A 57,671-nucleotide genomic window follows, 5' to 3' on the forward strand; every position below is an offset into this window, starting at 1 on the left:
CAAGTGCACACTATTGAGTTCTCAAAGACCAGACACCACCCGTACCAGCCAAAGCCTTCCGAACAGCAACCTGTCCAACTTACCACCCGAACCCGCTCTACGCAAATCCGACTCACTCAAACCAAATGAGCACCAGAATCACACCCCCATCAGGATGCGACCTCAGTGGTGAGATCGAGAGTCCCACCTTACACGCCCGCACAGACTTCAACAAGCCCCCCACGGGGTGATCTCAGCGAGATCCGACACGCAACCAAACCGGGCCGCTCTCGCGTCCCGCCCCCGTCGCGCTGACAAGGGAATACATTACGCACAAACCCCCACCCCCACAACAACCACCCACACCCCGGGCGTGTCCCCGCATGATTCCGCGGTTTCCGCCCACAGCACCTATTCCAGCCACCTGGCCTGGAACCCCCGGAAACAGACCGCAACTGGCCTGATTGGGCGGTTCAGTCCCCATTCCCGGGCGTGTCCCGCCCCTGCCGGCCCCGGTAATGCGAGAAACCGCTCGCCGTCGTCCCCACCGAGGTGGGGACGACGGCGAGCGGTTTCTGCGCCTGTGATGTGCCGGGTCCGTATCGAGCCTGCCGCGGCCCTCAGCCCTCCAGTCGCAGCGCGGCGGTCTCGTCGGCGCCGTCGAGCAGGTGCCCGGTGGGATTCGCGTCGCGCGGATCCCGAAGCCCCAGCGCGCCGCCCCTTCCGATCAGCACCATGAGCCCCAGGTACAGCAGGAAGCTCACCCCGAACGCCGGGATGTTCGCGCCGATCGGGCTCGGCATCACATAGGCGAGCACGTACGACAGCGCCGCGCCGATCACCCACACGCCCACGGCGATCCAGTTCACCCCGCCCGCGTACCAATACCGGCTCTCCGGCCGCTCGTGCAGGATCTGCCGCGAGTACCCGCGGCGCTTCAGCAGGTAGTAATCGGCGATCATGATCGCGAAGACCGGCACGAAGAACGCGCTGATGACGAACAGGAAGTCGGTGAACTGATTCAGCAGCCCTAGGAAGGTCGAGCCGATCACCGAGATCGCACCGAGCACGATCGCGGTGGGTAGGAACCTGAGGTGCCACTTCGACTGAGCATTGACCACCGAGGTGACCATGCCGAACACCACCATCGTGTTCGTCGCCATCACCGACAGGAAGATCGCGATGCCGAGCGGCCACCCGAACTCGGCCACGATCACCGACGGGTCGAACGGGATCGCCTCGTGGCCGCGCAGCAGCACGGTGCTGAAGGCGACCAGGCCCAGGAACATCGAGATCGACGTCGACAGGGTGTAGCCGATGCCCGATCCGACGATCCCGGCTGTGCTGCTCTTCGCGTGCCGGTTCATGTCGGCCGAGAGCACGGTCCACGAGATCGCGGTCGCGATGACCATGTCGAGTGTGATGAACGGGGTACCGCCCAGGGATGCGTCGACCGGGATCGCGGCGAACTCGGACGGGCTGAAGGCGCCGAACGCGGCCGCGAAGACGAAGCCCATGACCACGAGGATCGCGAGCGCCAGCCATGGCTCGACCCGAGAGATGCCCGTGTGACCGAAGATCGCGAGCACCACGACGATGGCCTGGCAGATCGCGGAGAAGAGCATCGGGTTCGAGAACCCGGTCGCCTCGTGCACGAGGTAGTTGACGGTGACCCCCGCGAGCATGGCCTGCACCCAGCTCCACCCCATCAGGATGATGAGGTTCGCGGCCGCGGGGAGCAGGCTGCCGCGGATGCCGAACGATCCGCGCGTGAGCGCCATGGTCGGCAGGCCGGTGCGGGTGCCCATGTTGCCGATCAGCACCAGCACCACGACGCCGATGAGGGTGCCGACCACGATCATGGCCGATGCCGTGCCGAACGAGACCGCCGGCGTGAACAGGGTGCCGGTGAGCAGGGTGGTGACGACGAGGTTCGCCGCGAGCCAGATCATCGCGATCCTCAGCAGCGATTGCGTGCCGCGGACCGGCCCAGCGGAGTCATCGTGGCCGTCGAGACTGACGGCCATAGTCTCGGGAGAGGTCACGCCGCGCCCTCCTCGGCCGGCACAGTCGAAAGGTGCTCGTGGATGGCCTCGAGTCCGTCCTCGACCGACCGGAAGATGATGCTCTCCCGCTCGACGTACGAGTCGGGGCCGTCTGCGGAGTCGATGCTCGTCGCGACGGTGTGGCTGAACACGGCTCCGCCGGGGAAGGTCTGCACGAGACGCTCACTGGAGCTGCAGGCCGTGACTCGCCATCCCGAGGCGAGCCATCCCGCCCAGAGCGATTCGTACTCGGCGCGGGAGTTCAGGCGGGCCGGCTCGGGGTGGAACACGAAGCTGGCGTCCGGGGCGAACCCGGCGAAGTAAGCGTCGGTATCGGTTGCGGCGAACGCCTCGATGATGGCGTCGGCCGCGGCGAGTACCTCGGCCTCTGTGGGGGTGCGCATGCGAATGCTCCCTTGGATTCTTGGTTCGATTGGAGGATCGCGGATCGGCACCCGCGTCTGCCGGGTGCGCGGGATCGGCGACCGGCACCGATCCCGCGCACCCGTCCGTGCGGATCAGTCGCGTCCGGCCATGGCGCTCACGAGCTCGTACACGACGTGGCTCGCGGCGACGGCGGTGATCTGCGCGTGGTCGTAGGCCGGGGCGACCTCGACGACGTCGGCGCCCACGATCTGCAGGTCGGCGAGACCGCGGATGAGTCGGAGCATCTCGCGGCTGGTGAGGCCGCCCGCCTCGGGCGTGCCGGTGCCCGGCGCGTGCGAGGGATCCAGCACATCGATATCGATCGAGATGTAGAGCGGCTTGTCGCCTACGCGCTCGCGGATCTTCTCGAGCGCGGCGGGGATCCCGTGCTCCTCGATGAACTCGCTGGTGACGATCTGGAAGCCGAGCTTCACATCGTCATCGAGATCGCTCTTGCCGTAGAGCGGGCCGCGGGTGCCGCCGTGCATCGAGGCGGTGAGATCGATGAGGCCCTCTTCCGATGCGCGGCGGAAGGGGGTGCCGTGCGTCGTGGGAGCGCCGAAGTAGGTGTCCCAGGTGTCGAGGTGGGCGTCGAAGTGCAGCACCGCGACCGGCCCGTGCTTCTTGTTGATGGCGCGCAGCAGCGGCAGCGCGATCGTGTGGTCGCCGCCGATGGTGACGATCTTGTCGACCTTCTCGCCGAGTTCGGTCGCGGCCTCCTCGACCTGGCGCACGGCCTCGTCGAGGCTGAACGGGTTCGCCACGATGTCACCGGCGTCGACGACCTGCTTGCGGGCGAAGGGAGAGATGTCCTGCGCCGGGTTGTAGGGACGCAGGAGACGCGAGGCCTCGCGCACGTGCGAGGGACCGAAGCGAGCGCCCGGGCGGAAGCTGACACCGGTGTCGAAGGGGACGCCGACGACCGCGATGTCGGCAGCGGGCACGTCCTCGATGCGCGGCAGCTTGGCGAAGGTTGCGATTCCGGCGTAGCGCGGGGTGAGGCTGGCGTCGACGGGCCCCTGGGGGGTGTGGTCGGTCACGTTCCCACTTCCTTTCGAAGTTGTCTTATAGTAAACATGCGAGTTCCATGAGAGAACTTGCACTCACTATAGGCTGGAGCATCCCGCAAGGTCAACGACACGACCGGGATCCGCCCGCCAGCGAAGAGGGAGAACGCTATGCGACCCGTGCACCCCACGGCCGACGAGACGCCGGTGCGGATCGGAGCCCAGCTGCGCTCCTCCCGCCTCGCCCAGGCGATGACGCTCGAGCAACTCGCCGGGGCGACCGGCTTGACGAAGGGCTTCCTCAGCCGCATCGAACGCGACGACACCATGCCGAGCGTGCCCACGCTCGTGCAGATCTGCCAGGCGCTCTCGCTTCCCGTCGGCAACCTGTTCGAGGCCCCCGACATGCAGCGCGTCGCTCTCGCGGAAGCGCCCCGCATCAACATGGGCGGCTCGGGCGCCGACGAACGCCTGGTCACCCCCCGCACGGAGGAGCGGGTGCAGCTGCTGCGCTCGTCTCTGAAACCTCACGCCAGCGGGGGCGACGAGCTCTACACCGTCAACTGCAGCGTCGAGACGATGCACGTGATCGCCGGCACCGTGAGCCTGGTGTTCGCGGGCCGCGAGGAGACGCTGGACGCCGGAGACACGCTGACCTTCCCGGGCCGCACTCCGCACAGCTGGCGCACCGGGGAGGCCGGGGCCGAGGTGGTGTGGGTGCTGGTGCCCGCCGCGTGGAGCGGATCGGCATAGCGGGTGGTCCCGCCCGCAACGGGCGGGACCACCCGATCCGGATCAGGCTTCGGTCTCGGTCTCGGTCTCGGTCTCGGTCTCGGGGATCAGTATCCCCCGCAGGCCGATACCGGCCTTGAGATCCTCGAAGGCGAGCTCCGCCTCCCGCAGGGGGCGAGTCGCACCCACGAGCTGGTCGAGCGGCAGACGCCCGGCGAGGTACAGCCCCGCGAGACGGGGGATGTCGATCGCGGCGACGCTCGATCCGTAGTTGCAGCCGAGGATGCGCTTGCCCTGATCCGCCAGATCGAAGGCGTCGATCGGCACCTTCGCACCGATCGGGGGCATGCCCACGACCACGGCCGCCCCGCCCGCCCGGATCATCGCGGGCAGCTGCTCGATGAGGCGAGGGCTGCCGACCGCTTCGAAGGCGTAGTCGGCCCCGCCGAGGTGCTCCTGGCACCAGGCGACCACGTCGACCGCCGTCCCGTCGAGGGTCACGGTCGCGCCGAAGCGCTCTGCGGCCTCGCGCCGCTCGGCGGAGAGATCGACCGCGACGATCGTGCCCGCCCCGGCCAGGCGCAGACCCATGATGGTCGCGAGGCCGACGCCCCCGCAGCCGATGACCACCGCCGTCTCACCGGGACGCACCTGCGCGGTGTTCACCGCCGCACCCACGCCCGTGGTCACCGCGCAGCCGAGCAGCGCGCCCACCTCGAACGGCAGCTCGGGCGCCACCTTGATCGCTGCCGAGCGCGGCACGACCACCTCGCCGGTGAAGGCGCCGAGACCGAGGAACGGCCACACCTCTTCGCCGTTCGAACTGAAGGCCGTACCACCGTCGGGCAGGACGTTCTCAACGGCGCGGGTGCCGGTGCAGAGCCAGGCCTTGCCCGAGGCGCAGCGATCGCAGCGGCCGCACGGCGCGAACCACGACAGCACGACGTGGTCGCCCGGCTGCAGCTCGACGCCTTCGCCGACCTCCGTCACGACCCCCGCAGCCTCGTGCCCCAGCACGAGCGGGCGCTCCTCGGGCCAGTCGCCGTTCAGGATATGCAGATCGGAGTGGCAGACCCCTGCCGCGCGGATCTCGACCGCGACCTCCCCTGCGCGCGGCGCGCGAACCGATACCTCGCGGACGCGGAGCCCCGCGCCGGGTTCGAAGACGATGGCTGGCGCGGTGGTGTTCATCGCGCGACCTCCTGTTTCTGCGCGGGATCCGCGACTTCGAGATGGGGTTTCTTCACGGCCAGATAGATCAGCCCGATCACGATGAGCACGCTGAACACCAGGATCACGGCCCACACCTGCACCCAGGTGCCGTCGACGGGCGCGAGCTCGACCCGCGGCCAGGCGACGTTGACGACCTCGAACAGCAGCCAGATCACGGCGATCACGTTGACGACCAGACCGAAGCGACCGAGCCTGAACGATCCGCGGCTCGGATCCCAGCGCCCGGTGAGGCGCGCCCACAGAGCGACCGACGCCACGATCAGGAAGACGATGTAGAAGCCGCCCGACCCGAACGAGATCAGCGTGGCCGCGGCGTTGCCGTTGAGGCCGAGCAGCAGACCGGCTCCGGCGAGAACGGCGGTGGTGACCAGAGAGACGTGGGGGATCTCCTTCTTCCCGATCCGCGAGAGCGGCTTCGCGAAGGGGATCTGGCGGTCGCGGGCGAAGCTGTAGACCATGCGCCCGATGTAGGTCTGGATCGAGATGGCGCAGGCGAAGAACGCGATGAGCACGACGACGATGAACGGCTTCTCGCTCCAGCCGCCGAACGCCTCGGTGATCGAGGCGAGCACCGGGTCTGCGAGCTCGCCGTTCACGGCGCGAGCCGGATCCTGCAGCGAGAGTGTCACGGCGGTGCCGCTCAGCAGCACCGTGATGCCGACGAACAGGAAGGATCGCAGCATCGCGCGCGGCACCGTGCGGCGCGGCTCGTGAGCTTCCTCGGCGACCTGGGTCGTCGCGTCGAAGCCGAGGAACGCCCAGCCCGCGACCGCGAGGCAGACCAGGAAGCCCGAGAACACCGACCCGCCCGCGTTCGCCTCGGCACCGAGGGTGCTGAACAGGGTGCCGAGATCGTTGTGCATGAAGAAGACGATCAGAAGCAGGCTCACCACGATCGAGGCCACACCCTCCGCGACGATCCCCGCGCTCAGGAAGTGCTTCACCGGGTTCACGCCCAGCAGGTTGATTCCCAGGGCGACGACGAGGAAGATCGCGCCGTAGAGCACGAGGCCGCCCGCGTTGTCCGCGGTGTCGCCGACGAGCGCCTTCATCCAGACTCCGCCGAGGTAGGCCACCGTCGAGAGCGAGGCGATGGCCGCCGCGAGATAGACCCACCCCGTCATCCACCCGAGCCTCGGCCCGGCGAGACGGCGCACCCACTGGTACACGCCGCCGGTCATGGGGAACTGCGAGGCGAGCTGGGCGTACACGGTCGCGACGAAGAACTGGCCGACGAAGGCGATCAGCACAGCCCAGAGCCACAGCGGGCCGGCGAACGTGAAGCCGAGCTGCACGACCGCGTAGATACCGACGACGGGGGAGATCGTCGCGAAGCCGAGCGCGAACACAGACCACAGCGAGAGGGAACGTTTGAGCTCCTGCTGGTACCCGTAGTCTGCGAGCTCGAGCGCGTCGCCGTCCCGGCCGCCGACGTCGTCGGAGGAGGGTGAGGGGGAGGACATGTCGGGGCTACCTTTCGTCGTTGAGAGATGGACGGATCGGGGCGGCCTCGCGACTGCGCCGTTCCGCCCCGTCGCGGCCCCGGTCAGACACGACAGTAGACGGGACGCGCCGTGATGGGAACCGAAAACAGAGAGATATTCGCGGTGCTCTGCGTTTACGTCCCCAACCTTCTCGAATCATGAGAGAATCGGTGGATATCAGGGTCGCCCCATCGCGAAACGGCCCGCCCGAGCCGAGAGATTCGAAGACCGTGGAGCACCGAGATCCCATCGCACCCCAGGTACTCAAGGCGCTGCGCGAGAACGGGCGGGCGAGCTACACCCGCATCGCGGAGTCGCTCGGCATCACCCGCAAGCGCGTCACCCAGATCGTGCAGCGGGCGGTGGAGCACGAGGAGATCGCCTTCACCGTGTCTGTGAGCCCCGATCTCCTCGCCCTGCAGCGCTTCGGCTACGTCCAACTGCGCCTCGACGGGCCGGCCGCCCCGGTCAGGGACGCCCTCGTGGCGATGCCGGAGACCACCTTCGTGGCCGACATCAGCGGCGACGCCCCGCTCGACGCCGAAATCCGCGTGCGGGCGGATCCGCATCTGCAGCAGACCCTCGACCGCATCCGCGGGCTCCCCGGGGTGCACGAGATGCAGACGCACCTGTACGAGAGCATCGAGATCAACCTCTACTCCCCGCTGCGCACGGACCGCGCCGGGTTCCGCCTCGACGCCGTCGACCGGGCGATCGTGCGGCACCTGCAGCTCGACGGACGCGCCTCGTTCCTGGACCTGGCCGAGGCCGCCGGGGTGTCTCCGAGCGGGGCCCGCCTGCACCTCAGGCGCCTCGTGCAGCACAACGCGGTCAAGGTCGTCGGCATCCCCGTGCGCCGCAACGCCCCCGGAGTGCCGACGCTCGGCGTCGGCATCCAGGTGCGCGGCGAACTACAGGCGGCACTCGAACGGGTGCGCGGCCTCGAGCCCGAGTTCCTCGCTGTGACCATCGGCGCCCACGAGTTGATCGCCACGTTCTCCGCCGACTCCGTCGAGCAGTTGCTCGACCTCTCGGATCAACTGCGGGCGAGCCCCGAGATCACCGCGATCCGCACCTGGACCAATCTGCGCATCGTCAAAGAGGAGTACGGGCGCGGCGACCGTCTCGCCGAGTGAGCGCCCCGGCGCTCAACCCGCGACGATCCCCGCCAGGGTCTTCTTGCCGCGGCGCAGCACGGCGAACCGCCCGTGCAGCAGATCCGCCGCCTCGAGCGCGCGATCCTCGGATTCCACCGCCGCATTGTTCACGTAGACACCGCCCTGAGCGATCGCGCGACGCGCCTCGCCCAGGCTCTTGACGAGACCGGTCTCGACCATCAGCTGCGCCACCGACGCCCCCGCGGTGCCCGCCGCCTGCGGCAGCTCCGACACCGCTCCCCGAAGCGTCGCCTCATCGAGCGCGGTGAGATCCCCGCGCCCGAACAGTGCCTCCGATGCGTCGATCGCGCCCTGGGCCGCCGCCGCTCCGTGCACCAGCGTCGTCACCTCGAGCGCGAGCCGCTTCTGGGCGGCGCGCTTGAAGGGCTCCTCGGCGACCTGGCGCTCGTAGTCCTCGATCTCGGCGCGCGACAGGAAGGTGAACACCTTCAGGCGGTCGATCACGTCGGCGTCGGCCTGGTTGAGCCAGAACTGGTAGAAGGTGTACGGCGAGCACATCTCGGGGTCGAGCCAGATCGCGTTGCCCTCGCTCTTGCCGAATTTCGTACCGTCGGCGTTCGTGATGAGCGGGGTGCCCACCGCGTGCGCAGACCGTCCCTCGACCTTGCGGATGAGGTCGGTGCCGCTCGTGAGGTTGCCCCACTGGTCGCTGCCGCCCGACTGCAGCACGCAGTCGTACTGGCGGTAGAGCTCGAGGAAGTCGAAGCCCTGCAGCACCTGGTAGCTGAACTCGGTGTAGCTGATCCCCTCGTCCGAGTTGAGGCGCGCCGCGACCGCGTCCTTCTTGAGCATGGTGCCGACGCGGAAGTGCTTGCCGATCTCGCGCAGGAAGTCGATCGCGCTCAGCGGCGCCGTCCAGTCGAGGTTGTTGACGAGCCGCACGGCGTTGTCGCCCTCCGCGGAGAGGAAGCGCGACACCTGGGCCTGCAGACGGGTCACCCACTCGCCCACGGTGTCGCGGCTGTTGAGCGTCCGCTCCGCGGTGGGGCGCGGATCGCCGATCAGCCCGGTGGATCCGCCGACCAGGCCGAGCGGCTTGTGCCCCTTGAGCTGCAGTCGGCGCAGCAGCAGCAGCTGCACGAGGTTTCCCAGGTGCAAGCTGGGAGCGGTCGGGTCGAAGCCGCAGTAATAGGTGAACGGCTCGCCCTCGAGCAGCTCGGACAGCGCCTCGGGGTCGGTCGATACGTGCACCAGCCCGCGCCACTGCAGCTCGTCCCACAGGGTGGGGAAACTGTCGTCGTTGCGCTGGGCGGCCAGGATCTCGGCTCGTTCTTCTGCTACAGACACGCCTCACATCGTACCGCGGATGATCCGGCTCGGCGTCACTCGCGGAACAGCATCATGCCACTCTGACTGCTCCAGATCCGCTCCTGCTCGGGGGCGTCAGCGGTACCCATGAGGCTCTCGGCCGGAATCGGGGTGCCGGCCGGATAATACGTGCCGAACGGGGCGCCCTCGGCGCTGAGCGCGACGGTGCCGTCGCCCTCGGCCGAGAAGCCGGTGAAGGGCCAGGTCTCACCCGTTTCTTCGATCGTGAAGTCCGGGTAGGCGATCGTCACGCAGCCGTAGGCCTCGTGGCTCTGCGGAGCCTCGCACCAGCGCCCGTTCGCCGCCTCGGGCCCCGATGCATCGGGCTCCGGCAGCGAGCGTCCGGCGAGCACCCAGGCCCGGGTCACCCGTTTCGTGGTGACGCTCTCCGCGCCCTCGCCGTCGGCGCCCACCGTGACCGTCCAGAGGTCCTCACCGCGATCGATGATGGGAGCCGAGTCGTCGTCGGGCACGAGCAGTTCCTCGAAGCGCTCACCGTCGCCGTCCAAGCGGGTGTAGGCCACCAGATAGCCGTCCGGCGGCATGAACGCCCCGCCGTTCACCGCGACGAACGTCGACCCGTCCTCGAGCTCGAGCCATAGCGGGTCGGGTTCGTCGGAGGCCTCGGTCGGGGCCGGTGCGGCGCCGTCCAGCTGGATCATCCGCAGGCTCGTCGCCTCCGGCTCGGCCTCGTCGAGGCACGCGATCCGGTCGCGCTGCTCGGTGAGCCAGCAGGCCGAGAGCGCGTCTGCGGTGCTGCCGCAGGCGACGGTGTTCTCGCCCGCTCCGTGCTCGGAGGCGCGGCAGGTGTCTGCGAGGATCGCGTAACCGCCCGCGAGAGTGCTGTCCTCGACGCTCCACTCGTCGGCCGTCGCGCCATCCTCGGTGAACGGGGCGACCTCGATGACCTCGGTCGCGGGCTCCGGCGTCGCGGTGGGGGTGCTCTCGGTGGGCTCCGGATCCGCCCCTCCTCCGCAGCCGGTGAGCCCGAGTCCCAGCACGACAGTCGCGGCGACGGTCAGCAGTGCGTTGCGTGCGCGCATTCGATCCCCCATTCGATAGTTGCGTCGATCTTGCTGGCGGACTACGCCCGGAACTCCGCGATCCGCTCCGCCAGGCGGGCGAGCTGCTCGTCGACGCGCACGCGAGCGGTGCCACCCGCGCCCGTGCGCGAGTTCACCGACCCCTCGATCGTGAGCACGTCGCGCACGCCCGGGGCGAGGTGCGGCGAGACCGCGGCGAGCTCGTCATCGCTCGGTTCGTGCAGCTCGATCCCGCGCTCCTCGCAGTACCGCACCAGCTCCCCCGAGATCTCGTGCGCGTCGCGGAAGATCACACCCTGCTTCACCAGCCACTCGGCGACGTCGGTGGCGAGCGAGAATCCCTGCGGCGCCAGCGCGGCCATGCGGGCGGTGTCGAAGCTCATCGTCGCGACCATGCCGGTGAACGCGGGCAGCAGCACCTCGAGCTGCTGCACAGAGTCGAAGACGGGCTCCTTGTCCTCCTGCAGGTCGCGGTTGTAGGCGAGCGGCAGGCCCTTGAGCGTGGTGAGCAGGCCCGTGAGGTTGCCGATGAGGCGGCCCGACTTGCCGCGCGCAAGCTCGGCGATGTCGGGGTTCTTCTTCTGCGGCATGATGCTGGATCCGGTCGAGTAACCGTCGTGCAGACGCACGAAGCCGAACTCCTTGGTGTTCCAGATGATGATCTCTTCGCTGAGGCGAGAGAGGTCGATGCCGATCTGGGCGCAGATGAAGGCGAACTCGGCGACGACATCGCGGGCGGCCGTGCCGTCGATGGAGTTCTCGAGCGGATCGCCGAGGCCGAGCTCGCCGGCGACGAGCCGCGGATCGAGGCCGAGCGAGGATCCCGCGAGCGCTCCCCCGCCGTAGGGCGAGGCGCTCGCGCGCTGCGACCAGTCGCGCAGGCGCTCGAGATCGCGCACGATCGGCCAAGCGTGCGCGGCGAGCTGGTGGGCGAGCAGCACGGGCTGGGCGTGCTGGAGATGCGTGCGGCCGGGCAGGATCGCCTCCGGGTGACGCGCCGCCTGCTCGGCGATGGCGTCGAGCAGGTCGAGCAGCATGCTCTTGATGACGGCGGCGTGGTCGAGCAGATAGAGGCGCACGAGAGTGGCGATCTGGTCGTTGCGGCTGCGGCCCGCGCGGAGCTTGCCGCCGAGCTGCACGCCCGTGATCTCGATGAGCAGGCGCTCGAGAGCGGAGTGCACGTCTTCGTCGTCCTCGGCGGGCACGGCCCGGCCGTCGGCCACGCGTGCCGAGAGCTCATCGAGGGCGGCGTGCATATCCTCGAGCTCCTGCGCGCTGAGGTATCCCGCTGCGGCGAGCGCGGAGGCGTGCGCCTTCGAACCGCGGATGTCGTACTGGGCGAGCACCCAGTCGAACTGGGTCGACTTGCTCAGCGCCGCGAGCGCGGGCGACGGGCCGCTCGCGAAGCGTCCACCCCAGAGGGCGCCGGCCTCCGCCGCTCGATTGCCGGTCTCGGTCTGCGTGTTCTCGTTCGCCTCAGTCACCCGTCCAGCTTACCTTTCGGGCGGGTTCCGGGGCGGGCCCGCCCCGCCCTTCGAAAGGCTCGGGGAGCGGCCGCGCCCTACCCCTGCGCGAGCAGCCAGGCCATGAGGGCCTTCTGCGCGTGCACCCGGTTCTCCGCCTCATCCCACACCGCGCTCTGCGGGCCGTCGATCACCTCGGGGGCGACCTCGTACTCCCGGTAGGCGGGCAGGCAGTGCAGGAAGACCGCGTCGGGATCCGCGTGACCCATCAGCTCGGGAGTCACCCGGTACTCGCCGAAGGTCGCGATGCGCGCGGCCTTCTCCTCCTCCTGCCCCATCGACACCCAGGTGTCGGTGATGACGGCGTCGGCGCCGCGCACCGCCTCGACGGGATCGGTGAAGATCGTCACGCTGCCGCCGGTCTCGGCGGCGATCCGCTTCGCATCCGCGACGATGTCTGCACGCGGGTGGTACCCCTCGGGGCCGGCGACGCGGATGTGGATCCCCGCGGTCGCGAAGCCGAGCAGGTAGGAGTGCCCCATGTTGTTGGCGGCGTCGCCCACGTAGGTCGCGGTGAGGCCGGCGAGTTCGCCCTTCCGCTCGCGGATCGTCTGCAGATCGGCGAGGATCTGGCAGGGGTGGAAGTCGTCGCTGAGCGAGTTGATCACCGGCACGGTGGCGTGCTCGGCCATCTCCTCGAGGCCCGAGTGCGCGTAGGTGCGCCAGACGATCAGCTCGACCATGCGCGAGAGCACCTTCGCCGTGTCGGAGATCGATTCCTTGCCGCCCATCTGGGAGTTCTTCGAATCCATGATGAGCGGGTTGCCCCCGAGGTCGGCTACCCCGACGGAGAAGCTCACCTGCGTACGCGTCGAGGTCTTGTCGAAGATGACCGCCGCGGTCTTCTGCCCCTCGAGCGGGCGGCGCGCGAAGCGATCTGTCTTGAGTTCGGCGGCGAGTTCGAGCACCTCGCGCTGCTCGGTGGGGCTCAGGTCATCGTCGCGAAGGAAGTGTCGGGTCACGCACCCAGTGTAACCGCGTCATGCGGAAGCGCTGGAAGCGTCGAAGTCGCCCTCCGCTCGGAGGCGGATCCTGTGGGCCGCCTGTATCGAGATCGCGTATGCCATCGCAATATCGGACACGGCTTCGTCGCGGGGGAGGAATGTCGAGGTGTGCAGGGCAGGCTCTTCCTCGCCGCTGCTGACCCCGACGAACATCATGACCCCCGGGAAACGCTCTGTGTAATAGGAGAAATCATCCGCGCCGCACGAACGCATCGGCTCCACGATCTCGACGCCGCGATCCTCCAGCGCACGGCTCAGTGCATGGGACAACTCGGGATCGTTGTAAAGCACCGGTTCTCCGCGAGTGATGACGACCTCGGCGCTGCAGCCGTGCACAGCGGCCACCTTCGAAGCCGTCTGGGCCAGCTCAGCGTGAAGGAAAGCCCGGTCGGAGGGGTGCATCGTGCGGATCGAGCCGCGTGCTCGGACTTCCGAGGGGATGACATTCGCTGCGCTGCCTGCGTTGATCGTACCGAAGGAGAGCACAGCCGGACGCATCGGATCGATCCTGCGACTGATGAGCATCTGCACCGCCCCGATCACCGCAGCCATGGCCACGATGGGATCACGCGCGTGATGGGGATACGCCGCGTGCCCGCCGATACCTCGCACCGTTATCGCGAATTCGTCGGCTGCGGCGTTGACCGCCCCCTCGCCGACAGCGACCCCGCCCGCAGGCACGCGCGGGTGCACATGCGCCCCGAAGACCTCACGCACCCCCTGCTGCTCCAGCAGGCCGCTCTCGCAGATGTCGCGGGCTCCTGAAGGGTATGCCTCCTCGCGGGGCTGCAGAATCAGCAGGAGAGCGATCGGCAGCATCACGCGCTGTGCAGCACGCGCGAGCGCCACGGCCGCCGCCACATGGACATCGTGCCCGCACGCGTGCATCGCGCCGTTCTTCGAAGCGAACGCCGCACCGGTCTCCTCCACGATCGGCAACGCATCGAGTTCTGCGCGCACCGCGATCGCGGGGCCGTCGCTCGGCCCGATACGTACCAGACCTCCCGTTCCTGCCACCGGATCCCACTCGGGCGATCCGAGTTCTTCAAGGACGAGGTCGCGAGTGGGACCTTCCTCACCGGAGATGCACGGCGCCATGTGAAGCCGTCTGCGCAACTGCAGCGCCGCCGGGATCTCCTCGGCCACAGCCGCGTAGAAGCGGTCCCACGGGTCAGCCGTCACTTCGGTCATCTTTCCTCTCCTGCCTGGTCCGACAGCAACTCAATACGCTTCGGCATAAACGCGATATCGGTCCTGCTCTGAAAGCGTGGCGTGCCAGGCGAGCTCCGCCCGCTTCACAGTCAGGAAGGTTTCGAGAAGCCGTTGCGGCAGCCAGGAAACCACCGTCTCATCCGCCTCCAGTCCCGCGATCGCCTCCACGAGGGACGAGGGCATTCGTCCGTGCGACGCGGAAGCGAGCTGCTCCTCCGTCAGCGTCTCCGGATCCCCCGAGACGACGTCGGGGGCAGGGAGGCCCGCGCGCACGCCCTCCAGCCCGGCGCGGATGAGCACCCCCAGCGCGATCCACGGATTCGAGGTCGCGTCGGCACCCCGATACTCGAGGTTGAACTGCTTGCGGTGATCTGCCCCGGGAGTGTCGAAGAGGGGGCAGATCCGCAGCAGCGCTTCTCGGTTGTTCTCGCCGAGGAACAGCCCGCCCACGCTCCAGCGCCCCGGAGCGAGACGCTCGTAGGATACGCCTGAAGATGCGGTGAGCGCTTGGAAGGCGGCGGCGTAGCGCAGCAGACCCGCGGCGAACGATCCGGCGGTCTCGGAGAGCCCGCCGGGGCGCGTCGGATCGTATGACACGGGACCCCCCTCCTCGTCAATGAGACTCACGTGGATGTGCACTCCGTTACCACCGCCGTCCCGTTCGACGATCGGACTGAAGGTGGCCCGCTCCCCTTCGGTCCGCACTACGTTGCGCACGATCTCGCGGAGCAGGATCGCGCGGTCGGCCGCCTGGAGGGCGGGCGCCGGAGCGAGGGTCACCTCCCATTGCCGGTCGCCGAACTCGGGGAGCCACATCTCAGGTTCGAGCCCGGCATCTCGCAGCGCCTGGATCACTTTCGAGCCGAGCGGTTCATACGTGAGCAGAGCTTCGAGGGAGAACGGTTTGCGACCGGGTACGCGGTCCGCGTCGCGGAGCATGAACTCGTGTTCGAATGACGAGATGACACGCAAGCCGGTCTCGCTCTCGAGATCCCGGATCGCCTCGCGCAGGAAGGTGCGCGGGCAGCAATCCCAGGGAGTTCCGTCGGGATTCACGAGGTCACCCAGCATCACCGTGACCGGCTGGCCTCCGGTCTCGTTGGCGATCGACGCACGAGTGGCGGGATCCGGGATGATCCGAAGATCCCCGATCGACCCGAACGGGTTCGGGGTGATGATGCGTCCGAAAGAGTCGAGCGCCAGGTTCGCCGGCACCCACCCCGAACCCGATCGCTCGTAGTCCTTCATCTCGTCGGCGGGGAAGGCGCGTCCCCGCACCTGGCCGGCGAGGTCCGAGGTGAGGATTGCGGCGATGGGCGTAGTCATATGGTCTTTCCTTTGCTGTTTGTCATGCGTCGCCGGCGCCGTCGCCGCTGACGCTCCTGTCGTTGAGGAGATCCTCGATTCCGTCGTAGCGGCGCACTCGGTCGACGGGATCGACGCCGAGCGCTTCGACCAGGGACGCGATGAGCGTCTCCACGAGGGCGAACCCGGGGGTGATCGAATCGAAGGGTGACGCCGCGACGACCGCGTTCGAGAGGAGGTAATCGGAGTGCCTCGCCGCCGGAGAGAGCCAGGGATCGGTGACGAGCACGGTCGCCGCCTTCTGGGTCTTCGCCTGTCGCATGAACGCGACGGTGGACTCCTGATATCGCCGGTAGTCGAAGGCGACGACGACATCCTTGCTGCCGATGTCGAGCAACGCGAACGCCCGCTCTTGCTGCGACGTGGGCACATGCGTGACGTTGGGCCGCAGATGCCGCAGGTGCATCGACAGGTATTCTGCGAGCAGCCGGCTGAAACGGCCGCCCGTCGTCCACACGCGACGCTTCGTATTGGCGAGCAGGGCCACAATCGCCTCGAAGTCCTCCATCGGAAGACCGGAGAAAGTCGCGGTGATCCCCTGCTCGATCACCCGCTGCGAGTGATCCACAGCGCCGTTCTGCGTCGCGTCGGATTCGTCGTACATGGTGGCGGGGGACGAGGTGCGAGCCGCGATCTCGCCGTGCAGCAGTTTCTGCATGTCCGGGTAGGAGCCGATGCCGAGCTTGGAGAGCAGCCGCAACACGGTGGGGGCGCTCACGTTCGCCCGCTCGGCCAATCGATTCACCGGTTCGAGGCCCGCGACCGGGTAATCTGCGAGGAGCGCTCGTGACACGCGCTTCTCCGCGGGGCTCAGCTGCTCGTAGGACTTCTTGAGAACCTCTGCGAGTGTCAGTGATTCATCCATGTGCGAGATCCTGCTTCCTTCGACGTTGCGGCAGACCGAGCTCTCGGATACCCATGAGTCCGGTCGGAGCCTTGATCAAAGCAAGGATAAGGATCGCGGAGAGCACCAAGTCGGTCACCCCGCCGGGCAGAGCGAATCCGGTGAACTGCCCGTCCTGCAGGCGACGGAGCAGTTCCTGCAGCACGCTGATCGAGATCGCTCCGATCACCGCTCCGCTCGTGGAGAGATAGCCCCCGAGCACGATCATCACGATGAAGCCGAAAGTGAGCGACAGGAAGAAGGTCTTCGACGAGAACGTCGTCAGGAAGGCCGCGTAGAGCGCTCCTCCGACTCCGCTCACAGCGGCGCTGAGCACCCATGCGGTGGCGCGGTGGCGACCGACAGCGATGCCTGACGCGAGCGCTGCTTCCGGATCCTCGCGCGAGGCCCGGAGCTGCAGGCCGCTGCGGCTGTTCTTGTACCAGAGCGCCACCACGGTTGCGATGCTCGCGCACAGGAACACCACGAGCGGCGTCGTCAGCTTCGGAAGCCCGATCATCGCCGAGGAACCCCGCGTCACCGCCGTCCAGGAGTTGACGACCGTGAAGGTGATGACCAGCAGGGCAAGCGTGGCGATGCCCGACTGGAGTCCGCTCAGACGAGCCATGGCCGGGGCGGTGAGGAGAGCGAAGAGCGCGGCGCAGACGCCCGCGATGACCAGCACGAGGGGGAACGGCGCCTCGACCTCCCGCAGGAAGACGAGCGGTTCTGGGAGGTCCGAGAACATGCTCTTCTTCAGAGCCGGGGGAATCGTGAGATAGGCCGCGGTGTAGGCTCCCACAGCCATGAAGGCGACGTGCCCGAACGACATGATCCCCGAGTTGCCCGAGTAGATCGAGATGCCGAGCACCACCACCACCGCGACGAGACTGCCCACCGCGACCCGCTCGATGATGGGGTCGGTGAAGGCTCCGAGCAGGGCTATGGCGCCCACGATCGCGATGAGCATCGCGCCGGTCGCGAGCACCCGTTTCCGATTTCGGCTGAACAGATTCATGACACACGCACCTTTACGCCGGAGAGCAGCCCCTGAGGCCGGATTACGAGGATTCCGATGACAGCCGCATACAGGAACGCATCCCTGAATGCGATCAGCTCGGTGGGCAGGAAGGTCTCGAGCAGGACCGTCCCCATGCCCAGCAGCAGACCACCGAACGCGGCCCCCTTGAGGCTCCGCATCCCGCCGACCACCGCGCCGACGACGCCGATGAGGAGAGGCTGCAGGCCCATCTCGGCGCCCACCGCGCCCTGCTTCGCCACCAGCACGATGGCCGAGACCGCGGCGATCGCGCCGGAGATGGCGAACGCGCTCATGATCACGAACGACCCTCGCACGCCCAGTACCTTCGCCATCTCGAAGTCTTCGGCTGCCGCTCGCAGCTGGACGCCGAGGCTGGTGCGCTGCATCACGATGGCGAGCAGCGCGATCATCGCTGCGCTCAGCACGAGGGTGAGGATCTGGAGCATGCTGATGCGCGCCCCGAAGAGCGAGATCGAGTGCTGCAGGAATCCCTGCGGAGGCACCCCCTGCACCTTCGGCAGCGCGGTCATGCGCGCGATCGCCTGCAGTGCGGAGCTCACGGCGAAGGACGCGATCATGAGCGTGACGGGGTCGGCGTTCCGAAGCGAGCGGAACGCGACCCTCTCGGTCAGCACCGAGACGATGACGGCGGCGACGATGGCGAGAGGCCAGCTCACCCACCAGGGCGAGTCCTTGAGCATGAGCAGCACCACGGCGCCCGCCATGATCGTCTCGCCGTAGGCGAAGTTCATCAGGCCGAGGATGCCGAAGAGCAGCGCGATCCCGAGGGTCAGCAGGGCATAGAACGTTCCGAGGCCGAGCATGTCGACGATCAGCTGGATCCACATGGTTCAGTCCCCCTTCTCTGCGGTCTCGCCGAGAGGCGAGAATCCCAGGTATTCGACGACCTCGGGGTTTGCGGCGAGCGCTCGTGCGTCGCCGTCGCCGAGGATCTTGCCGGGCGCCTGGATCACGTAGGAGCGATCGGACACCGCAATCGAACGCACCGCATTCTGCTCCACCAACAGAATGGTGACCCCCTCTGCGTTCAGTTGCTGGACCACGTCGAAGATGAGATCGACGATGATGGGTGCCAGGCCGAGCGTGGGCTCATCGAGGAGCAGGAGTCGGGGCCGGATCATCAACGCTCGGGCGATGGCCAGCTGCTGCTGCTCGCCTCCCGAGAGCAGACTGGCTCCGCGGCTCCAATACTTCCTGAGGATCGGGAAGCGTTCGAGCTGGGATTCGATGTCCGCGTCGACCTCGTGGCGATCACGACGCGAGATCGCCCCGAGCCGCAGGTTCTCACCCACGCTGAGCGAGGCGAACACTCCGCGGTCCTCCGGCACGTACGCGATGCCCGCGGGGATGCGCTGCGCCCCCTTCGCGGTGAGGTCGAGGTCCCCGTATCGGATACTGCCCGAGAGCGGGGCGACGATGCCCGCGATCGACTTCAGAATGGTCGACTTTCCCGCACCGTTCTGACCGAGCAGGGAGACGATCTCCCCGTCGCGGACCTCGATGGAGGCGCCCTGCACCGCGACGATTGACTTGCCGTAGCGGACGAACAGATCTGTCACTTCAAGCGTGGACACGGTCACCCCTTTCCGAAGTAGATCTCGATGACCTGCGGATCTTTGCGAATCGTCTCGGGATCCCCCGAGACGACGGTCCGACCGCTGTCGAGCACGTGGAGGCGATCGCACGTGCCCATCACCACTGTCATGTCGTGCTCGACGAGCAGCACGCCGAGTCCGCGCTCACGCGCGAACGAGGCGATGATCCGGATGAGTTCCAGCGCCTCGGCCTCGTTCTGGCCCGCCGCCGGCTCATCGAGCAGCAGGTACTTCGGCTGGAGGGCGATCGCACGGGCGATGCCGACGCTGCGTACCTGCCCCGCGGGCACGGCATCTGCGCGTATCTCAGCGAGAGCCCCGAGCCCGAGCTCTTCGATGGTCTCAACGGCCACCCGCCGGGCCTCGCGTCGTCGCATCCCCGCGCCGAGTGCCGCGGCCTCGATATTCTCCTCGACGGTCAGCCGGCCGAAGACCTTCACACTCTGGAAGGTGCGCACGAGACCGGCCCGCGCGCGGTTGCGCAGCGTCTTACGGGTCACGTCTGCACCGTCGAGGAGGATCCGACCCTCCGAGGGGCGCAAGACGCCGCTCAGCATGTTGAGCGTAGTCGTCTTTCCTGAGCCGTTCGGACCGATGAGCCCGAGCACCTCTCCGGGTTCGAGCCGGAGACTGACATCATCGACCGCTCGCACGCCGTCGAAGTGCATTCCTCCGTGCTCGAGCACGAGTGCCTGCTCGGTCATTGCGCATCACCTCGATCGGGCTGATGCGGGCGGGATCGCCCAGGTGTCCCACACATCATCATGCGGTCTCCATTCCATAGCCGGATCGGGCCGTTCCGATCCGCTCGACAGTACCTACCATGGGTAACATGTACTTAAAATCTGGAAGAAAATGTAACAAGAAGTACATCCCCCTCAAAGAGTACCGTACGTTACATTTACAACACAACTTCAATTTTTCTACTGCTTTATTCGAAGTCGAAGAATCCCTTGCCGCCTGATTGGAGCCCCATGAAACAGCCTTCCCTGCGCGACCGCATCCAGCGGCTCCCACTCGTCGATCACCACGTGCACAGCGTGCTCCAGCGAGATGTCGCCGCGCCCGAGTTCGAGTTGCTGCTCACCGAGTCCGCGCTGCCCGCTCCAGAAGGCACGAGCCACCTGGACTCCCAAGTCGGGTTCGCCCTTCGCCGGCACTGCGCCCCGGTCCTCGACCTGCCGAGGCATGCAGAGCCCGCAGACTATCTCGAGCGACGCTTGCACCTGGGCCACGAGGAAGTCTCTCGGCGCCTCCTACGCGCGAGCGGCGTCGCGGAATCACTCATCGACACCGGCTCCGTGGGAGGAGAGACCGAGCTCGCCTCGAACGCCGACTTCGCCGCCTTGGCGTCCCAGGAGGTGCGTGAAATCGTCCGCCTCGAGTCCGTTGCCGAGCATCTTCTGGAGTCGGGTCTCGCAGCTGCGGAGTTCCCGGCCGCATTCCGTGCGGCTCTGTCCACGGCGAGCAGGGCGGCAGCAGGATTCAAGAGCATCATCGCCTACCGTTTCGGCTTCGATTTCGAACCGGCTCGGCCCAGCGACGAGGAGACCGTCGCCGCGGTTCGCAGGCTCGATGCGGACGGTCGACGACGACTCTCCGATCCCACCGTGCTGCGCTTCCTCCTCTGGTGCGGCGCCGACACCGGCCTCCCCGTGCAGCTTCACGTGGGTTACGGCGACGCCGACCTCGATCTTGCGCGCTGCAACCCCGCGCTGCTCATGCCATGGCTGCGGCTGCTGCCCGAAACCGCCTCACCCGTCATGCTGCTGCACTGCTACCCGTACCACCGTGAGGCGGGCTATCTGGCGCAGGTCTTTCCGCGCGTCTACTTCGACCTGGGGCTCGGCATCAACTACTCGGGGGCGGCATCGGTGGCCATCATCAGAGCGGGACTGGAACTCGCGCCCTTCAGCAAGCTCCTCTACTCGAGCGACGCGTGGGGCGTCCCCGAACTGCATTTCCTCGGCGCCCAACTCTGGCGAGCCGGCCTCGCGATCGCGCTGCAGGACTTCGTCGATCGAGACGAGTGGAGCGAGGTCGAAGCGCTCCGCATCGCCCGCATGGTGTGCCACGACAACGCACGCCGGGTTTACGCGCGGTGACGCAGAGGACGGGCCCGGGAAATGTCTACCCGGGCCCGTCACCGCTCCCCTCAGGAGGCGGAGCAGGGGTTACCGTCGCCGAGATCCGGCACCAGCTTCGCCGTGTGCTGCTCGACGAAGGTTGCCGATCCACCGGCCACATTCACGATCGACATCGGGAAGTCGATGATCTTGTGGCAGGTGTCTGAGAAGTAGGTCATCTCGCCGATCGGCGTGTCCACCGGCCCGGCCGACTGCAGCGCGTCCCGCACGCTCGCCCCCGACCCGGTGTCGGCTCCGCTGAGCGCGTTCTGGATCGCCAGCATCATGTTGTACCCGAGGAGCGCGTACGAGCTCGACGGACCCGACCCGCTGCTCTCCGTGAAGTCCGCGACAAAGGCATCGAGATCCTCCTGGGTCGCCGCGCCCGAGCAGTACTCGTAGCACGCGAATGCGGTGTAGTAGACATCGCTCGCACCGCCGAGGATATCGAGCAGCGTCTGGCCGTCGAGAGCGTTGGGGCCGACGAGCGGTACGTCGATGCCCGCCTCTCGGATCTGCTTCATCGCCGTAGCGCCGGCAGGATTCCAACTGGCGACGTAGATGAAGTCAGGCGCCTCGGGGAGAGCCTTGATGCTCGAGATCTGGGCGCTCACGTCGATGTTGTCGCCGCCGGGAAAGCTGTCCTTCCCGACGATCGTGCCTCCCAACTCCTCGAAGGCACCGGCGAAGTAGGCTCCCGCCGACTTCGTGTATTCGATGCTCTCGTCTTGCAGCAGGTAGGCGTTCTCCCAGCCCTGCTCGAAGGCCCAGGAGGCGCCGGTGGCCCCCTCGACGTCCGAACCCGCGTTCGCCGTGAAGCTGAAATCGCCGATCGTGGTGAGATCGGCAGTCTTCGGGTCGCCGGCGCAGATCGAGACCGCCGGCACCTCGGCTGCCTGGGCCGCGATGAGTGCCGGGGAGCTCAGGTCGAAGTCGCAGGGAGTCACGATGAGGTCGACCCCCTCCTGCAGGAACTCCTGCGCGACCACCCCGACGGTCTCGGGGTCCGACGCCACGTCCTTCTGAATCATTCGGATCTGCCGACCGTCGATCCCGCCGTCGGCATTGATCTGGTCCACCGCGAGCTTCGCCGCCGCACCGGGTTCGGCGTCGAAGCCAGCCATGTTGCCGCTCTGGGAGAGCGCGAACCCGATGGTGATGTCTTCGTCGCCGCCGCCCGCACCTCCCCCGCCATTCCCGGATTCCGAGCACCCCGCCGTGACGACGAGCACGAGGGCCGCTCCCGCGGCCACAGCGCCGCGAAGGCCTCTCGATTTCCAATTCATCTTGTTCACTGCCTTTCTATACTTCATTGAATAGAATGTTTTCGGAGAGCCGGAGCTTCGGAACCGGTGGTTCCGAAGCTCGACTCCGCTCCAGAAGATCGGCCGCCATCAGACCGCCGCAGCCGCCGCGAAGGCCGTTCGAGCCGCTTCGATCGCTCGATCGATGTCCTCCTCGCTCGTGGCCGCGTTGAGTCGCCGGTCACCCGTGGCCGATGTGGTCTCGAGCACGCCCTGCTCCAGAAGAGACGCCTGGTAGGCGGCGTAGCGCTCCAGGTTCACGTCCATCGTGTCGCGGAAGTTCCGAGGCGCCTCCGCTCGGAAGTACACTGCCCACTCCGACCCGAGGCCGGTCACGACAGCTTCGACGCCCGTCTCCTCGATGGCGCTGGCGTACCCGGAGCGCAAGCGCTCCCCAAGCGCGTAGATGCGAGAGATCGTGTCTTCTCGCTCCATGATGGCGAGGGTCGCGTTCGCGGCCGCGATCGCGTACGGGCTGGCATTGTAGGTGCCGTCGATCGTCGCCTCGCCCTGCTTGTACGCCCCGAGATGCCCCATGAACTCGTCGCGGCCGGCAAGGCCCGCCAGCGAGTAACCATTGGCGATCGCCTTGCCGAAGGCAGTGAGATCGGGGATCACGCCGTTGACCGATTGGATTCCCCCGAGCGCGGCCCGGAAGCCGGTCTTCACCTCGTCGAGCACGAACAGCACTCCGTGAGCAGTGCAGAGCTCTCGCAGCAACTCGAGGAAACCCGGCTGCGGCGGCACACAGCCGAAACTGTGGATGTACCCTTCGGCGAACGCTGCGGCGAGATCCGAACCGTGCTGTTCGAATGCGGCGCGCAACCCGGCCTCGTCGTTCCACTCGACGACGACGACGTCACCCGTGACCCCGGGGTGGAGTCCCGCACTGTTCACGGTGTCGAGCGGAGCCGCGGGAGTGAGGTCGCTGCGCGCGCCGCCCACGGCGACGTGGTCGCTCCACCCGTGGTAGCTCCCGTGAAACTTGAGCAGCTTCATGCGCCCCGTCGCTGCCCGCGCGATATGAGCGGCGTGCATGGTCGCGTCGGTTCCCGAGGTGCAGAACACGACCTTGTGCGCCGAAGGCATCAGCTCGCAGACCTTCTCGGCAAGCTCGATCTCCCCGAACTGGGGCCCGACCCCCGTCAGGTCGCAGGTGTTCGCCGCCTCGAGCACGGCTTCGTTCACCCGCGTATCGGAGTGGCCGAGGATGATCGGCCCCCAGGCGTTCAGGAAGTCGAGGTACCGGTTTCCCTCCTGATCCCAGAGGTAGGCCCCTTTCGACTTCACGAAGACCTGCTCCCAGCCGAGCCGATGCCCTGAGGAGGCCCCTCGGGGGATCACCTTCCGAGCCTGCTCCCAGCGCTGGGACGACGGCGTTTCATTCGACATTGAATTTCCTTTCATTGACCGAGGTCGTTGGTTCCCGCCCGGGGAGCATCACACGAGCGTTCCACTGAGGTAGGCGGAGCTCAGGCGCTCGGCCAGCATGACGACGGGAAGGTGGGTGTTGGCGCTGGGGACCTCGGGCAGAATCGACGCATCCCACACCGCCACGCCTTCGAGGCCGAACACGTTGCCGAGTTCGTCGACCACGGCGTCCGGATCATCCTGGCTTCCCATGCGCGCGGTACCCACCGCGTGGAAGTAGTCTCCGACGTACGTAGAGAGCCAGCGATCGAAGTACGCATCATCCTGCAGTGCGTCGAGGGGCGTCCCCTTCTCGTCGATGAATGCCTGCTCGATGATCTCCGAGAAGGCTTCACCCGCGAGAACGGTCCTCACAGCGTCGATCGCTTCGCGCATCGCGCGCCTGTCGTCGGGATGAGAGAGCATCTGCTCATCGACGATCGGGGGTGCGAGCGGGCGATCCGGGTGGAGCCTCAGCGATCCCTTGGACTTCGTGCGCATCACCGCCGCCATGAGCAGACCGTGCGCGGCGGGCGTGCTGGCGATCAGCTCTCCGTGCAGCGGCAGCAAGTGCAGGTCACCCTCCCCCACCGAGGAGGACAAGCGCATCACCGAGCCGATGCAGGGGATACCCCGATTCGCGGACCGATACTCGGGCTTCATCGAGAAGTAGACCGACGCCGCGGGGTGGTCCTGCAGTCCTTGCCCGAGTCCCGGCAGCTGCACGCCGCTGCGCATGAGTACGCAGGGGCTCTCGAACACTCCTGCGCAGAGGATCACTTGGTCGCCGTGCACTTCCTCGCCATCTGCCAGAACCACGCCGCGAACCCGCTCGCCGTCGAGGATCAGACGATCGACCTGACTGTCCGGGCGGATCACGAGGTTCTCCCTCTCGCGGGCCGGATCAAGCCAGAGCTCGAGCGACGAGCGTCGGTACTTCCGATCGGCGGTGCGGTAGAGCAAGGCGCTCCCGTCCTCGGGCGTGAAAGCGTCGACGTCATCGCGCAACCCCAGCTCCCGTCCCGAACGGAGCAGCGCCCGGTCGACCGGTGTCTGCTCGTCGAAGGACGATCGCACCAGTGCGGGCTTGAGCTTCGCGAACCAGGGTTGCACGTTCGACCACGACCACGATCGCAGTCCGTAGCGATCCGCATAGTTGTCATAGTCGCCCGGCAGGCCGGGCAGGGCGAGCATGGCGTTGGTCGAAGCCGATCCGCCGACGCCGCGGCCCCGCTGATAGAGGCGGGATTCGCCGCCCTGCACCTTGGTGGCGAAGAGGTCGGGATAGAAGGCGTCGCGGTGGCCGAGCGCGTCCATCCAGTTCAGCGATTGCAATTGGGCGTCGCCGCCACGGTCCGCACCCGCCTCCAGCAGGATGACGGTGCGATCAGGGTCCTCCGTGAGCCGGGCAGCGGCGACGCAGCCCGCGCTGCCTGCTCCGACGACGATGACGGTTTCAGTCACGATGAAGCCTCTCCTTCGAGCATTCTTGTACGGGTCCTACTGCGTCGGAGGGACGAAGAAGTCGCTGTTCAGGATCATGAGGTCGTCGCGGGAGAGGTCTCGGATGGAGCTCTTCCCAATGCCGTACATGGTCTCCCGAATGCCGTTCCTCAAAATGTCGAGCACCTCGTACACGCCGGCCTCTCCGGAGACCGCGAGACCATAGAGGTACGCACGACCGATGAAGACCGCCTTCGCTCCGAGCGCCAGCGTCTTCACCACGTCGGATCCGCGGCGGATGCCGCCGTCCGCCATGACCTCGATCTGGTCCCCCACCGCATCGACGATGTAAGGAAGGTAGCGCAGCGGCGACGGGCTCCCGTCGATGTTGTTGCCGCCGTGATTCGAGACCGAAATCGCATCGGCGCCCAGATCGACCGCGAGCTTGGCATCACGGATCGTGTTGATCCCCTTAACCATGAACGGGCCACCCCAGAGCTCCCGGAGCCATTTCACGTCTTCCCAGGTCGGCGCAGGGGTCTGCTCGAACACCGACCAGGCCGATCCGAAGCCGGGAATGTCCTGCTTGTCGCGCCCCCAGAGATTGGGGACCTTGACGTCGGGGATCCGGCCTTCCCGCAAGAATCCGCTGAGCCAGCGCGGGCGGGCGAGGCCCGCAGGGCCAAACCGCATGAGCGTCTTCAACCCCATGTTCGAGGGCGGCGCCGGCGGCACGCCCCAGTCCCGACGAGGTGTGTGCGACCAGTCGAGCGTGACGATCAATGCCTTCGCTCCCTGCTCCTTGGCGTCGAGTACCCGCTTCTCGATCTCTTCCCTTGTTCCGACCCAGTAGAGCTGGAAGAACACGTTCTGGTTCACCTTGAGCAGATCGGCCAGCGAGTCCGTAGCCCACGAGCTCAGTCCCATCGCCGTTCCCTGCCTGGCGGCGGCACTCGCAGCGGCGACCTCGCCGCCGGGATGGATCATCTGGGCGCCGACCGGGGAGACGATCACCGGGAAATCGATCTCGACCCCCATGATCGAGGTCTTCATGTCGAATGAGGTGGGGCGGTCGAAGACCGTGGGGGAGAAGCCGAGCTCGGTGAAGGCACGCTCATTATCCGCCGGGGTGAGACCCTTCTCGTTACCGGCCTTGACCGCGAGCCAGACCGGCTTCGGAAGCCGCCGCATGGCAAGGCGTTCTGCTTCAGCGAGATTCTTGAACGGAACTCGTGTGCTCATGTCTCGTCTATCTCCATTGATTCCATATCGCTGCTCGGCGATGCCGCGCTGACCACTTTGTCCAGGATGACCCGTTCTAAACATCGTTAGATAAAGGCGACCTGCACACCACTATCTACCATTGGTTAGAAGTTTTCAAGATAAACATTTTGCGAGAATGAATCTAGAATGTAACAATCGTAAAACTCAGCGAAATCCTCAACGATGGAGTCCAGCGATGTCGCACCCCCCGTACGACCAGACGACAACCCCATACGCCACGGCTCTTGATGCCCAGGCGACACGCAACACCGTGAACCTGATGGTCCCCGGCCACGGGGCTACGCCGGATGGACTCTCGGAGGAGCTCAGTCGGTTCTGCGGGGAGCGTGCCCTCGCGATGGACATCCCACCCTTGATCAACGGAATCGACGTCGGCCCGGATTCGCCGTTCATTCGGTCGACCCGTCTCGCTGCTGAAGCCTGGGGAGCTCGACGCACCTGGTTCCTCGCTAATGGTGCGTCGCAGGCGAACCGCATGGCAGCCCTCGCCCTCGCGGGTATGCGTTCCGGAGACACCGTGATCGCGCAGCGCAGCGCGCACTCCAGTTTCACCGACGGGGTCCTCCTCGGTGATCTGGTCCCCCGATTCGTCTTCCCGAGCATCGATGAAGATCGCGGCATCAACCACGGTGTCGATCCGCGCGCACTCGACGAAGTGCTGACGCAGGCAGCACGGGACGACGCGTCGGTCGCCGCCGTCTACGTCATCACTCCGAGTTATTTCGGGGCTGTCGCCGATGTCGCATCTCTCGCAGAGGTGGCACATCGACACGGTGCGCCACTCGTCGTAGACGGCGCGTGGGGCTCGCACTTCGGATTCCATCCGTCCCTCCCCGAGTCGCCTACCAGGTTGGGCGCCGACCTCACTGTCTCGAGCACGCACAAGCTGGGTGGCAGTCTCACCCAGTCGGCCATGCTCCACCTCGGTGAGGGGCCCTTCGCGGCGGAGCTCGAGCCGATGCTCGATCGCGCCTACATGTTGACGCAGTCCACGAGCGCGAGCGCGCTACTGCTCGGTTCCTTGGATGTGGCGCGTCATACTCTGGTGCACGGCGAGGAACTCATCGGCAAGACGCTGACCGCTGTCGAAGAGCTGCGGAACCTCCTCAGAAGAGATGGTCGCTACTCGATCATCTCCGATGAGTTCACCACCTTCCCCGACATCGTCGCACATGATCCCCTGCGTGTTTCCATCGATGTCTCCGTGACCGGCCTGAGCGGTCATCGCGTTCGCGACATCCTCGGGACCGACTACGGCATCTACCTCGAAATCTCGACGGCTCAGGCGGTGGTGGCGTTCGTCGGGCCAGGAAAACAACCCGACCTCGCGCGCTTCTCACGAGCCCTCTTCGAGATCGCTGATCACGCGAGCAGAACGTCGATCCGAGGGATTCTCGATTTCCCCCCGCTCCCTCAGCCTGGACCGATGACCATGCGCCCCCGCTCGGCCTATTTCTCCCGACATGAGGTCGTATCCGCAACCGAGGCCATCGGTCGCACCTCCGCCGATTCCTTGGCCGCTTATCCCCCCGGCATTCCGAACGTCATTCCCGGCGAGGAGATCACCGCCGAGACCGTCTCCTTCCTCCAGACGGTCGCCGCGTCGCCCATCGGGTACGTCCGCGGTTCACTCGACGCCTCCCTCACTCGATTCCGGGTAGTGGCTGAGAAGATCTGAGCCACGCCCCCTGGGCGATCCTGACCACGCGAACAGCGGCCCGTCTCGTGGAAGGATAGGGGCCATGACCGAGCTGCCCCGCCTCATCGCATTCGACCTCGACGACACCCTGGCACCCTCGAAATCCCCGGTCGACCCGCGCATGCTCGCCGTGTTCGCGCGGCTGCTCGGGCGCACCGCCGTCGCCGTGATCTCGGGGGGCAACTTCGAGCAGTTCCAGACGCAGCTGGTGGACCGGCTCGACGCGTTCGAGGGCGTCGACGAGGCCGCCCTCGAGCGCCTGCACCTGCTGCCGACCTGCGGCACACGCTACGAGCGGCGCGAGGGCAGCCGCTGGGTTACCGTCTACCGCGAGAACCTCTCCCCCGAGGAGCGCGACGCCGCGCTCACCGCGCTCCGCGAGGAAGCCGAGCGGCTGGGGCTGTGGGAGGCCGAGCCCTGGGGTGAGATCCTCGAGGATCGCGGATCGCAGGTCACCTTCTCCGCTCTCGGCCAGCGCGCCCCCGTCAACGCCAAGCAGGAGTGGGACCCCGACGGCGCGAAGAAGAGCGCGCTGCGCGCGGCGGTGGCGGATCGGCTGCCCGGCCTCGAGGTCCGCAGCGGCGGCTCGACCTCGGTCGACATCACGCGGCGCGGGATCGACAAGGCCTACGGTATGCGCAAGCTCGAGGCGCACACGGGGATCGCGCTCGACGACATGCTGTTCGTGGGCGATCGGCTCGACCCCGACGGTAACGACTACCCGGTGAAGGCGCTCGGCGTGGCCTGCCACGAGGTCGAGGGCTGGGAGGACACCGCCGACTACCTCGAGCGCCTGCTCGCCGACTGATCCCGGCCTGCATCTCCTGCTTCCCCCGCTTCCCGCTTTCCCCGCTCCTGCCCCCGCTTTCCCCGCTTCCACCCGCTGTCCCAGGCTCGCCCCCCCCCACCTCCGCGCACAGATCGGCCTTTAAGCACAGCGGATCGCGGGTTTCGGTGTGCTTGAAGGCCGATCTGTGCGTCTAGGCAGAAGGCCCAGGCAGGGCGGGGCGCTCCAGGCAAGGCGGAGCGCGCCAAGCAGGAGGAGCGCACTAGCCGGGGCGGGGCGCGGCTCGCTGGAGCGGAACCATGGCGCGGGCGAGACGCCCCCTGAAGCGCGAAGAGGGCGCCCTCTCGGACGCCCTCCCTGCAGGTAGGCCGGTGGACCCGGCGGTATCGTGTCGGTCAGGCCCCGACCTCGGTCTGCGCCGCCGGCGCCAGACCGAGCACCTCTCCGGTCTCGGCGAGCGTCGCCGCTGCCGCCGCGGCCTCGCCGTTGACTCCCTCGCCGAGCGCGGGGATCTGCTGTCTGAAGGCACTCTTCCAGCGCCGCTCGAACTGCTCGGGGAAGCAGCGCTGCAGCACCCCGACCATGGCGTGCACCGCGGTCGAAGCGCCGGGCGAGGCGCCGAGCAGGCCCGCGATCGAACCCTCGGCACCGGTGATGACCTCGGTGCCGAACTGGAGGATGCCGCCCTTCTGGGGATCCTTCTTCATGACCTGCACGCGCTGGCCAGCGGTGATCATCTGCCAGTCCTCGGTGCGGGCGGTGGGCATGTACTCGCGCAGCGACGCCATCTGCTTCTCGCGGCTCGCGAGCACCTCGCCGAGGAGGTACTTCTCGAGCGAGAACTCGGTGAGGCCGACCTTGAGCATGGGACCGAGGTTGTGGGCGCGCACGGATCCCGGCAGATCCCACCACGAGCCCTTCTTCAAGAAGTTGGGGCTGAATCCGGCGTAGGGCCCGAAGAGCAGGCTTTCCTTGCCGTCGACGATGCGGGTGTCGAGGTGGGGCACCGACATGGGGGGTGCGCCTACCGCGGCCTTGCCGTACACCTTGGCGCGGTGCTGCTTCACGATCTCGGGGTTGTCACACTTGAGGAACTTGCCGCTGATCGGGAAGCCGCCGAAGCCCTTGATCTCGGGGATACCCGAGGTCTGCAGCAGGGGCAGCGCGCCGCCGCCGGCGCCCACGAACACGAACTTGGCGTTGACGATGGTGCGGCCGTGGCCGGAGAGGTTCTCGACGTGCACGTTCCAGGTACCGTCGGCCTGGCGACGCAGTTTGGAGACGCGCTGCTCGAGGTGCAGATTAGCGCCCTCGGCCACGAGGTGATCGATGAGCTGACGGGTGACGGCGCCGAAGTCGACATCGGTGCCGCTCTCGGAGCGGGTGGCCGCGAAGACCTCGTCCTTGGCGCGGCGGTCGACGAGCAGGGGCGCCCACTCGGCGATCTGCGCGGGATCCTCGCTGAACTCCATGTCGGAGAACAGGGGCTCGCTCTTCAGCAGCTCATAGCGCCGACGCAGGTAGTCGACGTTCGCCTCGCCGCGCACGAAGGTCATGTGCGGGGTTGCATTGATGAACGATGAGGGATCGCGCAGCACGCCCTGCTTGACGAGCGATGACCACCACTGCCGCGACAGCTGGAACTGCTCGTTGATGTCGATGGCCTTGGACGCCGAAAGGCTGCCGTCCTTGCCCTCGGGCATGTAGTTGAGCTCGCAGAGCGCGGCGTGGCCGGTGCCCGCGTTGTTCCAGGCGTTGCTGCTCTCGGTCGCAACCTGGGAGCGGGATTCGAAGATCTCGATCGACCAGTCGGGCTGGACCTGCTTGATCAGAGTGCCAAGAGTGGCGCTCATTACGCCACCGCCGACGAGGACGACGTCTACCGTGTTCTTACTCACGGTCGCCCAGTCTACCCCTCCCCGAGAGAGGCGGCGCCCCCGCAGCACACGGCACCGCGGCCCGGCCGAACCCGAGGGAGCGCGCAGACCATTCCTCCGTCACAACCCGGCCTGCTTACGGGCGTTCTGCAGCGTTTCGGCAGCCGCATCGACCACCCGGGTGTATCCGAGTCGGGCCCCCTCACTCGCACGCTGGCCGCCCGCCACGACGGGACGCACCTCGCCGGCGAGACTGATCTCGCCGAAGGCGGCGAGATCGTGCGGCAGCGGCCGGTCCGTGATGGCGGAGAGCACCGCGAGCGCGATCGCGAGGTCGGCAGCCGGCTCGACAAGTTTGACTCCGCCGACGGTCGACACGTACACGTCCTGGTCGTGCAGTCGCGCGCCGACTCTGCGCTCGAGCACGGCGAGGATCATCGCCACACGGGAGGGGTCGACGCCACTGGTCACGCGTCGCGGGTTGGGGGTCGCGCTCTTCGCGACGAGTGCCTGCACCTCCACGGGCAGCGCTCTCCGCCCCTCCATGGCCACGGTGGCGCAGGTACCGCTCACGGGGGCCGCGGACCGGCTGAGGAACAGTCCGCTCGGGTCGGGCACCTCTGCGATACCGCGATCCTGCATCTCGAAGCAGCCGACCTCGTCGGTCGGCCCGAAGCGGTTCTTGAGGGTGCGCAGGAACCGGAGCGAGGTCTGCCGGTCGCCCTCGAAGTGGCAGACCACGTCGACGAGGTGCTCGAGCAGGCGCGGCCCCGCCACCGAACCGTCCTTCGTCACGTGCCCGACGAGGATCACCGGGGTGCCCCGCCCCTTCGCCACTCTGATGAGCGCCGACGCGACCTCGCGCACCTGCGCGGGGCCACCCGCGGATCCGTCGACCTCGCCGCTCGCGAGCGTCTGCACCGAGTCGACGATCACGAGTGCGGGGTCGACCGCCTCGATATGACCGAGCACGGTAGCGAGATCGGTCTCGGCCGCGAGGAACAGCGTGTCGTGCAGCGCCCCGGTGCGCTCGGCGCGCATGCGGATCTGCCCCTTCGACTCCTCGCCACTCGCGTACAGCACCCGAGCCCCCGCGGACGCAGCCCGCGCCGCGGCGTCGAGCAGCAGGGTCGACTTGCCCACGCCGGGTTCGCCCGAGAACAGGATCGCCGCCCCCGGCACGACGCCACCGCCGAGCACCCGATCCAGCTCTCCGATGCCCGTCTGCCGGTGCTGCACCGACTCCCCCGTCAGCTCGGTGATGGGACGCGCCTCACGACCCGCCCCCGGCGCCACGGCACGGGTCGTGCGGGCGAGCGACGCTCCCGCTGCGACCCGCTCCTCGACCGTACCCCACTGCTGGCACTCCCCGCAGCGCCCGACCCACTTCGAGGTCTGCCATCCGCACTCGGTGCACACGTACCCACTGCTCGTTTTCGCCATACGGCGAGCCTAACGGCGGCCTCCGACATTCACGGGCCCGCCCGCTTCGACAAGCTCAGGGACGAAGTCACCTATTTCTTGAAGAGGTTGCGCAGCACCTGGTTCACCACGGTGCGCACGCCCGAGGTCACCACGGATCCGACCCGGTCCGCGGCTTTCTTCGCCGCCGCGGCGCGCTCGCGTTCCCGTCTGGCTTCCTCCTGCTCGCGCTTCCGCGCCGCGGCCGCGGCCTCGCGCTCGGCCTTCCGCTCAGCTGCTGCCGCGACCTTCTCCGCCTCTTTCGCTGCGGCTGCGGCCTCCTTCTCGGCCGCGATCCTGGCCTCCTCCTCAGCCCGGGCTGCCTCCGCCTCCGCCGCCCGTTCCTCGAGCATCTCCTCGGCCGACCGCTCGTCCACGGCCTCGCCGTACTTCGGCTGCAGCGGCGACACCAGCACCGTCGCCTGCACGGTGACCGCGGGGGCGGGGTCCATCGCTCCCTGCGGCGCGCGCAGCCGCGTCCACGCCACGGGAGTCGGGGCCCCCTTCTCCCCCATCACCGTCACGATCGCCTCGCCCGTGCCGAGCGACTGCAGCACCTCGGCGAGCTCGTAGCCCGAGGTCGGGTACGTCGAGACGGTCGCTTTGAGGGCTTTCGCATCGTCGGGCGTGTGCGCCCGCAGTGCGTGCTGCACGCGCGAGCCGAGCTGAGCGAGCACGTCGCTCGGCACGTCCTTCGGTGTCTGGGTGACGAAGAACACTCCGACCCCCTTGGATCGGATGAGGCGCACCGTCTGCGTGATCTGCTGCAGGAACGCCTTCGACGCATCGGCGAAGAGCAGGTGCGCCTCGTCGAAGAAGAACACGAGCTTCGGCTTGTCCTGATCCCCCACCTCGGGCAGCGTCTCGAAGAGTTCGGAGAGCAGGAACATGAGGAAGGTCGAGAACAGCGCGGGCCGATCCTGCACTCCCGGCACCTCGAGCAGATTCACGATCCCGCGCTCGGTCCCGTCGGCATCCACGACGGTGCGCAGCAGATCGGCCGTGTCGAAGGCGGGCTCGCCGAAGAAGGCGTCGGCGCCCTCGGCCGCGAACGCGATGACGTTGCGCTGGATCACCCCGACCGTCTGCCTGGAAAGACCGCCGATCCGCGCGATCTCGACCTTTCCTTCCTCCCCTGTCAGGTAGGCCAGCAGCGCCTGCAGGTCGTCGAGGCCCACGAGCGGCAGCCCCTGCTCGCGGGCGTAGTAGAAGATGAGGCCGAGGCTCGACTCCTGCGTCTGGTTGAGCCCGAGCACCTTGGCGAGCATCACCGATCCGAATTTCTCGATCGTGGTGCGGATCGGCACGCCGACGCCCATGCCGCCGAGCGTGAAGAACTCGGTCGGCGAGGCGCGGGGCTGCCACTCCTGCCCGATACCGGCGGTGCGAGCAAGGAGCTTCTCGTTCGGCGCCCCCGCCACGGCGATGCCCGAGAGGTCGCCCTTTATATCCGCGGCGAACACCGGCACGCCGTGAGCCGCCACCTGCTCGGCGAGCACCTGCAGCGTGCGCGTCTTACCCGTGCCGGTCGCCCCGGCGATGAGGCCGTGCCGGTTCAGCATGCCGAGCGGGATCGTGATCTGCACGTCGGCACGCGGCTCGCCGTTCACGAGCGCCCCGAGGGCGAGCATCGTCGCACCGCCCGCGGAGGAGCCCGGGTAGCCCTCCCGCACCGTCTGGATCTGCTCCTCGGTCAGTGGTTCACCCATGCGCTAGCTCCTTGCGTGTGTGCTACCGGTAGATTCACAGACTATCCGCTCGGCTTCGGCGAGGGGACGTGCCGTTTCACCGAAATCGAGCGGGCATTCACCACGGGAAAGGGGGAAGGCAGGGCCTCAGCGACCCATCGCCGCCCGCCATCTCCGCCGCACGCCCGAGTCGAGCCGCTCCCAGCTGCGATCGCGGATGAAGATCGAGTCGATCGCGATCATGGTCAGCGAGAACCAGGGCAGCCCCATGAGCACGCCGATCATCACGTGGAATCCCAGGATGCCGAAGAGCGCGATGAGCCGGGTCGGCCGCGAGAGCAGCGCGAGCAGGAACGCGGCCTGCAGCAGGATCGACCCCCAGGTGCCGATCGCGACCATCGGCCCCCACGCGGTGATGAGGTCGCTGAGCACGGGCCAGGTGCCGAACCGGGCCGTGTGCAGCGGGTCGTAGACCGCTCGCCCCTCGGCCCACGGCGCGCCCTGCGCCTTGTACAGCGCACCGGAGGCGTACACGAAGGCGACCTGGGCGGTGAGCGCGATGAGGGCCAGATTGTGCAGCGCGGTGCCGATCAGGTTCGGTGAGGATCCGGGGGCGAACCACTCCTGCTTCGCGCGGCGGCGGGCGTCGAACGACCAGCGTGCGGCGGCGTCGGTGAAGAACATGAGGATCATGGCGATGCGGAACATGTTGTCGCCCTGATCGCCGACCATGTCGTTCATCTCGATGAAGCTGATCCACCCGATGAAGAAGACGGGGAGCACGATCCGGAACCGCCATCCGAGCGCGAACAGCACCGCCAGCACGATGAGCAGGATGTAGAGCACCGTGAAGGCCGCATCGTTGGCCGCGACCGCGTGGAACGCGCTGAAGAGCCAGATCTTCGGGAAGTCGCTGACCGGCTCGGCGATCTCGCCGTTCCAGGCCGACCCCGACCCGAACGTGTAGAGGCGGGTGCTGAAATTCGAGACGAGCAGCCCGAAAGCGGTGACACCGAACACGATGCGGGTGACGGCGATGCCGTACAGCGCCTTCTTGCCGTTGAACAGCCAGTTCTCGAAGAAGGCGAGCGCGTCGCCGATCGTGTTCGCGAACGAGAGCCAGGCGGCCGCGATGACGCTGCCGATGAACGAGAAGAAACGCGCCACCGGCGTGCCGGCCTGGGCGGATCCGGATCCCGATCCTTCCTCAGATCTCACGGCCTCGAGGCGATCGGCGTCGTTCGCCGCCGACCCCGCGCGTTCGGCGCCGGGCGCGGCTTGGGTGCGCGTACGCTGCTTGCTCATCGCGTGATCCTCTCGAACTGACCGCGGAACACTTCGGCGAAGTTGCCGTCGTTCTGCCCCTCTTCGACGATCGGCGCCCGCCAGCCGGGCAGCACGACCGTCGGTTCCGGGCGCTGCGCCTGCGGGTTGTGACGCTCGGCGAACGGCACGATGTTCTGGCGGCTCACCCTGAACTGCACCTTCTCGACGTCGTCGCCCCAGATCGCGCGAGCCACCTGGGTGGCGTAGGCCGTGGTGCGGTGCTCCTCGGCGAGCAGCTTCGTGATCTCGGCGGTGTTGCCGGCTTGCGCGTTCGCTCCGTCCGCGGCCTGCGGATCCGGCTGCTTCTCGAGAGCTGCCTGCAGGCCCACCTCCCAGTTCTCGACGACGAAGTCCCCGCCGACGACCGTGCGCTGAGTTGCGTACAGCTTGTCATAGGCGCCCTTGTAGTTGGAGGCGACCTCGCTCGACTGAATGCCGGCCCGGGGTGGAAAGAGGTTGTATCGGATCATCGACAGCTCGACATCGGTGGCGCTCACCCAGCCCGTCTCGCTGCCGTCGGCGAGGGTCGCCCGCACGTTGAAGTGATAGTCGCCGTTGATCGGCTCGGGCGCGAACACGCTCCACGACTGGCCGAAGAAGGGGATCATGTAGGAGCTGAGGGTGCTCTGCCCGCCCGGTACGATCTCGCGAGCGTTGGCGCTGTACGGCGCGATCCACAGGAACGACGCCAGAATGTGCCACGCGGTGAACAGTGCGGCCGCGAGGGCCACGAGCCGTACCCAGACCTTGGGCTTGGGTGCGGGCTTCGCCGGGGGCGCCTCACTGCGGACCCCGGCATCGTCCCGAGACGCCGCGGAAACCGGATCTTCGCGCTCCGGTGTTCTCGTGTTCGGCATGGCTCCCCCATAGCTCTCAATGCGTGTCAAAACTCGATGCGGTGCGGTCGCCTTCTCGATCCCCTGCGACCACAGTGCCTCCACTTTATGGGGTGGCGGCGTCTCCCGAAAACCAGAGCGTGGCCGGGGTCGCCGATCGGCGTCCCCGGCCACGCGGATCGGGGGCCGCGCCCGAAGGCGCGACCCCCTCACCGGTTATCTCAGCGGCCCGCGTTCGCGGTGCGGCGCCTCGCGACGACCACACCCGCGGCTCCCGCGAGCAGCAGCATCAGACCGGCAGCGGCGATGAGGCCGCCCTGGTCGGCACCGGTGCGAGCGAGATCCTTGGCGCTGGCGTGAGCCGCACCCTCGGACGCACCCTGGCTGCTGGCCGAGGCGGAGGCCGATGCCGCCGCGTTGGCCGTCGATGCAGCCTTCGCCTGCTGGCTGGCAGCAGCCTCTGCAGCGGATGCCGCATCGGCCTCGGCCGTAGCCGAAGCGGTAGCCGACGCCGTGGCATCAGCCGAAGCCTCGGCGCTCGCCTGAGCCGCAGCGCTCGCAGCGACGTTGGCGTCTGCCGAGGTGTCCTGCGACGCGTTCTGCGACGCGTCTGCCTCGACATCGGCGCTGGCTGCAACCTGGGCGGCGGCCTGAGCCGCAGCCTGGGCGCTGACATCCGCGGCAGCGGACGCCTCGGCGGTCGCCGAGGTCGAGGCGTCGGCGGTCGCCGAGGTCTCAGCAGCGGTCTCAGCGGCAGCGTCGGCGGAGACATCGGCCTGGGCCGATGCGGCTGCCGAAGCAGATGCGTTCACATCGGCGTCGGCGTCAGCCTCTGCCTCGGCCTCAGCGCTCGCGCTGGGGTCGGCGTCGGCGGTCGCGGTCGCGTCGGGATCGGCCGTCGCGGTCGCGGCTGCGCTCGGATCAGCATCGGCGCTCGCGTTCGCATCGGCCGAAGCCGAAGCCGAAGCGGTAGCCGACGAGGTCGCCTGCGCGGCAGCCTCCGAAGAGGCCTCCGAAGCAGCCGAAGCGTCCGCGTTGGCAGCGGCCGAAGCAGCAGCCGACGCGTCGGCGTCCTGAGCGGAGTCGGCGGTCGAGTCAGCCGAGGCCTGAGCCGAAGCGGAAGCAGCGGCCTGCGTGTTCGCCGAAGCCTCGTTCGAGGCGTCAGCCGTCGCAGCGACCTCAGCAGCAGCGTTCGCGCTCACATCGGCGGCAGCCGACGCGGTCGTGTTCGCGTCCTCATCGGCAGCAGCCTCAGCGGCAGCTTGAGCGGCAGCGGTCGCCTCGTTATCAGCAGCGGCATCAGCCGAGGCCGAAGCGGAAGCCGAAGCGTTGACATTCACGTCAGCGTCAGCAGTCGCGTTCGCGTCAGGGTCGGCGTCCGCGGTTGCGGTCGCGTCGGGATCAGCCGTCGCGGTCGCAGTCGCATCCGGGTCAGCCGTCGCGGTCGCAGTCGCATCCGGGTCAGCCGTCGCGGTCGCAGTCGCATCCGGGTCAGCCGTCGCGGTCGCAGTCGCATCCGGGTCAGCCGTCGCGGTCGCAGTCGCATCCGGGTCAGCCGTCGCGGTCGCAGTCGCATCCGGGTCAGCCGTCGCGGTCGCAGTCGCATCCGGATCAGCCGTCGCAGTCGCAGTCGCATCCGGATCAGCCGTCGCAGTCGCAGTCGCATCCGGGTCAGCCGTCGCAGTCGCGGCAGCCGTCGGATCGGCAGTCGCGTTCGCATCTACGTCGGCCGAAGCCGTGGCAGAGGCGGTGGCCGAGGAGGTAGTTTCAGCAGCGGCCTCCGAGGAAGCGGCAGCAGCAGCCTGCGCGTCAGCGGTCGCCGCAGCCGAAGCAGCAGCCGACGCATCGGCGTCCTGAGCGGAATCAGCGGTCGAGTCGGCCGAAGCCTGAGCCGAAGCGGAAGCAGCCGCCTGCGTGTTCGCCGAAGCCTCGTTCGAGGCTTCCGCGGTCGCCGCAACTGCAGCGGCAGCGTCGGCGGTCACGTCCGCGGCCGCCGAAGCGGTCGTGTTCGCGTCCTCATCGGCAGCAGCCTGAGCCGCGGCCTGAGCCGAGGCGTTGCTGTTGTCGTCGGCCGTCGCCGAAGCGGATGCCGAAGCCGAAGCGTTCACATTCGCACCGGCGTCGCCCTCGGCCTCGACGACCGTGCTCGCGTCAGCGGTACGGCCGGAGGTCTGGCCCTCAGCAGAGAAGCCGGCCTCGCCCACGGGGTAGTCGGCGGGGACATCCCAGGTCGTCTCGATCGCGCCGTTCTCATCGGCGGTCACCGTGGTAGTGGTGCCGTCGGGAAGGGTGATCTCCACGTCCTCTCCGGGCTCGAAGCCCGCGCCGGTCAGCGTGACGGTGCCGCCCTGCAGCACCGGGTTCGGCGAAGCCTGGAGCGTCGCCGGCACCTCGTCGAGAGCGTCGACGGTCGACGATCCGAGCTGCAGAGACACAGCGCCGTTGGTCGCGACGTTCGGCAGGAGGCTGATGCTCAGCGCACGAACCGTGAAGCTGCCCTCGCCGAAGTCACCCTGGCCGCCGGCCAGCGTCGGCTGCTCGTTGATCGTGATGGTCAGCAGGTTCTGCAGCAGCGGCTCGAGCGCGGAGATCACGGGAGCGACAACGCCCTCGACCACCGTCATGAGCGCGGGCTGCACGTTCTGAACGGCGGTGCTCACGAGCGGATCGAGAATCTCGCCGCCGATGGTGGTCAGCGTCGAGGTCAGCAGATCGACGACCGGCTGCAGCAGCGTGCCGATGTTCACCGGAATCGGAAGGCCCGGCAGCAGCGTCACACCCTCGACGTTCACAACCGGAGCGTCGTATCCCTCGGCGCCGATGAGGCTGCCGATGCTCGTGTTGACGGTGATCGGTCCCTTGGCCACGTCGAGCGTCCCGAGGAGGTAGTTGACACTCAGGCCCACCTCGACATCCAGGGTCACCGCGAGGTCGTAGATCCCCTGGGTGATGAGGTCCACGGCCTTGGTCACGAGCGAGTTCGGGCCGTTGCCGATGAGCGCATCGCTCACACCGTCGAGAATCGCGGTGACAGTGGCGTCGTCGAGCACCGGGGTGTTCGCGGGGAGGGTGCTCAGGCTCGTCGCGCCCGAGCCATCCACCACGAGCCGATCCAGATCCACGTGGATCGTGCCGTCGGCGAGGCTGATCGAGACCGATCCCTCGGCGTTCTCGAGCGGGGTCTGCAGCAGCGCCTCACGAACCTCGGTCGTCAGAGACGTCGTGTCGACACCGAAAGCGTTCAGCTGCGCATCGACCAGGGGAAGCCCGTCCAGCGTGTTCACCAGGTTGGCGATCGCGGTGCTGAGGGCACCTCCGTCCTGAATCGCTGCTTCGATCGGTGCGAGGATGCCACCGACCGCGCCGTCGATCTCACCGGTGAGATCCGCCACGAGCGGGCTCTTCACATCGAGGCCGAGGCCCGAGAACATGTACTCGCTGGTGACCTCGCCCGAGACGGAGTCCGCGCGGGATCCGAGTGCACCGATGCTCACCGAGGCTTCACTCAGCACCGTATTCACGAGTTCGTCGCTCAGCACCTGCCGCAGCAGACCGGTCGCATCGAGCTTGCCGCGCTCGAAGTTCGCGCCGTTTCCATCCGCATCGAAATCGAGCGAACCGTCGGCGTTGATGAGACCGGAGGAAGCGGAAGACTCCGTCAGCGAAGGCGACGACGACCAGCTCGAGATCGCTCCGAGGTTGCCGAGATGCAGCAGGCCGCCGTTCGTGCCATCGCCGATCAGCGGCAGGTTGATCCCGCCGAGGTCGACGTTGAGCAGGCCGAGCGCCTCGAGATTGAGCGATTCGGTGTTCGGTCCGGCGTTGTCCGGGAACTCGCTGAGCGAGGACGCGGTACCTGCTACGTCCAGAGAAAGCGCGTCGAGCCACAGAGCGTGGCCGTGCGCGGCCGAGTCGGCGGTGATGTCGACCGTGTCCGCCGAGGCAGTGAGCGGCGCGATCGCCACCCCTCCTGCCACAGCGGTCACCGTCGCCGCGCCGAGCGCAAGAGCACGGAAGCCGCGTCTGCGGCTCCGTCTCTTTAGTTCGTTCTTATTTTCCAAGAGACTCCCCAGTCATCTCGTTGTTTGGCAATGGTCCAGTGCGCGCCTCCGCCGCCGCACGAAGACCGTGCGAGGACGCAGAGACACCCGAACTGAGACTCTCAGCAAAGGTTCAGGAGGTCCACGAGTCTCCGCAGCCCGCACGTTCCCACCGATCACTACTCATTCGCAGACCGATCAATACTGAGATAGAGAGGTAGGATCCCTGAGATGATGCGGGCGTGTCGCATAACGGAACGGCCACGCCGTGCGCAGCCGCCGGAAGCAAGCCCGAAGAACCATCTAGTGTGGTGCATGTTCAGTAGCACATTTGTTGGGGAACTTTTGTGGGGGAACTGCTGAACGATCAAGGGGGAGCATCATGCAGGGGGCGATTGAAGCGACCGACAAGGAGGTCCGGGAGACGATCCTGCGTCATGTTCTCAGTACCTCCGATCCGGTCCTTGTGACGGGGCCGAACGGCAGCGGCAAATCCCACCTGTTGCGCTCGCTCTCAGCGTCGCTCTCCGAGCACGATGTACAGCACTTCATCGTCGAGGGCACCGACCCCGATGCCGCGCAACGCATCGAACAGCTGCCGCCCGGCGCGCTGACACTCGTCGATGACTGCGAATTCGCCTCGTCCGAAGCGCTGCGGGCGATGGCCGAACGCGTTGCCGCGGGATCGAACGTGCTCGCCACGATCACCGAGTCATCCGCTTCCACGGGGTACGGCGAGCGCATGCGGCGCCTCCACGAGCGGTTCCCGGAGGCGAGGAGCATCCTCGAGCGCATCCAACCGATCCGGCTCGAACCGCTCTCCGACGACCAGATCGCCCGGCTCGTGCATCGAGCCAGCCCCGAGCCGCTGTCATCGGTGACGGTCGCCGCCATCCAGCAGCTCTCCTGGGGGCTGCCGGGCGCCGCACTGACGCTGCTGCAATTGCACCGCAGCGGATCCCTCTCGAGCACGCCGCGCCCCAAGATCCTTCGCACGCACGCCTCCGACCTGCATCTGTCGACGCTGCACCACCCCATCCGCATGGCCGAAGCGCAACTCACCTCCGAGCAGATCGCCGCGGCCGTCGTGCTCTCCGAGATCGGCCCGCGCAGCCGCAGCGGTATCGCCGACGTCTTCGGGGCTGAGACGCAGTCGAGGCTCTTCGACAGCGGCCTTCTGCTCCCCCACCCCGACTCACCGGGACTCTTCGGAGTGCCGGGACTCTACGCCGCAGCCGTGCGCAGTCTGACCACACCCGATACGCTCGGACGCGTTCGGCAGAGCACCGCGACCCACCTGCTCTCACAAGAGGCCTACGGGATCCCGCTCCCCGACCACGAGGCGATCTTCTGCGCCGGCGTACTCAGTCGCAACGATCGATCCATCGCCTCCGATCCTCTGCTCAGCGAGCAGCACGCATCCTTCCTGAAGCGTGTAATCGGCGATCTTGTCAACTTCGGCGAGGGCGCGAGGGCCCGCGATCTGCTCCTGCGCCTGGGCCAGCAAGGCCCGGGCCTCTGCCCCCTCGCCCGCGCGAGACTCGTCACCGTGCTCCGCGACGCGCATGTGGGGCTGCAGTCGCTTCTCGGCGCGACTCCGCCGCACGGCAACTGCGACCTCCCACCGACGGAGCCTGAGAAGAGGATCGCCGCAGGCTTCCTACGGAGCAACCTGGCAGCGGAGGTCGGCCTGCCGTTCGAACCCGATCCCGATATCACTCCCGACGACCCGGAGTGGTCGGACGCACAGCTGGTGATCCGACGCTGGAACGACGCGGAGCCGCTCGCCGAAGACGCTCCTGAACTGCTGCGGATCGCACGCACTCACCCGCGACCCGAGATCTCACTGCTGGCGCAGCAGTTGCTCTCCTTCGAAGCGGCGCTGAACGGCGTGCGCTACCGCTCTTTCAACGTCGACGATGTCGAACCGCGGATCGCCCGCCTCGCGGTCCACGCCTCCGAGAGCCTGCGAGATGTCCTCTCGACGGCGGTCGTCGCGCAGAGCGTCATCCGGTTCTTCTCACCCGGGCTCGCCGACGATGCTCCCCGGCTGCGCAACCTCGTCGACCGGCTCCCGGGATCCTCCCGCCACCGCATCTGGCTCACCCACCTCTTCGCCGCCCGCACGGCCTTCCTCCACGGCGACCTGACGCGCTCGCTCTTGGAGTGGGAGGGCTTCGCGGATCGTCTTCCTCGCTTCATCGCCTTCCGCCTCACCGACTTCATCAGAAACGTGAGTCACCTGTCGTTCGACCAGGATCAGAACCCGCAAGCGCTGCGGCTGTACAGCACGCAGGTGCTCATCTACTTCTCCGGGCAGCTCGACAGCGTACGGGCGGAGGCCTTCGCCGATCCCGCATCACCCGCGGGCCGCGCGCGAATCGGCTCAGGGGACCCTGGAGAGTTCGAAGCGCTGCCGCACCAGGGGCCGATCCGCGCGCATCTCGAGGCCCTGCGCGCCCAGAATCCGGCAGCGCTGCTCCGCGCGGCCGAGAGCCTCGAGTCCCTCGGCTTCCGGGCACCCGCGGCGTACGCGCTGCGGGAAGCCCGACGCATCTTCCTGCGGCGTCGCGCGAGCGGCAGTGTGACCGCGACCGATGCGCGCCTCGCCGCTCTTCGTACCAGCGCCGCGCGAAGCGTGCCCTGGTTCAACGCCGACGCGATCTCCACGCCGCCTCGCGAACGGCTCACCCCGCGCGAGACCGTCACCGCGCAACTCGCGGCCGAGGGCCTCAGCAACCGCGAGATCGCCGAGCGCATGCGCTGCAGCGTGCGCACCGTCGAATCGCACCTCGCGCAGGCGCGCGCCAAGCTCGGAGTCTCGAGCAGAGAGGCGATGAAGGCGCGACTCGGCAATCTCATCAGCGGCGAGGAAGCCCGCAAGGCGGGTGCGGGGGCCGGACCGTCGGGGTCGGGGGCCGTTCCCGGTTCGGCGGCCGGGTCGAGGCCAGGGTCACCCCTGGCTGGGACCCGCCGCCGCTGAGATCTGCAGCGCTGCCCATTGGACACGCCCGATGTTCCCGCCTCGATTCGCGTTGCGCAACCGGATGCCGTATTCTTTTTCGCGGTGACGTGTCCGAGCGGCCGAAGGTGCGACTCTCGAAAAGTCGTGTGCGGTAACCCCGCACCGTGGGTTCAAATCCCACCGTCACCGCCAGAGCGAAGGCCCCGAGATCCTTGAGAAGTCAACGGATCCGGGGCCTTCGTCATGTGTCGCGTCAGGCGAGCCGCTCCCAGAACTCCCGCAGCTGCTCGCTCTTGCGGAAGACGATGGTGTCCCATTCCTCATCGGTGGTCGCGCTGTCGGCGAAGTCGGACGGCACCTTGAACAACTGCAGGGGCACCCCGAGACGCTCGCACACGCTCGCGTAGGCGTACGCCTCCATATCGACGAGCGAGGCACCGAGACCCGCGATACGAGCGCGCTGCGCGTCGTTCTGCACGAAGACGTCCCCGGTCGCGATCACGGCGGTGCGCTCGGGGGGCAGGATCGCGGGGCCCGCCGGACGCAGCTCCGGCGAGGGCAGCGAGAAGTCGTGCTGCACCACGCCCGTGATCTGGTAGACGTCCTCGAGGCTCGGTCGCTCGGGTCCGTCGCTCACGACCCCCGCCGTGCCGAGCACCACCACCTGGTCGATCCCGCCCGCGGCGAGCGCGGCCGCGAGCGACACCGCGGCGTTCACCTTTCCCACGCCAGTCACGAGGTGCGGCACGTCGGCGAACGCCGAGGCCTCATCTCGATGCGCGAAGACGAGCAGCGTGGTGGATTGTGGCATGGGAACTCCTCACGGCGCGGGTTGCCGATCGACGCGGATCTCGGGGATTCCGCGTGCCACTGCGATGTCATGGCGGAGGAATCTTCGAACCACACTAGCGTTTTTCGAAGACATGTTCTAAACTGTAGAACTGAGCTTGTGAGCGACCCGCGTTTCCGCCCGAAGCAATCGGACAGATTCAAGGCGTCGAGAGATCAACTCCGCGAGTCCCGCGAAGCTCAGCAGCACGGTCCGGCCCTTCCACACGGCCGCCTTGGCATGAGCCGTGCGCACACCGTAATCCGGCGCACCACGGTGGTGCGCCCTCGAAAGGACTCATCATGGAAACCACCAACATCATCGATCTGCAGCAGAGGCGCGAACGCCCCCTGCGCACCCCCTACCACTCCCTCGGCGCTGACCACGAGATGCTCGTGCCCGACTGGGCGCAGCACCGCTCCGTGTACCGCTCTCAGGGGCGCACCCTGTATCTGGTCGAGACCGACCGCCTCGACGAGGCCCGCGACGATCTTCGCCGCCTCGACCAGGTCGGCTGGGAAGTGCACGTGACTGAGGATCCCGAAGCTCCGCGCGGTTCCCGCGCGCGCATCGCCCTCACGCGGCGTGACCTCGTTCGCGCTGCCTAGCCACCCTCTTGTGAGCCGGTCGCGCGATCCGCGCACCGGTTCGCTCCAGTGGGAGTCGCGACGCGCCGCCTCGCTCTTCGTGAGGCAGTGTGTCGCGACTCCCACTTCGCGCTTATACCGCCCGTGCGGCTCCTCGCTACACTGGCGGCATGAGCGATGTCGAACTTGCCGAGGTTGAGAGCTTCTCCCTGGACCACACGAAGGTGCTCGCCCCCTACGTGCGCCTGATCGGTGTGGAGCACGGCCCGAAGGGCGACGCGATTTCCAACTACGACATCAGGCTCGTGCAGCCGAACCGAGGAGAGATCCCGACCGCCGGCCTGCACACCATCGAGCACACGATCGCCGGGCTGCTGCGAACGCGCCTCGACGGGCTCATCGACATCTCGCCCTTCGGCTGCCGTACCGGCTTCCACATGATCGTCTGGGGCGAGCCGACCCCGGAGCAGGTGGGCGCGGCCATCAAGAGCTCGCTCGAGGATCTGGTCGAGCGAGTGACCTGGGACGACGTGCCCGGTACCGAGGCCGTGAGCTGCGGCAACTACCGCGACCACAGCTTGCACTCCGCGAAGGAGTGGGCGAAGCAGGTGCTGGATCAGGGCATCAGCCTCGACGCGTTCGACCGCTCCCGCCTGGCGTAGCCTCTGCGCCGCCCAGAAGGAAAAGACAGAACGGGGAGTCCCATATTGCTGCGATCCGCACTCGGGCAGCAGCAATATGGGACTCCCCGTTCGCGCGCGAGCGCGCGGCGTCTACGCGACGAGCACGTCGAGCGCGGTCTCGAGCGCCCCGTCGACCGCGCGCGTGACGACCTCGCGGTAGGGGTCGTAGCCGTCCATCGACTCGTCCTGCGCCGCGAGCGGGTTGCCGTCGATCGCGAACACCGCGCCGGTCTCGATGCCGTGCAGCGACGCGATCACGAACAGCGCAGCGGCCTCCATTTCGACGGCGACCGCGCCCGCGCGCTGCCACATGCGCAGGTCCACGCCGGTGATCACGTCACTCGGATAGAACATGTCGCCCGTCACGACGATGCCGCTGTGCACGTCGAGGCCGGTCTCGGTCGCGGCGCGCTTCAGCGCGATCGTGAGCTCGGGCGTGGCGAGGGCGGGAAACTCGGTGGGCACCAGCTGGTGGCTCACCCCGTCGGCTCGCACCGCGCCCGTCGCGACGACGATCGCACCGTCGACCACGTTCGGCTGCATACCTCCCGCGGTGCCCGAGCGGATGATCCGGGTCACTCCGCCGCGGGCCAGCTCCTCGAAGCAGACCGCCGCGCCTGCCGCGCCGACACCGTGCGAGGCGACCGTGACCGGAACGCCTCGGCGCGTACCGGCATACACGTGGTACTCGCGGTTCGCCGAGAGCTGTCGCACGTCATCGAGGCGCTCGGCTACGCGGGCCGCACGGGCGGGATCACCGACCACGAGGGCGCGCTCTGCGAGATCGGAGACGCGAGCGCGCAGGAGCGGGAGTTCGGCGTCGGCGGGAAGTCGTACGGGCATATGATTGGCCTTTCGGTCGGGGCGATCAGGGGCTGGGATCGGGAACTGAGGGTCGGTAGCAGATCCACCGTATATTCCGCAGGTCACATATTCTCTCCGGCGGCCTCCTCGCCGATGGCTCCCTCAGCTGCGGCTCGCAAACGAGCCCGCGCCTGGGCCGCCCGAGCACGGATCGCGGGGGCGTCGAGCGTCAGGTGCTCACCGTCGGCGTAGATGTGCCGCCCGCCCACGAAGACGTGCCGCACGTCGGCACCTGTCGCACCGAAACCGAGGTGCGAGACGAGCGCACCCGGCTCCGCTGCGAGATCGAGCGGAGTGGCTGAGGATCCCGATACGTCGAGCGCGATCACGTCGGCGAACCGTCCGACCTCCAGCGCGCCGGAGTCGGGGAAACCGATCGCCTCGGCCCCGCGGCGCGTGGCGATATCGAGCATGTCCGCGGCCCGCACGATCGAGGCGTCCTGGTGGGCACCGCGATGCAGAATGGTACCGGTCTTGATCTCCTCGAACAAGTCGAGGGTGTTGTTGCTGGCGACCGAGTCGGTGCCCAGCGACATGCGCAGCCCGGCCCGTTGCCAGGCCGGCAGCGCCGCGATGCCGTTGCCGAGTTTGAGGTTCGAAACGGGGTTGTGGCTCACGGCGGTGCCTGTGGCGGCGAACAGCTCGATCTCGCTCTCGGTGAGGTGCACGCAGTGCGCCGCGAGCACGTCGGCTTCGAAGAGGCCGAGCGCGTCGAGATGGGCAGCCGGAGTCGCACCGTACTGCTCAGTGATCTGCGCGACCTCCGCGGCGGACTCCGAGATGTGGGTGTGGATCGGGATCCCCCGCTCGATCGCCCGTGCGGCGACCTCGCGCAGGAAGTCTGGCGGGCAGGTGTAGGGGGCGTGCGGGCCGTAGGCGATGCGGATCTGCGCATCGCCCGCGTATCGCTCCGCGAGCGCCTCCGTCTGCTCCGTCGCCTCGGCGCCGTTCCAGGACGAGACCCCCGGGAAGCCGACTGCTTCAGGTGCGAACGACGCCAGCGCGACCATCGCGCGCATGCCCGCAGAGCGCACCAGCTCGACGAGCGGCTCGTCCCAGTGGTACATGTCGGCGAAGGCGATCGTGCCCGTCTCGATCATCTCGACCATCGCGAGTTGCAGCCCGACCTCCACGTCCTCGTGGGTGAGGTGCTGCTCGAGCGCCTGCACCGCAGCGAGCCAGGGCATGAAGCCCTCGTCGTCGGAGACGCCTCGCAGCAGCGTCATCGCGGAGTGGGTGTGACCGTTCACCAGGCCCGGCATGAGCACGTGCCCCGTCAGATCGTGCGTGACGCGGCCGGAATGCGCGGGGACGCCCGTCTCATGGATGCCCGAGGCGCTCTCGAACCTCGAAGCGCCCGGTTGAGCGCCATCGAGATTCGCGATGCTCTCCGGCCTCGCGGATCCCGCGTAGGTGATGCGCCCGTCGGCATCGAATGCGAGCTCGGCGTCGACCACCACCCCGCCGGGGGTGAGCATCGCGTCGGCTCTCAGTACGGTCTCGGTCATCGCGCCTCCCTGTGATCCACGCCCACTGTATCGTCAGCCTCGGACAGGCACGGCGATCCACTACCACCCGGGGGTGGCGAGCATGCCTCCGTCGACCGCGAGATCCTGCCCCGTGATGAACGAGGCCGCTGACGACGCCAGCAGCACGCAGGCATTGCCGATGTCGGCGGGAGTGGCAAGGCGGCCCAGCGGGGCGTGCGAGATCCAGCTCTCGACGCCCTCGGGCCACGCCTCGGCGAGCCCCGGCCGCTCCACGAGCCCGGGAGACACCGTGTTGACCCGGATCCCGGCCTCCCCGAGCTCCAGAGCGGCGGCACGCGCGTGCATCACGAGCCCGGCCTTCGCGACCGCGTAGTGCGCGTGCGCAGCGGCGGGCCGACTCGCCTCGATCGAGGCGATGTGGGTGATCCAGCGGTTCGGGCGGCCGCCCTCGACAGACTCAGGCAGCTCAGGTACTCGCATCTCGGCAGCCGCTGCCTGCGACAGCTCGAACACCGCGCCGAGATTGGTCGCGATCACCTCGTCCCACTCCTCGCGCGACGTCTCGGCGAGAAGCGCGAGCGGCTGGATGCCGGCGTTGTTCACGAGCCCGTCGAGGCCCCCGAGCGCGTGCACCGTCTCCTCCACGAGCCGCGCCGCGGCTCCCGCCTCCCCCAGATCGGCGCGCACCGCGACGGCGTCAGAGCCGTGCTCGCGCAGCTCCTCCACCAGGCGGAAGGCGGCGCCGACCGAGGCCGCTGACGCGCCCCGATAGTGCACGGCGACACGAGCACCGGCCGCGGCGAAGCGCCGCGCGATCCCGCCCCCGATCCCGCCGGAGGCGCCGGTGACCAGCACCCGCTGCCCGCCCAGGTCGGGCAGGCTCGCGTCCCGTGATGCGCGCGCACCGATACTCACGTCAGCCCCCCATCCGGCGCTGCCGCGACGAGTAGTCGCGCAGCGCGCGCAGGAAGTCGACCTCGCGCAGGTCTGGGTACAGTGCTTCGACGAAGTAGAACTCGGAGTGCGCCGACTGCCAGATCATGAAGTCGCTGAGGCGCTGCTCGCCCGAGGTGCGGATCACAAGGTCCGGGTCGGCCTGCCCGCGCGTCCACAGGTGCTCGCCGATGCTCTCGGGTGTGAGGTGCTCGGCGAGCGTGTCGATCGTGCCGCCGGCGGCCTGATGCTCGGAGATGATGTCGCGCACGGCCGCGGTGATCTCGCTGCGGCCGCCGTATCCGACGGCGAGGTTGATGTGCAGCCCCTCATGATCGAGGGTGCGCTGCTCGGCCTCGCTCAGAGCGTCTGCCAGCTCGGGCGAGAGCCCGTCGCAGGAGCCGACGTGCTTGACGCGCCAGCGCGGGTTCTCGGCGAGCTCCGCGGCGAGCCCGGCGATGATACCGAAGAGATCCTCGAGCTCCTGGCGATCCCGGGCCCGCAGATTGTCAGCCGAGAGCAGGTACAGCGTCGCCGTGCCGACGCCGGCGTCCTCGCACCAGCTCAGAAACTCGAGCACCTTCTGCGCGCCCGCGCGGTGCCCGAACGCCGCCCGCTCCTGCAACCGCTGCTTGGCCCAGCGCCGATTGCCGTCGACGATCACCGCGATGTGCTGCGGGACGCGGCGAGGATCGATCTCCCGGCGCAGGCGTCGCTGATACAGCCGGTAGAGCAGTCCGGCGCGCGGCGTCGTGGGCTGGGCGTTCACCCTCAGAGTGTATCGCCTGCGCGGTGAGGGTTTGCGGGGCGCCTGCCTGGGGATCCCCATATATATGCCCCGGCAGAACTGTATGGAACATACACTCGAAGGATGAGCACGAACGGCTCCTCCGAGGCCTCCCACCCAGTTTCCGAGCCCGGCGACCGGCGCCCGTTCCCCGAGCCCGACAGGCTGTCGCTGCCGCTGCTCGCCGACGCGCTCGACCACCCTCGCGATGCACCGCAAGGCGCGCCGTCGGACGAGCCGACCCCCACCCCGGCGACCGAACCGAAACCGCGCTGGCGCGGATGGATCCACGCGGGCATGTTCCCCGTGGCGACGGCCGCCGGTATCGTGCTCATCTCACTCGCGCACGGCCCCGTGGCGAAGTGGGCGGCCGCGATCTACATGCTCTCGAGCATGCTGCTCTTCGGCGTCTCGGCGCTGTACCACCGCTTCAACTGGAAGCCCAGCACCAAGCAGGTGTTCAGGCGCCTCGACCACGCGAACATCTTCCTCCTGATCGCCGGCACCTACACACCGATCGCGCTGCTCGCGCTGCCCCTCGACAAGGGTGTGCTGCTGCTCGTGCTCGTCTGGGCCGGGGCGCTGCTCGGCATCGGCTTCAGGGTGTTCTGGATCGGGGCCCCGCGCTGGCTCTACGTGCCCCTGTATCTACTGCTCGGCTGGGCCGCGGTGATGTACATGGTCGACATCTACCACGCGAGCGCCGCGGCGATGGTGCTCGTGATCGTGGGAGGTCTGCTCTACACGCTCGGTTCGGTCGTGTACGGACTCAAGCGACCGAACCCAGTGCCCGGCGTGTTCGGCTTCCACGAGATCTTCCACGCACTGACGGTGCTGGCGTTCCTCTGCCACTGGACCGCGGCCCTGCTGGTAGCGCTCGACCCCGTCTACCTGAGGTAGACGGGGTCGAGCCGGCATCCCTTCGGATCAGCCGGCGTTGCACACCTCGGCGAGATCCTGTCCCGCCTTCGTCAGGGCGTCGGCGCGCTCCTGCATCGAAGCGGAGGCCTCCTCGAGATCGGCCTGCATCTTCTCGAGGTCTTCCATGGCCGCGGGATCGGTCGGGTCGATCTCGTCCATGTTCGGGATCTCGAGGCCCGAGAGCTGCTCGACAAGACCGTCGAACTCGGAGCTCACCTTGCTCAGCGGGGTGAGGACCTCCTCGTTGGTGACCTTCTTCTCGGCGTCGGCGAGCGCCTCCTGCACCGGCTTGAACAGCTCGGCGTAGTCGGCATCGCCCGACATGGCCTCCTGCATCAGACTGCTCGTGTTCGCGTTGACCTCTTGCATGGCCTCGCTTGCGCTGCTGCACGCATCCGCGACGCTCTGTCCCCCAGAGCAGGCCGCGAGCGAGACCGTGAGCGCGGCTGCGGCGAGCGCGCCGCCGACGCGCGCGATCGTGGTGATCTTCATCTGGTTCCCCCCGGTAGTGCGTTTCCCGCCTGAGGTTCGCCAGGCCGGAATGTGACCTTCTCAGTCTAGTCACAGGTTCGCGACCCTTCCTTCCGATCCTACCCCCTTGCGATCCCGCCGTTCAGCCGCCCTCCGGCTAGCCGGCCGCGAGCACCTCGAGCACGGCGGCGCCGTAGCGTTCGAGCTTGACCTGCCCGATGCCGGAGATCGCGAGCATCTCCTCGTCGCTGGAGGGCCGGTGCACCGCGAGAGCGGCGAGCGTCGCGTCGCCGAACACCACGTACCCCGGAACGCCCTGCTTGCGCGCTTCGCCCGCGCGCCACTCCCGCAGCCGTTCGAAGACCTCGGCCTGCTCGGGCGAGAGGTCGGCGGCCGCGGCCGACCGCTTCGAGGATCCGGATCCCGATCCCGCATCCGCCGTGCGCCCGCCGCGGGCGGCCCGCGCCACGACCTCCTCGCGCATCATGACCCGCTCTTCGCCTCGCAGCACCGGCTTCGCAGCTTCCGTGGGGGCGAGCACGCCCCACTCGCCGCGGGCCTCGACGAGTCCCGCGGCCAGCAAATGCCGCACCACTCCGCGCCACTGCGCGACCGACCACTCCTTGCCGATGCCCCAGGTCGAGAGCTCGTCGAGCCGCATCTGCGTGACGCGCTCGGATCCGACGCCGCGCAGCACGTCGATGTGCTGGCCGGCCGCGTAGGTGCGGCCGCGCTCCTTCTGCGTTCGGATGATCGTGGAGAGCAGCATCTGGGACGGGATCGTCGCGTCCCACAGCTTCGGCGGATCGAGGCAGACGTCGCAATTGCCGCAGGTCTCCGGCGCCTGCTGCCCGAAGTACCTGATGAGGAAGCGGCGACGGCACTCGACGCCCTCGCACAGCGCGAGCATCTGGTTGAGGTGGCGCGTCTGATTCGCCCGCGTCGCGGCATCGCCGTCACCCGACTCGATCATCTGCCGCTGCTGCACCACGTCCTGCAAGCCGTACGCCAGCCAGGCGTCCGACGGCAGACCGTCGCGGCCGGCACGGCCCGTCTCCTGATAGTAGCCCTCGATCGACTTGGGCAGATCGATGTGCGCGACGAACCGCACGTCGGGCTTGTCGATGCCCATGCCGAAGGCGATCGTGGCGACGACCACCACGCCGTCCTCCCGAAGGAATCGGGTCTGCGCGTCGAGCCGCTGCTCCGCGGGCAGACCGGCGTGGTAGGCCACCGCGTCGATACCGGCGTCGCGCAGGGCCGCCGCCGTCTGCTCGACCCGTTTACGGCTGAGCGCGTAGACGATGCCCGCGTCGCCCGCGTGCTCCCCGCGGATGAACGAGATGAGCTGCGCGCGCACGCTCTGCTTCGAGACGATGCGGTAGCGGATGTTCGGGCGGTCGAAGCTCGACACGAAGTGGCGCGCGCCATCGAGGTGCAGCCGCTCGGTGATCTCGCGGTGCGTCTCGGGCGTCGCCGTCGCGGTGAGAGCGATGCGCGGCACGTCGGGCCAGCGCTCGGCGAGGGCACCGAGTCGCAGGTAGTCGGGGCGGAAATCGTGGCCCCACTGCGAGACGCAGTGCGCCTCGTCGATCGCGAAGAGCGCGATGCGCCCCTGGCTCAGCAGCTCGACCGTGCCAGGGGCCGAGAGGCGCTCGGGGGCGAGGTAGAGCACGTCGAGCTCGCCCGCGCGATACGCTCGCTCGACCTCGCGGCGATCCTCGACCGACATCGCCGAGTTCAGGGCCGCCGCGCGCACGCCGGCGAGCTGCAGCGCAGCGACCTGGTCGTGCATGAGCGCCACGAGCGGCGAAAGCACCACGCCGGTGCCCTCGCGCACGAGCGCCGGGATCTGGTAGCAGATCGACTTGCCGCCGCCGGTCGGCATGAGCACGACGGCGTCGCCCCCGCCGACCACCTGGCGGATGATCGCCTCCTGGTCGCCGCGGAACGAGTCGTAGCCGAAGACCTGCGACAGCACCGCGAGCGGGTCATCGCCGACATGCGCGCCGCCGGTCGCGGCCGTTGCGGTCACCGCGGCAGCCGTTGCGGTCACCGCGGCGGCTTCCGGCGCCGGAGCACCCCAGGCCTCCCCCGGCCAGCGCTCCTCGGCGTCGAACCCCGAGCCGTAGACCTCGGGCTCCGATCCGAGATCGAATCCGGATTGCTCGTCGCGACCGCTCACGAAGATTCAGCCCCGCGGGTCGGATTCGGAATCACGCCCGGCGGATCCGTCGTTCTCCCGCGATCCGCCGTTCTCCCCGAGCTCCCGCTCGATCTCCTCGCGCACCTCGTGACGGTACGCGTTGCGCCGCAGCCGCCCCACCAGCAGGAAGCCGAGCACGATGATGCCCGCCGCCATGAGGGCGGTGAACACGAAACCCTCGAACCCGGGCGTCACCTTGTCGGGGTCGAACTCCGTGCTCTCCTCGGCGACTCGCGCCACCACACTCCACACGCTCACGCGCCCTCCTCGATTCCCTGGAACAGATCGGCCTCGAACTCGCTCGTCGCCACGCGCGACGCCGCGAGCCGGTAATCCTCGAACGGCCACGCCTGCCGCTGCAGCTCATTGGGCCAGAAGAAGAACGCGCTGTCGGGCGGCACCTGGCTCGCGTGGGCGCGCAGCGCCTCATCGCGCTGGTCGAAGAACCGTCCGACCTCGATCTTCGCGGTGCCGCGATAGGCGCGCTTCGACATCCGCTCCCTGACCTCCGAGAGCTGCTCGATCAGGGGCGACTCGGGCTCGTGATCGAGCAGCCACTGGTAGACCGTGTTCACGCGCTCGGCGTTGAAGATCTCCTCGTAGTAGAGCTTCTTGATGCTCCAGGGTTGACCTGCATCGGGGTACGCGGCGGGATCGCCCGAGCGCTCCCAGGCGATGCGGCTCACGTCGTGGCAGCGGATGTGGTCGGGGTGGGGGTACCCGCCCTGCTCGTTGTACGTGATCATCACGTGCGGGCGGAACTCGCGCACCACGCGCACCAGAGCCTCGGCCGACACCTCGGCGGGGATATCGGCGAACGACCCGGGAGGCACGGGGTCCCCCTCGTCGGGCAGCCCGGAATCCTGGTAGCCGAGCCAACGGTGCTCGAACCCCACGATGCGCTGCGCGTTCTGCATCTCCTCGCGGCGCAGCCCCGCCAGATCGCGGCGGCTCTTCGGATCCCGAGCGACGAGATCGTTGAGCACGTCGCCGCGCTCGCCCCCGGTGCAGCTGACGATCAGCACCTCGACGCCCTGGGCGAGGTAGTGCGCATAGGTCGCGGCGCCCTTGCTCGATTCATCGTCGGGGTGGGCGTGCACCGCGATCAACCTCAGAGTCATGCGGGTCCTCTCACGCGCTTCCCGGGCGGATCCCGGTACGCTGGCAACGATCACACAGTTTACCCAGTGCGAATCGGAGGTTCCCGTGTTGAATGCGGCGGCAGCGCGGGCGGCGGACCCCGATCCCTCGCGCGGTCCGGAGTCGGCGGATGCGGCAGCCTCCAGGGGTGCGGACGCCGGCACGACAGCCGCCTCGGCGACCGACACAGCTGCTGCCCCGGCCGCCGACACATCCGCCGGCTCCGCGGATCAGAGGCAGGCCCTCGAAGATCGCTACGGCACCGGCCGACGCCGCAGCATCGACCGCCGCTTCGCGTGGATCGCCGCCGCCCTGCTGGTGCTCGCCGGCATAGGCTTCCTGCTCTTCAGCGGTTGGCAGAACACCAACCGGGTCTCGTGGCAGGACATCGGCTTCACTCGGGCGAGCGACTTCTCCCTCGACGTGAAGTTCGAGGTGAGCGCGCCTCCGCGCACCCCTGTCGCGTGCGCCGTCGAGGCCCTCAACGAGGCGAAGGCGACCGTCGGGTGGAAGATCGTCGAGCTGCCCCTCACCGACGAGCACACGCACGCCGTCACCACCCGCCTCATCACCACCAATCCCGCCACCGCGGCCACCGCGCGCGAGTGCTGGGTGGTCGAGTAGCGGGTCGCTGGTATCCTGGTTGTCGCGCCCTGACTCGGTCAGGGCGCTGTGTGTATCCCTGAGCATCCGCGCACACGGCGCACCGGCGCACTGCGACGTCCGGAAAAACCAAGGAAACGAGGATCGACATGGCCGAGCCCACCCAGACCTGGCTGACCCAGGAAGCCTACGACCGGCTCAAGGCCGAACTGGATGAACTCGCCGGGCCGGGCCGCAAAGACATCGCAGCGCGCATCGAGGCCGCTCGCGAGGAGGGCGACCTCAAGGAGAATGGCGGCTACCACGCCGCGAAGGATGAGCAGGGCAAGATGGAGGCCCGCATCCGCGACCTCGAGGAGCTGCTGAAGCACGCCGTTGTCGGCGAGGCCCCGCAGGCGAGCGGGGTCGTCGAGATCGGCACCGTCGTCACCGCCGAGATCTTCGGCGACGAGGAGCGCTTCCTGCTCGGCAGCCGCGAGCTCGCCGACGGATCGGACCTCGACATCTACAGCGCTGAGAGCCCCCTCGGCGTCGCGATCCTGGGCATGAGCGTCGGCGAGGAGACCAGCTACACGGCGCCCAACGGCAACAGCATTCCGGTGAAGATCCTGGCGGTCGACACCTACACGGGCTGACGCGTCCGAACGCGAAGGGGCTCGGGATCGCACTATCCCGAGCCCCTTCGTGAGCCTGGCGCCAGCTCATCCCGCGTTCTCGCTCCAGACGTCGAAGCCGAGCTTCACGATCAGCACGCCGACCACGACGAGGAACAGCACCCGCACGAAACGGGCGCCGCCCGCGATCGCCATGCGCGACCCGAGGAAGCTGCCGGCGATGTTCGCGGCCCCCATGAGCAGGCCGAGCGGCCAGAGCACGGCACCGAGCGGGATGAAGAAGAGCAGCGCGCCGGCGTTCGTGGCGAAGTTGACGATCTTCGCCTTCGCGCTCGCCTGCAGGAAGTCGTACCCGAGCAGTCCGACGAGCGCGATCACGAGGAACGTGCCGGTGCCCGGCCCCAGCACGCCGTCGTAGAACCCGATGGCGGCACCCGTCGCGCCCGCGATGACGACGTGGCGCCGCCCGCTGTATTTGAGACGCGTGACGGCGCCGAGGGCGGGCTTGAACAGTGTGATGAGCGCGACCGCGACCAGCGCGATCACGATGATGGGCTTGAAAAGCGCCGCGGGCAGGAACGCCGCGACCGAGGCGCCGCCGAATGCGCCGAGCAGCGCGATCCCAGCCATGGGCAGGGCGGTGCGCAGACTCGGCCGCACCTTCCGGTAGTAGGTCGCACTGCTCGTCGCGGTGCCGAACACCGACGCCAGCTTGTTGGTGGCGAGCGCCTGCACCGGGGTGATGCCGGGCACGAGCAGCAGCGCGGGCAGCTGCAGCAGGCCGCCGCCCCCGACCACCGCGTCGATCCACCCCGCGGCGAAAGCCGCCGCGAGCAGCAGCGCGAGTACGGTCCAGTCGGCGTCCTGGGGCAGCAGGGCGCTCGCGGTGATCACGATTACAGCCTTTCATACGCGGGCGTCCCGCCCCCTTCGACAGCTTCAGGGGACGGGACGCCGACGACCTCGGGAGGCCGGTGACGGTTCGGGGACCGGAGCCTATCTCCCGTCCTGCGGACCCTCCCCCTGCGCGGCGATCACCTCGGTCGTGGTGCTCTGGTGCAGACGCGGATCCCCCGGCTGCACCGGCACGGTCGCCGTCACGGCCCCCGCCGCCCCGCCCCGAGCCTTCGGGTTCTTGCGCATGCGCGTCTCGAGCCACTTCGCGAGCCCCGAGAGGATCAGGCACATGACGATGTAGATGCCGCCGATGACGAACGCCGACTGCAGCAGCGGGCGGCCGAACTGCACGTTGCTGCTGAACTGCTTCGCCAGGTAGAGCAGTTCGGGGTAGGTGATGATGAAGCCGAGCGCGGTATCCTTCATGGTCACCACGAGCTGGGCGACGATGACGGGGAGCATGGAGCGCACCGCCTGCGGCAGCAGGATCAGGCGCATCACGCCGCTCTTGCGCAGGCCGATCGCGTAGCCGGCCTCCTTCTGCCCGCGGGGCAGCGCCTCGATACCGGCCCTGAGCGCCTCGGCGAGCACCGAGCCGTTGTAGACGATGAGCGCGATGACGACGGCCCAGTAGGGCTCCATCCTCACACCGACCGAGGGCAGACCGTAGTAGAGCAGCATCATCATGACGAGCACGGGCACGGCCCTGCAGATCTCGGTGACGCCCATGAACGGTCCGCGCACCCACCGGTGATCCGACAACCGCCCGATCGCGAGTACGAAGCCGAGGATCACGCTGCCGACTGCAGCCGCACCGAACGCGGCGAGCGTCTTGCCGAGCGCCCCCAGGATCTGCTCCCAGATGGTCGTGTAGGTGAAGAGGCCCCACTTGGTCGCGGAGAATTGGCCGGAAAGCGCCAGCCGGTACACGAGGAACGCGGCCACTGCGGCGACGAGCACGAATGTGGCCACCGCGATGAGGCGGTTGCGCAGGATCGCCCTCGGGCCCGGAACGTCGTACAGCACGGAAGTCATCGCACGATCCTCCACTTCTTCTCAAGGCGGTTCTGGATGAAGCTCAGGATCAGCACGAGCACCACGAAGACGAGCGCGACCCAGAGCAGCACCTCCATCGGGCTGCCGGGGCGTCCCGCGGCGTCGTTGATCGTGGCCCGCAGCGCGGCGAGCTCGGCGACCGAGAAGCCGGCGGCGACCGTGGTGTTCTTCAGCAGCGCGATGAACACGCTCATCATGGGCGGCACGACCGAGCGGAAGGCCTGCGGCAGCACCACCAGGCTCATGACCTGCCCGAAGGGCAGG

The 57,671-nt window shown here is 68.1% G+C and carries 49 protein-coding genes and 1 tRNA gene (1 of these 50 running past the window's edge); 12 read left to right on the forward strand and 38 right to left on the reverse strand.

Features of this window, described 5'->3' with window-relative positions; genetic code table 11:
• Window positions 1-599: 599 nt before the first annotated feature.
• The 3 genes from AC0KXF_RS10075 to speB form a co-directional block, all read right to left on the reverse strand.
• Window positions 600-2,024 carry a purine-cytosine permease family protein gene (locus AC0KXF_RS10075; RefSeq protein WP_473109056.1) on the reverse strand — a complete coding sequence of 475 codons (1,425 nt, stop codon included), beginning with the start codon at window positions 2,022-2,024 and terminating at the stop codon, window positions 600-602.
• The gene (locus AC0KXF_RS10080) at window positions 2,021-2,428 is read right to left on the reverse strand and encodes a YybH family protein (RefSeq protein ID WP_473109057.1); all 408 of its coding nucleotides are present in this window, start codon (window positions 2,426-2,428) and stop codon (window positions 2,021-2,023) included. The genes AC0KXF_RS10075 and AC0KXF_RS10080 overlap by 4 nt, the downstream gene beginning before the upstream one ends.
• 114 nt (window positions 2,429-2,542) lie before the next feature.
• Window positions 2,543-3,490 carry an agmatinase gene (gene speB / locus AC0KXF_RS10085; RefSeq protein ID WP_473109058.1) on the reverse strand — a complete coding sequence of 316 codons (948 nt, stop codon included), beginning with the start codon at window positions 3,488-3,490 and terminating at the stop codon, window positions 2,543-2,545.
• A 138-nt stretch (window positions 3,491-3,628) separates the two neighbouring features.
• Here speB and AC0KXF_RS10090 point away from each other — a divergent pair, with 138 nt between their 5' ends.
• The gene (locus AC0KXF_RS10090; RefSeq protein ID WP_473109059.1) at window positions 3,629-4,210 is read left to right on the forward strand and encodes a helix-turn-helix domain-containing protein; all 582 of its coding nucleotides are present in this window, start codon (window positions 3,629-3,631) and stop codon (window positions 4,208-4,210) included.
• A gap of 42 nt (window positions 4,211-4,252) precedes the next feature.
• Here the strand turns inward: AC0KXF_RS10090 and AC0KXF_RS10095 are convergent, their stop codons facing one another.
• Both AC0KXF_RS10095 and AC0KXF_RS10100 read right to left on the reverse strand, forming a co-directional pair.
• Window positions 4,253-5,380, reverse strand: coding sequence for a zinc-binding dehydrogenase (locus AC0KXF_RS10095; protein WP_473109060.1), 1,128 nt, complete (start codon window positions 5,378-5,380; stop codon window positions 4,253-4,255).
• Entirely contained in the window at window positions 5,377-6,885 is a 1,509-nt protein-coding gene (locus AC0KXF_RS10100; protein ID WP_223043091.1) for an APC family permease, read from the reverse strand. The genes AC0KXF_RS10095 and AC0KXF_RS10100 overlap by 4 nt, the downstream gene beginning before the upstream one ends.
• A 251-nt stretch (window positions 6,886-7,136) precedes the next feature.
• Here AC0KXF_RS10100 and AC0KXF_RS10105 point away from each other — a divergent pair, with 251 nt between their 5' ends.
• Window positions 7,137-8,042, forward strand: coding sequence for an Lrp/AsnC family transcriptional regulator (locus AC0KXF_RS10105; RefSeq protein WP_473109061.1), 906 nt, complete (start codon window positions 7,137-7,139; stop codon window positions 8,040-8,042).
• A 12-nt stretch (window positions 8,043-8,054) separates the two neighbouring features.
• Here AC0KXF_RS10105 and tyrS read toward each other — a convergent pair whose 3' ends face one another.
• The 11 genes from tyrS to AC0KXF_RS10160 all read right to left on the reverse strand — a co-directional run bounded on the left by tyrS (window position 8,055) and on the right by AC0KXF_RS10160 (window position 19,784).
• On the reverse strand, window positions 8,055-9,371 hold the full coding sequence (tyrS, locus tag AC0KXF_RS10110) for a tyrosine--tRNA ligase (protein ID WP_473109062.1): 1,317 nt from the start codon (window positions 9,369-9,371) through the stop codon (window positions 8,055-8,057).
• A 35-nt stretch (window positions 9,372-9,406) separates the two neighbouring features.
• A complete protein-coding gene (locus AC0KXF_RS10115) occupies window positions 9,407-10,435 on the reverse strand; it encodes a hypothetical protein (RefSeq protein WP_473109063.1) in 1,029 nt (342 codons plus the stop codon).
• 41 nt (window positions 10,436-10,476) lie between these two features.
• Entirely contained in the window at window positions 10,477-11,919 is a 1,443-nt protein-coding gene (argH, locus tag AC0KXF_RS10120; RefSeq protein ID WP_473109064.1) for an argininosuccinate lyase, read from the reverse strand.
• Between the two features lie 77 nt (window positions 11,920-11,996).
• The gene (argF, locus tag AC0KXF_RS10125) at window positions 11,997-12,920 is read right to left on the reverse strand and encodes an ornithine carbamoyltransferase (RefSeq protein ID WP_473109065.1); all 924 of its coding nucleotides are present in this window, start codon (window positions 12,918-12,920) and stop codon (window positions 11,997-11,999) included.
• Window positions 12,921-12,938: 18 nt separating this feature from the next.
• Window positions 12,939-14,153 (reverse strand): M20 metallopeptidase family protein, encoded by a 1,215-nt coding sequence (locus AC0KXF_RS10130; protein WP_473109066.1) that lies wholly within the window; start codon window positions 14,151-14,153, stop codon window positions 12,939-12,941.
• A 30-nt stretch (window positions 14,154-14,183) separates the two neighbouring features.
• Window positions 14,184-15,500, reverse strand: coding sequence for a type I glutamate--ammonia ligase (locus AC0KXF_RS10135; RefSeq protein ID WP_473109067.1), 1,317 nt, complete (start codon window positions 15,498-15,500; stop codon window positions 14,184-14,186).
• A gap of 22 nt (window positions 15,501-15,522) precedes the next feature.
• Window positions 15,523-16,404 (reverse strand): MurR/RpiR family transcriptional regulator, encoded by an 882-nt coding sequence (locus AC0KXF_RS10140; protein WP_473109068.1) that lies wholly within the window; start codon window positions 16,402-16,404, stop codon window positions 15,523-15,525.
• Window positions 16,397-17,440: a branched-chain amino acid ABC transporter permease gene (locus AC0KXF_RS10145; RefSeq protein ID WP_473109069.1), complete on the reverse strand. Its 1,044-nt coding sequence runs from the start codon at window positions 17,438-17,440 to the stop codon at window positions 16,397-16,399. Before AC0KXF_RS10145 ends, AC0KXF_RS10140 begins: the two co-directional genes overlap by 8 nt.
• Window positions 17,437-18,312: a branched-chain amino acid ABC transporter permease gene (locus AC0KXF_RS10150; protein ID WP_473109070.1), complete on the reverse strand. Its 876-nt coding sequence runs from the start codon at window positions 18,310-18,312 to the stop codon at window positions 17,437-17,439. The genes AC0KXF_RS10145 and AC0KXF_RS10150 overlap by 4 nt, the downstream gene beginning before the upstream one ends.
• Window positions 18,313-18,315: 3 nt before the next feature.
• Entirely contained in the window at window positions 18,316-19,059 is a 744-nt protein-coding gene (locus AC0KXF_RS10155; RefSeq protein ID WP_473109071.1) for an ABC transporter ATP-binding protein, read from the reverse strand.
• A gap of 2 nt (window positions 19,060-19,061) precedes the next feature.
• Window positions 19,062-19,784, reverse strand: coding sequence for an ABC transporter ATP-binding protein (locus AC0KXF_RS10160; RefSeq protein ID WP_473109072.1), 723 nt, complete (start codon window positions 19,782-19,784; stop codon window positions 19,062-19,064).
• A gap of 270 nt (window positions 19,785-20,054) precedes the next feature.
• On the opposite strand from AC0KXF_RS10160, the gene AC0KXF_RS10165 reads away from it, so the two are divergent.
• Window positions 20,055-21,185, forward strand: coding sequence for an amidohydrolase family protein (locus tag AC0KXF_RS10165; protein ID WP_473109073.1), 1,131 nt, complete (start codon window positions 20,055-20,057; stop codon window positions 21,183-21,185).
• Between the two features lie 50 nt (window positions 21,186-21,235).
• Here AC0KXF_RS10165 and AC0KXF_RS10170 read toward each other — a convergent pair whose 3' ends face one another.
• The 4 genes from AC0KXF_RS10170 to mftD form a co-directional block, all read right to left on the reverse strand.
• Complete coding sequence (locus AC0KXF_RS10170; protein WP_473109212.1) at window positions 21,236-22,492, reverse strand: ABC transporter substrate-binding protein; 1,257 nt, start codon at window positions 22,490-22,492, stop codon at window positions 21,236-21,238.
• A 108-nt stretch (window positions 22,493-22,600) separates the two neighbouring features.
• On the reverse strand, window positions 22,601-23,902 hold the full coding sequence (locus tag AC0KXF_RS10175; RefSeq protein WP_473109074.1) for an aspartate aminotransferase family protein: 1,302 nt from the start codon (window positions 23,900-23,902) through the stop codon (window positions 22,601-22,603).
• Between the two features lie 48 nt (window positions 23,903-23,950).
• The gene (locus AC0KXF_RS10180) at window positions 23,951-25,384 is read right to left on the reverse strand and encodes a GMC family oxidoreductase (protein ID WP_473109075.1); all 1,434 of its coding nucleotides are present in this window, start codon (window positions 25,382-25,384) and stop codon (window positions 23,951-23,953) included.
• A 36-nt stretch (window positions 25,385-25,420) separates the two neighbouring features.
• Window positions 25,421-26,605: a pre-mycofactocin synthase MftD gene (mftD, locus tag AC0KXF_RS10185; protein ID WP_473109076.1), complete on the reverse strand. Its 1,185-nt coding sequence runs from the start codon at window positions 26,603-26,605 to the stop codon at window positions 25,421-25,423.
• A 121-nt stretch (window positions 26,606-26,726) separates the two neighbouring features.
• Between mftD and AC0KXF_RS10190 the strand changes: the two genes are divergently transcribed.
• Both AC0KXF_RS10190 and AC0KXF_RS10195 read left to right on the forward strand, forming a co-directional pair.
• The gene (locus tag AC0KXF_RS10190; protein ID WP_473109077.1) at window positions 26,727-28,325 is read left to right on the forward strand and encodes an aminotransferase class I/II-fold pyridoxal phosphate-dependent enzyme; all 1,599 of its coding nucleotides are present in this window, start codon (window positions 26,727-26,729) and stop codon (window positions 28,323-28,325) included.
• Window positions 28,326-28,389: 64 nt separating this feature from the next.
• Window positions 28,390-29,154, forward strand: coding sequence for an HAD-IIB family hydrolase (locus AC0KXF_RS10195; protein WP_473109078.1), 765 nt, complete (start codon window positions 28,390-28,392; stop codon window positions 29,152-29,154).
• A 374-nt stretch (window positions 29,155-29,528) separates the two neighbouring features.
• Here AC0KXF_RS10195 and AC0KXF_RS10200 read toward each other — a convergent pair whose 3' ends face one another.
• From AC0KXF_RS10200 to AC0KXF_RS10225, 6 genes are all read right to left on the reverse strand, one after another.
• Window positions 29,529-31,031 carry a malate:quinone oxidoreductase gene (locus AC0KXF_RS10200; RefSeq protein WP_473109079.1) on the reverse strand — a complete coding sequence of 501 codons (1,503 nt, stop codon included), beginning with the start codon at window positions 31,029-31,031 and terminating at the stop codon, window positions 29,529-29,531.
• 99 nt (window positions 31,032-31,130) lie between these two features.
• A complete protein-coding gene (radA, locus tag AC0KXF_RS10205) occupies window positions 31,131-32,453 on the reverse strand; it encodes a DNA repair protein RadA (protein WP_473109080.1) in 1,323 nt (440 codons plus the stop codon).
• A 71-nt stretch (window positions 32,454-32,524) separates the two neighbouring features.
• Window positions 32,525-34,180 (reverse strand): helicase HerA-like domain-containing protein, encoded by a 1,656-nt coding sequence (locus AC0KXF_RS10210; RefSeq protein WP_473109081.1) that lies wholly within the window; start codon window positions 34,178-34,180, stop codon window positions 32,525-32,527.
• A 126-nt stretch (window positions 34,181-34,306) separates the two neighbouring features.
• Complete coding sequence (locus AC0KXF_RS10215) at window positions 34,307-35,464, reverse strand: HTTM domain-containing protein (RefSeq protein WP_473109082.1); 1,158 nt, start codon at window positions 35,462-35,464, stop codon at window positions 34,307-34,309.
• Window positions 35,461-36,342 (reverse strand): DUF5819 family protein, encoded by an 882-nt coding sequence (locus tag AC0KXF_RS10220; RefSeq protein ID WP_473109083.1) that lies wholly within the window; start codon window positions 36,340-36,342, stop codon window positions 35,461-35,463. The genes AC0KXF_RS10215 and AC0KXF_RS10220 overlap by 4 nt, the downstream gene beginning before the upstream one ends.
• Window positions 36,343-36,542: 200 nt before the next feature.
• The gene (locus AC0KXF_RS10225; RefSeq protein ID WP_473109084.1) at window positions 36,543-40,307 is read right to left on the reverse strand and encodes a choice-of-anchor G family protein; all 3,765 of its coding nucleotides are present in this window, start codon (window positions 40,305-40,307) and stop codon (window positions 36,543-36,545) included.
• A gap of 436 nt (window positions 40,308-40,743) precedes the next feature.
• Here AC0KXF_RS10225 and AC0KXF_RS10230 point away from each other — a divergent pair, with 436 nt between their 5' ends.
• Window positions 40,744-43,344, forward strand: a complete 2,601-nt coding sequence (locus tag AC0KXF_RS10230) for a helix-turn-helix transcriptional regulator (protein WP_473109085.1) — start codon at window positions 40,744-40,746, stop codon at window positions 43,342-43,344.
• Window positions 43,345-43,427: 83 nt separating this feature from the next.
• Window positions 43,428-43,518 (forward strand) — tRNA-Ser (locus AC0KXF_RS10235).
• 61 nt (window positions 43,519-43,579) lie between these two features.
• On the opposite strand, the gene AC0KXF_RS10240 is transcribed toward AC0KXF_RS10235, so the two are convergent.
• Window positions 43,580-44,137, reverse strand: coding sequence for a phosphorylase family protein (locus tag AC0KXF_RS10240; RefSeq protein ID WP_473109086.1), 558 nt, complete (start codon window positions 44,135-44,137; stop codon window positions 43,580-43,582).
• A gap of 320 nt (window positions 44,138-44,457) precedes the next feature.
• Between AC0KXF_RS10240 and AC0KXF_RS10245 the strand changes: the two genes are divergently transcribed.
• Window positions 44,458-44,763, forward strand: coding sequence for a hypothetical protein (locus tag AC0KXF_RS10245; protein WP_473109087.1), 306 nt, complete (start codon window positions 44,458-44,460; stop codon window positions 44,761-44,763).
• A gap of 149 nt (window positions 44,764-44,912) precedes the next feature.
• Window positions 44,913-45,404, forward strand: coding sequence for an S-ribosylhomocysteine lyase (locus AC0KXF_RS10250; RefSeq protein WP_223043075.1), 492 nt, complete (start codon window positions 44,913-44,915; stop codon window positions 45,402-45,404).
• Between the two features lie 111 nt (window positions 45,405-45,515).
• On the opposite strand, the gene AC0KXF_RS10255 is transcribed toward AC0KXF_RS10250, so the two are convergent.
• From AC0KXF_RS10255 to AC0KXF_RS10270, 4 genes are all read right to left on the reverse strand, one after another.
• Window positions 45,516-46,268, reverse strand: a complete 753-nt coding sequence (locus tag AC0KXF_RS10255) for a nucleoside phosphorylase (RefSeq protein ID WP_473109088.1) — start codon at window positions 46,266-46,268, stop codon at window positions 45,516-45,518.
• Between the two features lie 83 nt (window positions 46,269-46,351).
• Complete coding sequence (locus tag AC0KXF_RS10260; protein WP_473109089.1) at window positions 46,352-47,797, reverse strand: amidohydrolase; 1,446 nt, start codon at window positions 47,795-47,797, stop codon at window positions 46,352-46,354.
• A gap of 60 nt (window positions 47,798-47,857) precedes the next feature.
• Window positions 47,858-48,694, reverse strand: a complete 837-nt coding sequence (locus AC0KXF_RS10265) for an SDR family NAD(P)-dependent oxidoreductase (protein WP_473109090.1) — start codon at window positions 48,692-48,694, stop codon at window positions 47,858-47,860.
• A gap of 1 nt (window position 48,695) precedes the next feature.
• Window positions 48,696-49,481 (reverse strand): isoprenyl transferase, encoded by a 786-nt coding sequence (locus AC0KXF_RS10270; RefSeq protein ID WP_473109091.1) that lies wholly within the window; start codon window positions 49,479-49,481, stop codon window positions 48,696-48,698.
• Between the two features lie 102 nt (window positions 49,482-49,583).
• Between AC0KXF_RS10270 and trhA the strand changes: the two genes are divergently transcribed.
• Window positions 49,584-50,399 (forward strand): PAQR family membrane homeostasis protein TrhA, encoded by an 816-nt coding sequence (gene trhA, locus AC0KXF_RS10275; protein WP_473109092.1) that lies wholly within the window; start codon window positions 49,584-49,586, stop codon window positions 50,397-50,399.
• 27 nt (window positions 50,400-50,426) lie between these two features.
• Here trhA and AC0KXF_RS10280 read toward each other — a convergent pair whose 3' ends face one another.
• The 4 genes from AC0KXF_RS10280 to mca all read right to left on the reverse strand — a co-directional run bounded on the left by AC0KXF_RS10280 (window position 50,427) and on the right by mca (window position 54,218).
• Window positions 50,427-50,912 (reverse strand): hypothetical protein, encoded by a 486-nt coding sequence (locus AC0KXF_RS10280; protein ID WP_473109093.1) that lies wholly within the window; start codon window positions 50,910-50,912, stop codon window positions 50,427-50,429.
• Between the two features lie 136 nt (window positions 50,913-51,048).
• The gene (gene recQ, locus AC0KXF_RS10285) at window positions 51,049-53,076 is read right to left on the reverse strand and encodes a DNA helicase RecQ (RefSeq protein WP_473109094.1); all 2,028 of its coding nucleotides are present in this window, start codon (window positions 53,074-53,076) and stop codon (window positions 51,049-51,051) included.
• Window positions 53,077-53,082: 6 nt separating this feature from the next.
• Window positions 53,083-53,355 (reverse strand): hypothetical protein, encoded by a 273-nt coding sequence (locus AC0KXF_RS10290; protein WP_473109095.1) that lies wholly within the window; start codon window positions 53,353-53,355, stop codon window positions 53,083-53,085.
• Window positions 53,352-54,218: a mycothiol conjugate amidase Mca gene (gene mca, locus AC0KXF_RS10295; protein WP_473109096.1), complete on the reverse strand. Its 867-nt coding sequence runs from the start codon at window positions 54,216-54,218 to the stop codon at window positions 53,352-53,354. Before mca ends, AC0KXF_RS10290 begins: the two co-directional genes overlap by 4 nt.
• Window positions 54,219-54,303: 85 nt before the next feature.
• Here mca and AC0KXF_RS10300 point away from each other — a divergent pair, with 85 nt between their 5' ends.
• Both AC0KXF_RS10300 and greA read left to right on the forward strand, forming a co-directional pair.
• On the forward strand, window positions 54,304-54,861 hold the full coding sequence (locus AC0KXF_RS10300) for a DUF4307 domain-containing protein (RefSeq protein ID WP_473109097.1): 558 nt from the start codon (window positions 54,304-54,306) through the stop codon (window positions 54,859-54,861).
• A gap of 128 nt (window positions 54,862-54,989) precedes the next feature.
• Window positions 54,990-55,475, forward strand: a complete 486-nt coding sequence (gene greA / locus AC0KXF_RS10305) for a transcription elongation factor GreA (protein WP_473109098.1) — start codon at window positions 54,990-54,992, stop codon at window positions 55,473-55,475.
• Between the two features lie 66 nt (window positions 55,476-55,541).
• On the opposite strand, the gene AC0KXF_RS10310 is transcribed toward greA, so the two are convergent.
• The 3 genes from AC0KXF_RS10310 to AC0KXF_RS10320 form a co-directional block, all read right to left on the reverse strand.
• On the reverse strand, window positions 55,542-56,348 hold the full coding sequence (locus tag AC0KXF_RS10310; RefSeq protein ID WP_473109099.1) for a sulfite exporter TauE/SafE family protein: 807 nt from the start codon (window positions 56,346-56,348) through the stop codon (window positions 55,542-55,544).
• Between the two features lie 102 nt (window positions 56,349-56,450).
• Window positions 56,451-57,386, reverse strand: coding sequence for an amino acid ABC transporter permease (locus AC0KXF_RS10315; protein WP_473109100.1), 936 nt, complete (start codon window positions 57,384-57,386; stop codon window positions 56,451-56,453).
• Window positions 57,383-57,671, reverse strand: the 3' end of a protein-coding gene (locus AC0KXF_RS10320; protein WP_223043063.1) for an amino acid ABC transporter permease. It continues 368 nt past the right edge of the window; only the last 289 of its 657 coding nucleotides appear in the window; its start codon lies off the right edge, out of view; it ends in the stop codon at window positions 57,383-57,385. The genes AC0KXF_RS10315 and AC0KXF_RS10320 overlap by 4 nt, the downstream gene beginning before the upstream one ends.

The sequence above is a fragment of the Leucobacter holotrichiae genome, from assembly GCF_055791005.1.

Excerpts from the sequence above, each read along its gene's own strand:
- AC0KXF_RS10250 (WP_223043075.1), top strand. The coding sequence starts at position 44,913 with ATGAGCGATGTCGAACTTGCCGAGGTTGAGAGCTTCTCCCTGGACCAC.
- AC0KXF_RS10220 (WP_473109083.1), bottom strand. The coding sequence starts at position 36,342 with ATGCCGAACACGAGAACACCGGAGCGCGAAGATCCGGTTTCCGCGGCG.
- AC0KXF_RS10080 (WP_473109057.1), bottom strand. The coding sequence starts at position 2,428 with ATGCGCACCCCCACAGAGGCCGAGGTACTCGCCGCGGCCGACGCCATC.
- AC0KXF_RS10135 (WP_473109067.1), bottom strand. The coding sequence starts at position 15,500 with ATGACTACGCCCATCGCCGCAATCCTCACCTCGGACCTCGCCGGCCAG.
- AC0KXF_RS10315 (WP_473109100.1), bottom strand. The coding sequence starts at position 57,386 with ATGACTTCCGTGCTGTACGACGTTCCGGGCCCGAGGGCGATCCTGCGC.
- AC0KXF_RS10090 (WP_473109059.1), top strand. The coding sequence starts at position 3,629 with ATGCGACCCGTGCACCCCACGGCCGACGAGACGCCGGTGCGGATCGGA.
- AC0KXF_RS10130 (WP_473109066.1), bottom strand. The coding sequence starts at position 14,153 with ATGACCGAAGTGACGGCTGACCCGTGGGACCGCTTCTACGCGGCTGTG.
- AC0KXF_RS10145 (WP_473109069.1), bottom strand. The coding sequence starts at position 17,440 with ATGAATCTGTTCAGCCGAAATCGGAAACGGGTGCTCGCGACCGGCGCG.
- AC0KXF_RS10230 (WP_473109085.1), top strand. The coding sequence starts at position 40,744 with ATGCAGGGGGCGATTGAAGCGACCGACAAGGAGGTCCGGGAGACGATC.
- AC0KXF_RS10095 (WP_473109060.1), bottom strand. The coding sequence starts at position 5,380 with ATGAACACCACCGCGCCAGCCATCGTCTTCGAACCCGGCGCGGGGCTC.
- AC0KXF_RS10175 (WP_473109074.1), bottom strand. The coding sequence starts at position 23,902 with ATGTCGAATGAAACGCCGTCGTCCCAGCGCTGGGAGCAGGCTCGGAAG.
- radA (WP_473109080.1), bottom strand. The coding sequence starts at position 32,453 with ATGGCGAAAACGAGCAGTGGGTACGTGTGCACCGAGTGCGGATGGCAG.
- AC0KXF_RS10255 (WP_473109088.1), bottom strand. The coding sequence starts at position 46,268 with ATGCCCGTACGACTTCCCGCCGACGCCGAACTCCCGCTCCTGCGCGCT.
- AC0KXF_RS10140 (WP_473109068.1), bottom strand. The coding sequence starts at position 16,404 with ATGGATGAATCACTGACACTCGCAGAGGTTCTCAAGAAGTCCTACGAG.
- AC0KXF_RS10115 (WP_473109063.1), bottom strand. The coding sequence starts at position 10,435 with ATGCGCGCACGCAACGCACTGCTGACCGTCGCCGCGACTGTCGTGCTG.
- trhA (WP_473109092.1), top strand. The coding sequence starts at position 49,584 with ATGAGCACGAACGGCTCCTCCGAGGCCTCCCACCCAGTTTCCGAGCCC.
- AC0KXF_RS10215 (WP_473109082.1), bottom strand. The coding sequence starts at position 35,464 with ATGAGCAAGCAGCGTACGCGCACCCAAGCCGCGCCCGGCGCCGAACGC.
- AC0KXF_RS10100 (WP_223043091.1), bottom strand. The coding sequence starts at position 6,885 with ATGTCCTCCCCCTCACCCTCCTCCGACGACGTCGGCGGCCGGGACGGC.
- AC0KXF_RS10240 (WP_473109086.1), bottom strand. The coding sequence starts at position 44,137 with ATGCCACAATCCACCACGCTGCTCGTCTTCGCGCATCGAGATGAGGCC.
- mftD (WP_473109076.1), bottom strand. The coding sequence starts at position 26,605 with ATGAGCACACGAGTTCCGTTCAAGAATCTCGCTGAAGCAGAACGCCTT.
- AC0KXF_RS10150 (WP_473109070.1), bottom strand. The coding sequence starts at position 18,312 with ATGTGGATCCAGCTGATCGTCGACATGCTCGGCCTCGGAACGTTCTAT.
- mca (WP_473109096.1), bottom strand. The coding sequence starts at position 54,218 with ATGACTCTGAGGTTGATCGCGGTGCACGCCCACCCCGACGATGAATCG.
- AC0KXF_RS10195 (WP_473109078.1), top strand. The coding sequence starts at position 28,390 with ATGACCGAGCTGCCCCGCCTCATCGCATTCGACCTCGACGACACCCTG.
- AC0KXF_RS10245 (WP_473109087.1), top strand. The coding sequence starts at position 44,458 with ATGGAAACCACCAACATCATCGATCTGCAGCAGAGGCGCGAACGCCCC.
- AC0KXF_RS10160 (WP_473109072.1), bottom strand. The coding sequence starts at position 19,784 with ATGACCGAGCAGGCACTCGTGCTCGAGCACGGAGGAATGCACTTCGAC.
- AC0KXF_RS10170 (WP_473109212.1), bottom strand. The coding sequence starts at position 22,492 with ATGAATTGGAAATCGAGAGGCCTTCGCGGCGCTGTGGCCGCGGGAGCG.
- AC0KXF_RS10165 (WP_473109073.1), top strand. The coding sequence starts at position 20,055 with ATGAAACAGCCTTCCCTGCGCGACCGCATCCAGCGGCTCCCACTCGTC.
- AC0KXF_RS10210 (WP_473109081.1), bottom strand. The coding sequence starts at position 34,180 with ATGGGTGAACCACTGACCGAGGAGCAGATCCAGACGGTGCGGGAGGGC.
- AC0KXF_RS10260 (WP_473109089.1), bottom strand. The coding sequence starts at position 47,797 with ATGACCGAGACCGTACTGAGAGCCGACGCGATGCTCACCCCCGGCGGG.
- AC0KXF_RS10280 (WP_473109093.1), bottom strand. The coding sequence starts at position 50,912 with ATGAAGATCACCACGATCGCGCGCGTCGGCGGCGCGCTCGCCGCAGCC.
- greA (WP_473109098.1), top strand. The coding sequence starts at position 54,990 with ATGGCCGAGCCCACCCAGACCTGGCTGACCCAGGAAGCCTACGACCGG.